51 protein-coding genes and 1 pseudogene (1 of these 52 only partly in view) are annotated in these 56,796 nt (G+C 61.1%); 21 read left to right on the top strand and 31 right to left on the bottom strand.

Annotated features, from left to right (window positions below):
* Both ACIGDJ_RS13960 and ACIGDJ_RS13955 read left to right on the top strand, forming a co-directional pair.
* On the top strand, positions 1–370 hold the final stretch of the coding sequence (locus ACIGDJ_RS13960; protein ID WP_313006153.1) for an AraC family transcriptional regulator. It extends 512 nt beyond the left edge of the window; only the last 370 of its 882 coding nucleotides appear in the window; the start codon falls outside the window, past its left edge; its stop codon occupies positions 368–370.
* 127 nt (positions 371–497) lie between these two features.
* On the top strand, positions 498–1,235 hold the full coding sequence (locus ACIGDJ_RS13955; protein WP_101155331.1) for an SDR family oxidoreductase: 738 nt from the start codon (positions 498–500) through the stop codon (positions 1,233–1,235).
* 422 nt (positions 1,236–1,657) lie between these two features.
* On the opposite strand, the gene ACIGDJ_RS13950 is transcribed toward ACIGDJ_RS13955, so the two are convergent.
* Entirely contained in the window at positions 1,658–2,353 is a 696-nt protein-coding gene (locus ACIGDJ_RS13950; protein WP_101155337.1) for a B3/4 domain-containing protein, read from the bottom strand.
* 46 nt (positions 2,354–2,399) lie between these two features.
* On the opposite strand from ACIGDJ_RS13950, the gene ACIGDJ_RS13945 reads away from it, so the two are divergent.
* On the top strand, positions 2,400–3,026 hold the full coding sequence (locus ACIGDJ_RS13945; protein WP_397478897.1) for an XRE family transcriptional regulator: 627 nt from the start codon (positions 2,400–2,402) through the stop codon (positions 3,024–3,026).
* A gap of 62 nt (positions 3,027–3,088) precedes the next feature.
* Here ACIGDJ_RS13945 and ACIGDJ_RS13940 read toward each other — a convergent pair whose 3' ends face one another.
* From ACIGDJ_RS13940 to ACIGDJ_RS13880, 13 genes are all read right to left on the bottom strand, one after another.
* The gene (locus ACIGDJ_RS13940; RefSeq protein WP_397478898.1) at positions 3,089–4,735 is read right to left on the bottom strand and encodes an arylsulfatase; all 1,647 of its coding nucleotides are present in this window, start codon (positions 4,733–4,735) and stop codon (positions 3,089–3,091) included.
* A gap of 20 nt (positions 4,736–4,755) precedes the next feature.
* A complete protein-coding gene (locus ACIGDJ_RS13935; protein ID WP_397478899.1) occupies positions 4,756–5,550 on the bottom strand; it encodes a cyclase family protein in 795 nt (264 codons plus the stop codon).
* On the bottom strand, positions 5,528–6,529 hold the full coding sequence (locus ACIGDJ_RS13930; RefSeq protein ID WP_313006130.1) for an NAD-dependent epimerase/dehydratase family protein: 1,002 nt from the start codon (positions 6,527–6,529) through the stop codon (positions 5,528–5,530). The genes ACIGDJ_RS13935 and ACIGDJ_RS13930 overlap by 23 nt, the downstream gene beginning before the upstream one ends.
* A 9-nt stretch (positions 6,530–6,538) precedes the next feature.
* Positions 6,539–7,522, bottom strand: a complete 984-nt coding sequence (locus ACIGDJ_RS13925) for a fumarylacetoacetate hydrolase family protein (RefSeq protein ID WP_397478900.1) — start codon at positions 7,520–7,522, stop codon at positions 6,539–6,541.
* Positions 7,519–8,100, bottom strand: coding sequence for a cupin domain-containing protein (locus tag ACIGDJ_RS13920; protein WP_397478901.1), 582 nt, complete (start codon positions 8,098–8,100; stop codon positions 7,519–7,521). The genes ACIGDJ_RS13925 and ACIGDJ_RS13920 overlap by 4 nt, the downstream gene beginning before the upstream one ends.
* A 13-nt stretch (positions 8,101–8,113) precedes the next feature.
* Entirely contained in the window at positions 8,114–9,361 is a 1,248-nt protein-coding gene (locus ACIGDJ_RS13915; RefSeq protein WP_397478902.1) for an MFS transporter, read from the bottom strand.
* On the bottom strand, positions 9,351–11,825 hold the full coding sequence (locus ACIGDJ_RS13910; RefSeq protein WP_397478903.1) for an RND family transporter: 2,475 nt from the start codon (positions 11,823–11,825) through the stop codon (positions 9,351–9,353). Before ACIGDJ_RS13910 ends, ACIGDJ_RS13915 begins: the two co-directional genes overlap by 11 nt.
* A 4-nt stretch (positions 11,826–11,829) precedes the next feature.
* A complete protein-coding gene (locus ACIGDJ_RS13905; RefSeq protein WP_397478904.1) occupies positions 11,830–12,927 on the bottom strand; it encodes a WD40/YVTN/BNR-like repeat-containing protein in 1,098 nt (365 codons plus the stop codon).
* 59 nt (positions 12,928–12,986) lie between these two features.
* On the bottom strand, positions 12,987–14,375 hold the full coding sequence (locus ACIGDJ_RS13900) for a DUF1329 domain-containing protein (RefSeq protein WP_397478905.1): 1,389 nt from the start codon (positions 14,373–14,375) through the stop codon (positions 12,987–12,989).
* A 12-nt stretch (positions 14,376–14,387) separates the two neighbouring features.
* Positions 14,388–16,085 (bottom strand): DUF1302 domain-containing protein, encoded by a 1,698-nt coding sequence (locus ACIGDJ_RS13895; RefSeq protein ID WP_101155359.1) that lies wholly within the window; start codon positions 16,083–16,085, stop codon positions 14,388–14,390.
* A 56-nt stretch (positions 16,086–16,141) separates the two neighbouring features.
* Complete coding sequence (locus tag ACIGDJ_RS13890; RefSeq protein ID WP_101155361.1) at positions 16,142–17,275, bottom strand: FAD-dependent oxidoreductase; 1,134 nt, start codon at positions 17,273–17,275, stop codon at positions 16,142–16,144.
* Positions 17,276–17,409: 134 nt separating this feature from the next.
* Positions 17,410–17,772 carry a Rieske (2Fe-2S) protein gene (locus ACIGDJ_RS13885; RefSeq protein ID WP_101155363.1) on the bottom strand — a complete coding sequence of 121 codons (363 nt, stop codon included), beginning with the start codon at positions 17,770–17,772 and terminating at the stop codon, positions 17,410–17,412.
* A 9-nt stretch (positions 17,773–17,781) separates the two neighbouring features.
* On the bottom strand, positions 17,782–18,723 hold the full coding sequence (locus ACIGDJ_RS13880; RefSeq protein WP_397478906.1) for a VOC family protein: 942 nt from the start codon (positions 18,721–18,723) through the stop codon (positions 17,782–17,784).
* Between the two features lie 258 nt (positions 18,724–18,981).
* Between ACIGDJ_RS13880 and ACIGDJ_RS13875 the strand changes: the two genes are divergently transcribed.
* Complete coding sequence (locus ACIGDJ_RS13875) at positions 18,982–19,944, top strand: LysR family transcriptional regulator (RefSeq protein WP_101155367.1); 963 nt, start codon at positions 18,982–18,984, stop codon at positions 19,942–19,944.
* Between the two features lie 59 nt (positions 19,945–20,003).
* A complete protein-coding gene (locus ACIGDJ_RS13870) occupies positions 20,004–21,161 on the top strand; it encodes a S9 family peptidase (protein WP_101155369.1) in 1,158 nt (385 codons plus the stop codon).
* 559 nt (positions 21,162–21,720) lie between these two features.
* Here the strand turns inward: ACIGDJ_RS13870 and ACIGDJ_RS13865 are convergent.
* The 3 genes from ACIGDJ_RS13865 to ACIGDJ_RS13855 form a co-directional block, all read right to left on the bottom strand.
* Positions 21,721–21,921: a hypothetical protein gene (locus ACIGDJ_RS13865; RefSeq protein ID WP_101159032.1), complete on the bottom strand. Its 201-nt coding sequence runs from the start codon at positions 21,919–21,921 to the stop codon at positions 21,721–21,723.
* A 145-nt stretch (positions 21,922–22,066) separates the two neighbouring features.
* Positions 22,067–22,696 carry an isochorismate family cysteine hydrolase YcaC gene (ycaC, locus tag ACIGDJ_RS13860; RefSeq protein ID WP_016774235.1) on the bottom strand — a complete coding sequence of 210 codons (630 nt, stop codon included), beginning with the start codon at positions 22,694–22,696 and terminating at the stop codon, positions 22,067–22,069.
* A 129-nt stretch (positions 22,697–22,825) separates the two neighbouring features.
* On the bottom strand, positions 22,826–23,752 hold the full coding sequence (locus ACIGDJ_RS13855; RefSeq protein ID WP_397478907.1) for a Gfo/Idh/MocA family protein: 927 nt from the start codon (positions 23,750–23,752) through the stop codon (positions 22,826–22,828).
* A 253-nt stretch (positions 23,753–24,005) separates the two neighbouring features.
* Here ACIGDJ_RS13855 and ACIGDJ_RS13850 point away from each other — a divergent pair, with 253 nt between their 5' ends.
* Entirely contained in the window at positions 24,006–24,611 is a 606-nt protein-coding gene (locus tag ACIGDJ_RS13850) for an SCO family protein (RefSeq protein WP_101159034.1), read from the top strand.
* Positions 24,611–25,090, top strand: a complete 480-nt coding sequence (locus tag ACIGDJ_RS13845; RefSeq protein ID WP_397478908.1) for a copper chaperone PCu(A)C — start codon at positions 24,611–24,613, stop codon at positions 25,088–25,090. The genes ACIGDJ_RS13850 and ACIGDJ_RS13845 overlap by 1 nt, the downstream gene beginning before the upstream one ends.
* A gap of 88 nt (positions 25,091–25,178) precedes the next feature.
* Here ACIGDJ_RS13845 and ACIGDJ_RS13840 read toward each other — a convergent pair whose 3' ends face one another.
* The gene (locus ACIGDJ_RS13840; protein ID WP_313002810.1) at positions 25,179–25,670 is read right to left on the bottom strand and encodes a hypothetical protein; all 492 of its coding nucleotides are present in this window, start codon (positions 25,668–25,670) and stop codon (positions 25,179–25,181) included.
* Positions 25,671–25,889: 219 nt separating this feature from the next.
* Between ACIGDJ_RS13840 and ACIGDJ_RS13835 the strand changes: the two genes are divergently transcribed.
* Complete coding sequence (locus tag ACIGDJ_RS13835) at positions 25,890–26,264, top strand: hypothetical protein (RefSeq protein WP_130899769.1); 375 nt, start codon at positions 25,890–25,892, stop codon at positions 26,262–26,264.
* Positions 26,261–26,458 (top strand): helix-turn-helix transcriptional regulator, encoded by a 198-nt coding sequence (locus ACIGDJ_RS13830; RefSeq protein ID WP_101159038.1) that lies wholly within the window; start codon positions 26,261–26,263, stop codon positions 26,456–26,458. Before ACIGDJ_RS13835 ends, ACIGDJ_RS13830 begins: the two co-directional genes overlap by 4 nt.
* 36 nt (positions 26,459–26,494) lie before the next feature.
* Here ACIGDJ_RS13830 and ACIGDJ_RS13825 read toward each other — a convergent pair whose 3' ends face one another.
* Complete coding sequence (locus ACIGDJ_RS13825; RefSeq protein WP_397478909.1) at positions 26,495–27,511, bottom strand: ABC transporter substrate-binding protein; 1,017 nt, start codon at positions 27,509–27,511, stop codon at positions 26,495–26,497.
* Between the two features lie 328 nt (positions 27,512–27,839).
* Here ACIGDJ_RS13825 and ACIGDJ_RS13820 point away from each other — a divergent pair, with 328 nt between their 5' ends.
* Complete coding sequence (locus ACIGDJ_RS13820) at positions 27,840–30,050, top strand: LTA synthase family protein (protein WP_397478910.1); 2,211 nt, start codon at positions 27,840–27,842, stop codon at positions 30,048–30,050.
* A 222-nt stretch (positions 30,051–30,272) separates the two neighbouring features.
* Positions 30,273–32,549, top strand: a complete 2,277-nt coding sequence (gene katG / locus ACIGDJ_RS13815; RefSeq protein WP_397478911.1) for a catalase/peroxidase HPI — start codon at positions 30,273–30,275, stop codon at positions 32,547–32,549.
* Positions 32,550–32,733: 184 nt separating this feature from the next.
* Here the strand turns inward: katG and pepN are convergent, their stop codons facing one another.
* Genes pepN through ACIGDJ_RS13785 form a run of 6 tightly spaced genes read right to left on the bottom strand, consistent with a single transcriptional unit; the run spans position 32,734 to position 39,251 of the window.
* Positions 32,734–35,391 (bottom strand): aminopeptidase N, encoded by a 2,658-nt coding sequence (gene pepN / locus ACIGDJ_RS13810; RefSeq protein WP_101159041.1) that lies wholly within the window; start codon positions 35,389–35,391, stop codon positions 32,734–32,736.
* Between the two features lie 10 nt (positions 35,392–35,401).
* Positions 35,402–36,232, bottom strand: a complete 831-nt coding sequence (locus ACIGDJ_RS13805; RefSeq protein WP_397478912.1) for a DUF2797 domain-containing protein — start codon at positions 36,230–36,232, stop codon at positions 35,402–35,404.
* Positions 36,229–36,489, bottom strand: a complete 261-nt coding sequence (locus tag ACIGDJ_RS13800) for a YeaC family protein (protein ID WP_016774215.1) — start codon at positions 36,487–36,489, stop codon at positions 36,229–36,231. The genes ACIGDJ_RS13805 and ACIGDJ_RS13800 overlap by 4 nt, the downstream gene beginning before the upstream one ends.
* Before the next feature lie 34 nt (positions 36,490–36,523).
* Entirely contained in the window at positions 36,524–37,393 is an 870-nt protein-coding gene (locus tag ACIGDJ_RS13795) for a rhomboid family intramembrane serine protease (RefSeq protein WP_397478913.1), read from the bottom strand.
* Positions 37,390–38,361: a metallophosphoesterase gene (locus ACIGDJ_RS13790; RefSeq protein WP_101159044.1), complete on the bottom strand. Its 972-nt coding sequence runs from the start codon at positions 38,359–38,361 to the stop codon at positions 37,390–37,392. The genes ACIGDJ_RS13795 and ACIGDJ_RS13790 overlap by 4 nt, the downstream gene beginning before the upstream one ends.
* Complete coding sequence (locus tag ACIGDJ_RS13785; protein WP_016774212.1) at positions 38,361–39,251, bottom strand: NAD(+) kinase; 891 nt, start codon at positions 39,249–39,251, stop codon at positions 38,361–38,363. The genes ACIGDJ_RS13790 and ACIGDJ_RS13785 overlap by 1 nt, the downstream gene beginning before the upstream one ends.
* Before the next feature lie 114 nt (positions 39,252–39,365).
* On the opposite strand from ACIGDJ_RS13785, the gene ACIGDJ_RS13780 reads away from it, so the two are divergent.
* The gene (locus tag ACIGDJ_RS13780) at positions 39,366–40,316 is read left to right on the top strand and encodes a DUF1853 family protein (protein ID WP_397478914.1); all 951 of its coding nucleotides are present in this window, start codon (positions 39,366–39,368) and stop codon (positions 40,314–40,316) included.
* An 86-nt stretch (positions 40,317–40,402) separates the two neighbouring features.
* Here the strand turns inward: ACIGDJ_RS13780 and ACIGDJ_RS13775 are convergent, their stop codons facing one another.
* Complete coding sequence (locus tag ACIGDJ_RS13775) at positions 40,403–41,686, bottom strand: arsenic transporter (RefSeq protein WP_397478915.1); 1,284 nt, start codon at positions 41,684–41,686, stop codon at positions 40,403–40,405.
* 149 nt (positions 41,687–41,835) lie between these two features.
* A complete protein-coding gene (locus ACIGDJ_RS13770) occupies positions 41,836–42,393 on the bottom strand; it encodes an NADPH-dependent FMN reductase (RefSeq protein ID WP_101159047.1) in 558 nt (185 codons plus the stop codon).
* 183 nt (positions 42,394–42,576) lie between these two features.
* Between ACIGDJ_RS13770 and ACIGDJ_RS13765 the strand changes: the two genes are divergently transcribed.
* The gene (locus ACIGDJ_RS13765) at positions 42,577–42,813 is read left to right on the top strand and encodes a hypothetical protein (protein WP_101159048.1); all 237 of its coding nucleotides are present in this window, start codon (positions 42,577–42,579) and stop codon (positions 42,811–42,813) included.
* Positions 42,814–42,897: 84 nt separating this feature from the next.
* Positions 42,898–43,791: a LysR family transcriptional regulator gene (locus tag ACIGDJ_RS13760; RefSeq protein ID WP_101159049.1), complete on the top strand. Its 894-nt coding sequence runs from the start codon at positions 42,898–42,900 to the stop codon at positions 43,789–43,791.
* Here the strand turns inward: ACIGDJ_RS13760 and ACIGDJ_RS13755 are convergent.
* The 4 genes from ACIGDJ_RS13755 to ACIGDJ_RS13740 all read right to left on the bottom strand — a co-directional run bounded on the left by ACIGDJ_RS13755 (position 43,757) and on the right by ACIGDJ_RS13740 (position 46,937).
* The gene (locus ACIGDJ_RS13755; protein ID WP_101159050.1) at positions 43,757–44,371 is read right to left on the bottom strand and encodes a GNAT family N-acetyltransferase; all 615 of its coding nucleotides are present in this window, start codon (positions 44,369–44,371) and stop codon (positions 43,757–43,759) included. The two genes, ACIGDJ_RS13760 and ACIGDJ_RS13755, sit on opposite strands and share 35 nt — an antisense overlap.
* A gap of 294 nt (positions 44,372–44,665) precedes the next feature.
* Positions 44,666–45,424 carry a DNA polymerase III subunit epsilon gene (gene dnaQ / locus ACIGDJ_RS13750; protein WP_313002714.1) on the bottom strand — a complete coding sequence of 253 codons (759 nt, stop codon included), beginning with the start codon at positions 45,422–45,424 and terminating at the stop codon, positions 44,666–44,668.
* Between the two features lie 192 nt (positions 45,425–45,616).
* Positions 45,617–46,087, bottom strand: coding sequence for a ribonuclease HI (gene rnhA / locus ACIGDJ_RS13745; RefSeq protein ID WP_007910572.1), 471 nt, complete (start codon positions 46,085–46,087; stop codon positions 45,617–45,619).
* A 91-nt stretch (positions 46,088–46,178) separates the two neighbouring features.
* Positions 46,179–46,937, bottom strand: coding sequence for a class I SAM-dependent methyltransferase (locus ACIGDJ_RS13740; RefSeq protein WP_101159053.1), 759 nt, complete (start codon positions 46,935–46,937; stop codon positions 46,179–46,181).
* A gap of 66 nt (positions 46,938–47,003) precedes the next feature.
* Between ACIGDJ_RS13740 and gloB the strand changes: the two genes are divergently transcribed.
* The 7 genes and pseudogenes from gloB to ACIGDJ_RS13705 form a co-directional block, all read left to right on the top strand.
* Entirely contained in the window at positions 47,004–47,771 is a 768-nt protein-coding gene (gene gloB / locus ACIGDJ_RS13735) for a hydroxyacylglutathione hydrolase (protein WP_397478916.1), read from the top strand.
* A gap of 99 nt (positions 47,772–47,870) precedes the next feature.
* Positions 47,871–49,334 (top strand): transglycosylase SLT domain-containing protein, encoded by a 1,464-nt coding sequence (locus ACIGDJ_RS13730; RefSeq protein ID WP_101159054.1) that lies wholly within the window; start codon positions 47,871–47,873, stop codon positions 49,332–49,334.
* 174 nt (positions 49,335–49,508) lie between these two features.
* Positions 49,509–51,341: an extracellular solute-binding protein gene (locus ACIGDJ_RS13725; protein ID WP_397478917.1), complete on the top strand. Its 1,833-nt coding sequence runs from the start codon at positions 49,509–49,511 to the stop codon at positions 51,339–51,341.
* Complete coding sequence (locus ACIGDJ_RS13720; protein ID WP_101159056.1) at positions 51,338–53,179, top strand: extracellular solute-binding protein; 1,842 nt, start codon at positions 51,338–51,340, stop codon at positions 53,177–53,179. Before ACIGDJ_RS13725 ends, ACIGDJ_RS13720 begins: the two co-directional genes overlap by 4 nt.
* A gap of 4 nt (positions 53,180–53,183) precedes the next feature.
* A complete protein-coding gene (locus ACIGDJ_RS13715) occupies positions 53,184–54,257 on the top strand; it encodes a microcin C ABC transporter permease YejB (protein ID WP_101159057.1) in 1,074 nt (357 codons plus the stop codon).
* A 1-nt stretch (position 54,258) separates the two neighbouring features.
* On the top strand, positions 54,259–55,278 hold the full coding sequence (locus ACIGDJ_RS13710) for an ABC transporter permease (RefSeq protein WP_277758229.1): 1,020 nt from the start codon (positions 54,259–54,261) through the stop codon (positions 55,276–55,278).
* Between the two features lies 1 nt (position 55,279).
* Positions 55,280–56,796 (top strand): annotated as a pseudogene (locus ACIGDJ_RS13705) (ABC transporter ATP-binding protein); the annotation flags it as partial.

Here is a 56,796-nt window from a genome sequence, read left to right as displayed (position 1 = left end):
CTATCTCGACCCGGACAGCAACCCGCGTCGCGACAACGCCCTGCCCGCCTACAAACTGCGCCGGGTAATCGAAGCCATGAATGCGAATCTGGCGGAGGATTTCGGCCTCAGTCAACTGGCCGTCATCGCCGAGCTGAGCGACTACCACTTCAGCCGCACCTTCAAGCGCGCCACCGGTTTATCGCCCTCGCAATACTTCATCCGCCTGCGCATGAGCCGCGCGCGTCAGTTGTTGCTGGAGACGACGCGCAGCGTGATCGACATTGGCCTGGAAGTCGGCTACTCCAGCCCAAGCCACTTTTCCCAGATTTTTCGCCGCGAAGTTGGAGTTACGCCGAGCACCTACCGCGATACGCCTCGTGGCGGTTGAAGTTCGGTTGAAAAACGACGCAGCAGAATTGGGCAAATGCCGAGGAGGAATCGGTTAATTGCCTATGCGCTGCCGCGCTTAATCTTCTTCCAGGCCCACTTCCGGGCACAGCGAAGAGGACGACATCATGCTGAACATTCAAGACAAAGTAATCGCGATTACCGGCGCCAGCAGCGGCATCGGCGAAGCCACCGCACGCCTGCTCGCCGAGCGTGGCGCCAAAGTGGTATTGGGCGCACGGCGCACCGAGCGTCTGGCAGTGATCGCCGATGACATCAACGCCGCCGGTGGCCACGCGCAATTTCGCGCACTGGACGTCACCGATCAGCAGGATGTGCAGCGCTTCGTTGATTTCGCCGTCGAGCATTACGGCCGCGTCGATGTGCTGGTCAACAACGCCGGGGTCATGCCGTTGTCGCGGCTGGACGCGCTGAAGGTCGATGAGTGGAACCGCATGATCGACGTCAACATCCGTGGCGTACTTCACGGCATCGCCGCCAGCCTGCCATTGATGCAGCGCCAGCGCGCCGGGCAGATCATCAACATCGCTTCGATCGGCGCCTACGCGGTCAGCCCTACTGCGGCGGTGTACTGCGCGACCAAATATGCCGTACGGGCGATTTCCGAAGGCTTGCGTCAGGAAGTGGGCGGCGATATCCGCGTCACCGTCATCGCACCGGGCGTGACTGAATCGGAACTGGCCGAGAGCATTTCCGACGAAGGCGGCCGCGCCGAGATGAAGTCATTCCGCAAGATCGCCATCCCCGCCGAAGCCATCGCCCGCGCGATTGCCTACGCCGTCGAACAACCGGCAGAAGTCGACGTCAGCGAACTGATCGTGCGTCCAACGGCAAGCCCTTACTGAGACCAGCAACAAACCTGTGGGAGCGGGCTTGCTCGCGAAAGCGGTGTGTCAGGCAATAATGATCTTGAACCTGCCGACGCCTTCGCGGGCAAGCCCGCTCCCACAGAGATTCGGGTGGCGCTGAAGATGGTCGAATTGCCTCCGGATCATTGTGGGAGCGGGCTTGCTCGCGAAAGCGGTGTGTCAGGCAATGATGATCTTGAACCTGCCGCCGCCTTCGCGGGCAAGCCCGCTCCCACAGGGATTCGGGTGGCGCTGAAGATGGTCGATTTGCCGCTGAATCATTGTGGAAGCGGGCTTGCTCGCGAAAGCGGAGTGTCAGGCGATGATGACGCTGAACCTGCCGCCGCCTTCGCGGGCAAGCCCGCTCCCACAGGGAATCGCGGTGCTGCTGGCCAAGCGGGTTCGCCTTTACATCCAACCTACCGCGCGCCCGGCCCGATCAACATGCTTTCAATCTCGGCGCCGGGCATCATCTGTTGCAAACCTTCGATGAGTTTGTCGCCCGCCTCGGTCAGCGCCTCCAGCGGCATCGCCGGCAGGCTTTCGAGGATGAACCACATATGCCGGGCCTGCGCATCGAGGCGGGTTCGCACGCCCTGGCGCCAGTTCCAGCGCCGGCAGGTCACGCCTTGGTCATCGCGCCAGACCACTTCACCAGCGTCCGGAAATTCATGCGCGGACACGCCCTCTTTCATCGTGTCGAACGGTTCGCTGCCATCGGCGACGACCAGACGTGGCGAACCAACATAGGCTTCGGCATTTTCGCCACCGACGGGGATTGCGTATTCAAGGCTGATGGCGTTGTACAGGTCGACCACCGGATCGATGCTCGGCAAGTCGCCGTCGCGCAACACACGTTTGCGCAGAGCCTCGGCGGAACAAGGCGTGCGCTGCGGTTTGGCGCCGAACAAACGAAAGACATCGGCCCAGGCCTGCAAATGCGCAGGCGCCCACGCCGGACCACCGGCAGCGACGATTTGACAGGCTTTGGCCAGTGCTTCACCGGCCACGTAAGCCTGAGTAATCGGCGCCGCTCGCACGACAATACTCAGCGCTCTGAAGCCCGGCGCCAGTTGCGCAACAGCCGGATCGATTGACGGCACGACAGACAGCATCCCAGAATCCCCCTCACACCCGAATTTCAGACGATGCTAGCGATCAATGACCAATAAAGTCAATATACCGACCGAGGCCGGGGCCGACGTCCAGACTGTCAGCGCAGCGGTTTCCCGCACGCTCAAACAAGCGCGCAAACAACAGAGCATCACCCTGGACGAACTGTCCCGGCGCTCCGGCGTGAGCAAAGGCATGGTAGTGGAAATCGAGAAAGGCTCGGCCAACCCGAGCATCGCGACCCTGTGCAAGATCGCTGCCGCGCTGGGCTTGTCAGTGGCGGACTTCGTCAACGTCGCAGACACACCAGCGGCGCACCTGATCGGCAGCCAGGACATCCCAACGCTGTGGACCGGTGAGCTGGGCGGATCGGCGCGATTGCTGGCCGGAACCAGCGGCCCGAACATGCTCGAATTGTGGCGCTGGGAGTTGTTTCCCGGCGAGTCGTTTTCTTCCGCCGGGCACCCGAACGGCACCACAGAACTTTTTCACGTCGAGAAAGGCACGTTGCATCTGACGGTTGGCAATGTCGAACTGGTCGTCGGGCCTGGGTGTTCGGCGGTAGCGCGTACGGACGTGGCGCATGGGTACGCCAACCATGGGCGGTCGAAACTGGTTTTCACAATGTCGGTGACTGAGCTGCATCAGGGTGCCCGCGAAACTGCCTCGCCCTAGCCTCGGTAAGGCGGGCCAGGGAGGGCACGGTCGCGGCACCATTCAACCCCGCGAAACGTCCATCAATTGCGCTCCGGAAACACCACCCCGACCCGCCGCGCATACGCCATCCACGCTGCCTTCAACCGCTCAACTGTCTGCGGCTGCGCCCCCGCCAGATCAGTCGTCTCCCCGCGATCCCGTGCCAGATCAAACAACTGCCACTGCACCGGCTGCGCAGTGTCGCCCATTCCCACTTGCGGGCGCATCCCCAGCAACTTCAGATCACCCTCACGGTAATAGGCATTGCCAAACAGCTCACCCGCCAGCGCTCCTTCGTCATGCGGGCCGCCCTCGCCCGCCAGCATCGGCATCAATGACCGTCCGGTAATCGGCTGCTTGCCAGCATCATTCGGCACGGCAATGCTGGCGATCTCGAGAAAGGTCGGCGCCAGGTCGTCAACCCGTGCCACGCCGCGCTCGATCCCTTGGCGGCGCAACGCCTTGGGCAGCTGAATGATCGCCGGCACGCTGATGCCGCCCTCGGCCGTGGTGCCTTTGAACAGATGGAACGGCGCGGCGCTGACCTCGGCCCAACGCAAGCCATAGTCGGCTTGTGATCCCACACGTCCGAGGTTGGCCAGGCTGTTATCGGTACGCGGCCCCGGTGGATAGAACTGCGCGTGGTTCTCGCCCGCCGCGCCGTTGTCGGACATGAACACGATCAAGGTGTTGTCGTATTGGCCGCTTTTGCGCAGGTAGTCAAGCAAGCGGCCGAGGTTGTCATCAAGGTTGTCGACCATGGCCGCGTAGATCTCCATTTTGCGCGCGGCGATCTTGCGCTGTTCCGGACTCAATTGTTCCCAACCCGGCAGTTTCGAGTTGACCGGCAGCGGTTGTGCCGGCTGCGCATCCGCAGCGAGCAGGCCGAGCTTTTTCATGCGCTCGAGCCGTGACAGGCGCACGCTGTCGTAACCGTCGTCGAACCGCCCATGGTATTTGTCCAGATACGCTTGCGGTGCCTGCAACGGCCAATGCGGCGCGGTGTAGGCGGCGTAGGCAAAGAACGGCTTGCCGTCCTGTCTGACGTTCTGCAGATAGCCGATCAGCTTGTCGGTGTAGAAATCCGTGGAGTAAAAATTCTCCGGCACCTGCACGGCCCGACCGTTCTCGCGGTAATGCACCTGCTCGATCTTCGCCGGGTCGTCAGTCGCCGGTTTGAAGTGCGGCGCGCCGCCTTCAAGCAAGCTGAACGACTGGGCGAAACCGCGCTGATCCGGGCCCTGGTTCGCGTCCAGGCCCAAATGCCATTTGCCGGCCATCAGCGTGTGGTAACCGCCACGCTGCAACAGCTCGGCGACCGACCAGGCGCGCTCATTCAGATAACCCTCATATCCTGGTTTGCCGCGCTGAAACGGCTGTAATGCTTCGGCCATGGTACCGAGGCCGACCAGATGATTGTCGGTACCGGACAACAACATGGAGCGGGTGATCGAACAGGTCGGCGTCGCGTACAGGCTGGTGAACTGCAAGCCTTCGCGGGCCAGTTGATCGAGGCTTGGCGTCTGGATCTCGCCGCCGTAACTGCCGAGGTCGGAGTACCCCAGATCGTCGGCAACGATCAGCAGAATATTCGGCTTGGCCGCAGCACCGGCAGCGGCCAGCGCGGCACCGCTGCCGAGGGTCAGCGCCGCGCAGAGCACGGGCCACAACGTTCGCAAAACAGGCATAGGGACTCTCTTGTTATTGGTCAGTCTTCGAAGATCGCCACCGCGCGGACAAACCCTGCCGAAGCATGTTTGATCTTGTACGGGAAGCACGACACGGTAAAACCGCTGGCCGGCAGCTGCTCGAGGTTGGCCAGTTTCTCCATCTGCCCGTAACCAATATCGCGCCCGGCCTTATGCCCTTCCCAAATGATCGAGGCGTCGCCGCTGGCGGCGAACCGTTCGCGGGTGTATTTGAACGGTGCGTCCCAGCTCCAGGCATCGGTGCCAACCACCCGCACCCCACGTTCGAGCAGATACAGCGTCGCCTCGCGGCCAATGCCGACGCCGGCATCCAGATAACCCGGCTGGCCGAACAGCGCGCCCGCGCGGGTGTTGATCAGCACGATATCCAGCGCTTGCAGGTCATGCCCGATGCGCGCCAGCTCGGCTTCCACCTCGGCGGCAGTGACCACATGGCCGTCAGGCAGGTCGCGAAAATCCAGTTTCACCCCCGGCTGCAGGCACCACTCCAGCGGCAGTTCGTCGATGCCGAAGGCTGGCGCACCGCCGTCGGTGGTCGAGGCGTAATGCCACGGCGCGTCCATGTGCGTGCCGCTGTGAGTGGTAATGCTCAGGCGCTCGGCAGCCCAGGATTCGTTGCCGGGCATCTGCTCCAGTTGCAGGCCAGGGAACATCGCGGCCATTTCCGGCCAGCCTTGCTGGTGATCCATGTAATCGATCTTCGGCAGCAGCGGCGGCGGGTCCGTGTAAGGGTTGTTGTCGAGCGTCACCGAAAGATCGACAAGACGACGTTTACGCGCGATGGGCTGTGACATGGGAAGTCTCTCCGGGCAGGGGCAAATGCCGATAAGGGGCGGGATTCAAAGCGTTGCGCAGCAGTGCGGCGACATTGCCGTCATGGCTGAAGCCCGCCGCGCGGGCCTGGGGGGTTTTCAATGGCGGCAGACGTCCGAACAGCGCTTGCAGGTCAGCGTCGGGCGCAAAATTGATCAACGAGCGGCGTTGCTCGCCATAGGCCGCCGCCAGCGCATCGATCACTTGCGCAATCGACAACTGCAGCACCGGCAGTTGCCAGACTCGCTGTTGCGCGGCATGGCTCTGCAGTTCGGCGGCGTGGATCAGGTTGTTCACGCAGCAACGCGCCGACATCCACCACGCGGTTGCTTCCGGTGACACCGGGCAGCAGTAGTCGACGCCTTCGGCAAAGGCGCGCAGCAGGTCGCTCATGAAGGCCGAGCGCAAACCGTTGGGCTCACGCGGCCGCGCGACAATTCCCGGCAGGCGCACCGCGCGGCCATCCACTTCGCCGCGCCGGGCCAGATCGATCAACGCCTGCTCGACCATGGCCTTATGCGTGCCATAAGACAGTTGCGGGCGCAGCTCGGCCTGCTCGTTCATCCTCGCCGGAAGGTCGGCGCCGTACACCGCGACGCTGCTGGCGTACACCAGCACCGGTGGCCGCGCCTTGTTGCGCAATTGGTCGAGAAGTTCCAGGCTCGCCAGCAGGTTGACCTGATAGCCCGCCTCATAATCATGTTCAGCCGCGCCGCCGGGAATGCTCACCAGATGAAACACCACATCGATGCCATCGGCGAGCACCCGACGCATCAATGCCGCGTCGGTCACGCTGCCGGTGTGCCGACGCAGGCGCGGATCGTCCGGCAAGCCCTGCACTTCGGTGTCCAGCACCAGTAACGAACGAATGACTTGCCCACGCAAACTGCCCCGCGAGAGCAAACAGCGCAGCAGTTCACGACCGACGAAACCATTGGCGCCGGTGATCAATACACGCATGGGCGTTCCTCAGCCATGGGCTTTGACGACGCGCTGGTCGATGGCACCGAACAGCGAGCGACCAGTGCTGCCCGTAACGTCCATGCGCACCCGATCACCGAAGCGCATGAAGCCGGTTTGCGCAGCGCCCTGCTCGATCATTTCAATGGCGCGCCGCTCGGCGATGCATGCCGAGCCGGCGCTGCGCTCAGCGTTAGAGACGGTCCCTGACCCGATCAGCGTGCCGGCGCGCAGACGCCGTGTCAGTGCGGCGTGAGCGATCAGTTCACCGAAGTGAAAATTCATCTGCCCGCCGTGGGGCTGGCCGAAGCGTTCGCCGTTCCACTCGACCTGCAGCGGCAAATGCACCCGGCCGTCGCGCCACGCCTCACCAAGTTCGTCCGGGGTGATCGCCAGCGGCGCAAAACTCGACGATGGCTTGGCCTGCAGGAAGCCGAAACCGGTGCGCATTTCCCGTGGCGCCAGGGCCCGCAAGCTGATGTCATTGATCTGCAGAATCAGTTTGATGTGCGCCAAAGCGTCTTCAGCCGAGCAGCCCATCGGCACGTCGTCAACCAGCACGACAAACTCACCTTCAAAATCGATGCCCTGGCTTTCACTGGGCAACTCGATGTCATCGCGCGGGCCGATGAAATCATCGCCGGCGCCCTGATACATCAGCGGCGTGCGATCGGCGCCTTCAATGGGCCCAAGGTTGAACGCCTTCTGCATCAGCGCGCCGTGGCTGAGAAACGCCGAACCGTCGCACCACTGATAGGCACGCGGTAACGGCGCCATGGCCTGGGCGGGATCGAAGTCCGTTGCGTGGCGGGCGTCGCCCGCTTCCAGCTGCCGTGCCAGGGCCTGCAAGCGCGGCTCGACAAGCGGCCAGTTTTCCATGGCGTATTGCAGGGTCGGCGCGACAGCGCTGGCGTCCAGCGCGTGAATCATATCGGGCGAAACGACGACCAGCCGACCGTCGCGGGTGTTGTTTTTTACTGTGGCGAGTTTCATGCCCAGGCTCCCTGGCGTTGTTGCAGTTGGGCGGCAAAGCGCCCGTCGAGAAGAATGAAAACCATGCGAGCCATGGCCTCGGTGCGGTTGCTCCACGCGTGGTTGGTGCCGCGCTGGACCACCACGTCGCCGCGTTTGAGCTGGACTTCCTGATCGTCGAGCACCAGCCACACTTCGCCCTCGGTAACGATGCCGTAATCGAGGGTTTCAGTGCGATGCATCAACCTGTGCCGGGCGCTGGCATCGCCAGTGCCGGCCTCGGACTGACCCATCTCGGCGAACACTGCCGCTGCATCCGCGGCGCTGATCTGGTTCTGCATGCTGTCCGGCGGAATGTCGACCACGCGGATCACGCTGCCGTGCGGGTCGGGGCTCAGTTGCAACGGTTTGTCCGTCGGGTCGCCGCCGTTGTCGAGGACAGCCGGGCTGGCGCTGCTGTTCCACAGTTCATGAAACACCGTGCCGGGCACCGCTTGCAGGGCGAATACGCTGGCGGTCGGGCCGCAACTGGCGATCACTGCGCGGCCATCGGCATCATGCCCGGTGACCACGCGTTTGAAGGGGGGAAGCGCTTGCATGGAAATTCCTCGTTCAATGGCCGTTGCCAATGGAGTCTTGACTGCTGACAGCCGCACCCGGCAACAAACCGCCGAGCCTCGGTACGGACAGACAAAACAGCGCCACCACCAATTGCAGCCAACCGATGACGGCCAAGGCTTGTGGCAGGACAGAAACAGCGCCGGCGGTGATGGCGAGCACCATCAACGGGCTGACGAATTCACCGGCGAAAATCGCTGCAGTAAACCAACCGGCAGCGCGCCCGCGCTGCTCGAAACCGACTTGCGCCATGATCCAGGTGATCAGCGTTGGCAACATCAAACCGATGCCCAAACCGTTTACCAGCACCGCAACCACCACTTGCACATGGCTGTTCGCGCCGGCCATCAGCAAGCCGCCAACACCGGCCAGCCCAAAGGCAATCAGCAGCAAATGCTGACTGCGCAAGCCGCTGAGCAGGCGAAAACTCAAGGCCCCGACAAGCACGCCGAGCTGGTTGGCGCCCATGGTCATGCCGATCTGCTGCGGCGCATCGACGTGCAGCAGGTTGAGCAGATAACCGGCCTGCACCGGCACGATGAACAGGCTCAGCCCGGCCAGCAGGGCCAGCGCATACATCGGCGTCAGCGCGCGCCAGGGGAAAGCACGTTTCACCGGCTGCGCCAGGGTTGCCGCCATGGGCACACGCGGTTGCGGCTCCCAGAGTTGCCAGGCCATCAGCGGCAGAAAGATCAGCCCCACCGCGTACAGCGCGAACGGCGTGCGCCAATCGTTCTGGCCGAGAAAACCGCCGAGGGCGATGAACACCGCTGCTGACAACGAGGTCGCGACCATTTGCAAAGCGAACAGGCGTTCACGTCGCGCGCCGCTGTAGTAATCACCCATCAATGTCGTGCAGCAAGTCATGATTCCCGCCTCGGCCAGACCGATGCCGGCGCGGCTGGCGACGATCGCCGGCAACGACTCGAGCCACAATGGCAAGACGCCGCACAGCACATAGAGCGCCATGCTGGCCAGCAACAGCGGCTTGCGTCCGAGGCGATCAGCGATCATCCCGGCAAACGGCGCGAGCACGGCAGTCATCAACGCGGGCAGGGTCAGCACGATCGGCACCAGCACCGCACTCCCCGATACCTCGGCGAAATGCGCCTGCATGCGCGGCAATACCGGAGCGAGCAACACCGCGCCAAGCACCGGCAGACAGCTGCCGAGCAGCAACAGCAGCGATTGCATCAGGCCGGCTTCACGGCGGTGGTCTGGCACTGCAGATTCAACGGCCATGACAGATCTCCCGTTGTCGCGATGGATGAACGTTGGCGACCACAGCACTGGGCGGTTGCGCCACGCTGATCACCTCGACCGAAGCTTCGGCGCCGCGTTGAGTGCGCTGAGCCGGTAGCAGGAAATACGCCAGCGCTGGCAGCAGCACCAATGCGCCGACCATGTTCCAGACGAACATGAATGCCAGCAGCACGCCCATGTCGGCCTGGAACTTGATCGGTGAAAAAATCCACGTCGCCACACCAATCGCGAGGGTAATTCCGGTGAGCATCACCACTTTGCCAGTCGACACCAGCGCTCGGTAATAGGCCTCGGACAGGCTCGCCCCCTGGCGCAAATGGCCGAGCAGAATGCTCATCACGTACAGCGCGTAATCGACGCCGATACCCACGCCGAGGGCAATCACCGGCAAAGTCGCCACCTTGACCCCGATGTTCAGCCAGACCATCAGCGCCTCGCAGAGGATCGAGGTAACCATCAGCGGAATCACCGCGCACAGCGTCGCGCGCCAGGAACGGAAGGTAATCAGGCACAGGATGATCACCGCGCCATAGACCCAGAACAGCATCTCGCGGTTGGCCTGTTTGACGACGATGTTGGTCGCCGCTTCGATGCCGGCATTGCCGGCGGCGAGGAGAAACTGCACATCCTGATTGTTGTTCGCAGCGGCGAATTGCTCGACGTGCTCGACCAGCCGCGTGAGAGTTTCGGCCTTGTGGTCGGTCAGGTAGGCGTACAACGTCAGCAGGCTGCAATCCTCGTTGTACAAACCGCGCGGGGCACTGGCGGTGATCATGTTGAGCATCGCCTGATTGTTCTGCAGTTCGTACCACTTGGCGCTGCCTTCGCTCAGGCCGACCAGCATGCGTCGGTTGAGCAACGCCAGCGAGTTGGTCGAATCCACCCCCGGCAGCGCACGCAGTTGCCAGTCCAGTGCATCGACCTTGGCCAGAATGTCGTAGCGCGCACATTGCCCGGGCGGCGTCTTGACCATCACTGCGAACAGGTCGCTGCTGGCACCGTAGTGCCGGGTCAGAAAAGCGTCGTCCTGGTTGTAGCGCGAGTCGGCGCGCAGCTCCGGGGCACCGGCATTGAGGTCGCCGATTTTCAGTTGCAGGCTGACGATAAATCCAAGCGCCGCCAGCGCCAGGCTGACCGCGATGCACAGGCTGGCCCAGCGCCGCCGAGTGAACAGATCGAGAAAACGCCAGAAGCCATGGCGGCGCTGGCCGGCCTGTTCGCCCTGCTCGCTTTTCAGGCTCAGTTGCGCGGCGCGTGGCGTGACGCCGACATAGGACAGCAACACCGGCAGCAGGATCAGGTTGGTGAAAATCAGCACCGCCACGCCAATACTGGCGATCACTGCCAGATCCTGAATCACCTGGATCTTGATCAGCATCAGCACCGCAAACCCCACGGCATCACACAGCAGCGCGGTCAGCCCGGCCAGGAACAACCGGCGAAAGGTGAAACGCGCGGCGACCACGCGGTGCATGCCACGGCCGATGTCCTGCATGATGCCGTTCATTTTCTGCGCGCCGTGGCTCATGCCGATGGCGAACACCAGAAACGGCACCAGCACCGAATAGGGATCGAGCTGATAGTCGAGCAGCGGCAACAGGCCAAGCTGCCAGACCACCGCCACCAGCGAGCAGAACACCACCAGCACGGTGCTGCGCAGGCAGCGGGTGTACCAGAACAGCACAGCGGTGGTGATCAGAATCGCCACGGCGAAAAACAACAGAATCTGCTTGAGCCCGTCAATCAGGTCGCCGACTTTCTTGGCGAAACCGGTGATGTGGATACCAATTTTGTCGCTCTGGTATTCGCTGCGCAGCGCTTCGAGTTGCTCGGACAACAGCGAATAATTCAGCGCCTGGCCATCGCTGGTGGTTGCCAGCAGCGGCACGTAAATGATGCTTGAGGTCTGGTCGAACGCTACCAGTTGCCCGAGTTCGTTGGAGCGTTGCACGTTGCGGCGCAAGGCATCGAGATTCGCCTGGGTGCCAGCGTAATCATCGGGGATCACCGGGCCGCCATCCAGCCCGTCTTCGGTCACCGCGACCCAGCGGGTCGCGGGTGTCCACAACGACTTCATATAGGCGCGATCGACACCAGGCAACAGGTACAGCTTGTCGCTCAAGGCCTGCAGGGCTTTCAGGTAGTCGGCGTCATAGATATCGCCCTGACGATTGGCGACGACAATGCGCAGCGAATTGCCCAGACCGCTGAGCTGTTTCTGGTGCTCAAGGTAATTGGCAATGTACGGCTGTTGCGTCGGAATCATCTTTTCGAAACTGGCATTCAGTTCGATGCGCATGGCCTGATAACCCAGCAGCAGCGTAGTGACCAGACACACCAGCAAGACCCACAGCCGATGGTTGAACAGCGTGCGTTCCACCAGCGAACCGGAGCGCGGATCGAAACTCGCCAGGCTGGCCGTGGCGTTGTCGAATGACTTCATAACCTCACTCCGAAGCAATAACGGTGGGCGCTGCCAAGCGCGTCAACCCGGTGAACCCGGCCAGCACCAGACTGCCGTCGGCGGCCTGCACAACGCTGGCGACCGGTTTGCCCAACGGCGCGCCGTAAGGCTTTAGCTGTGCCTGCGCATCGGCTTGAGTGCGGAAAAGTGCGCCGCCCTGATTGACCAACAGCAACTGGCCGTCGACGGTGCGGATCGCGTCACTGAAGGACACTGGCATCGGCACTGGCGCCGGAACAAAACTGCTGCCGTTGTCGCGGGACACGAAGGCGTTGCCCTTCAAACCCGCCGCGAGCAAGGTGCCGTCGTCGCGCACCTGAACAGCAAAGAAACTGCCGCTGTAAGGACTGTCCAGAGCAGCGAAAGAATGTCCGCCATCATTGGAGCGCGCCAGATAACCCTGTTCGCCGGCGATGAACCACTGCGCACCGTGCGCGGCGAGCGCATACAAATGCGCGCCTGCCGGGTTGTCGATCTGGCCGATCAGCGACTGCCAGCTCGCCCCGCCGTCCTCGGTTCTGAACGCAAGGCCATAGGCGCCAACGATCAAGCCGTGGCGGGCATCGGTGAATGTCAGCGCCAGAAACGGTTTGTCCGCACCTTCCGCGATCAGGCGTTCAGCGTTTTGCACCCGCACGGCAGCGGCATCGGTGTCGCTGGCATTGGCCATTTCTGTGCGGGCGGCGTCCAGTTCGAGCTGCGCGGCGCGACGGCCGTCCAGTTGGAGTGACCAGGATTCACCGCCGTCAGCGGACATCAGCACTGCTGCGCCATGGCCGACCGCCCAGCCATGATCGGCATCGACGAATTGCACCGCCGTCAGGCTCACCGACACTGGCACTGATGCCTGGCGCCAGGTGGCGCCATTGTCATCGGAGAGCAAGACAATGCCGCGTTCGCCGACCGCCACCAGCCGCGCGCCGGCACGCGCCAGGTCGAGCAACACCGCGCGTTCAGCCTGCGGCGCATGCATTGCCGGCGTGCTCAACACATCGCCGACCGCCGCCTCGGCGGCGCTCAAGGGCAACGCCCAAGGCAACGCCAACGTCAGCAAGCCCATCAGCTGACAGATTCTGTTCATACCCACCTCGAAAACCTGTGTGAAACCGGACCGCGACCTGCGCCGCGATCTGGCCCGATTCAGCGAACGCCCGCACCCGCCATCGCCGCCGGCGAGAACTCCGAAGGCTTGTAGCGATCGACCACGCCGTACTGCTCGGGCAGGCCGGTGTAGACGTTCTGGATAAACCAGGCGCCGGATGTCAGGTCATAGAACCCCGAAGACAGTTGCGCCTGCGCCGGCAGATCCGGCAACACTGCCGGCAGCGACCACAGGGTCTTGGCCAGTTGGCCGTTGGCGTCCCAGCGATCACCGAGCATCGCTTGCCAGGTGTCTTCGTCGAGGTAGTAGCGGCCCTTCGGCAACTGATGACGCTTGCCCGGTGCCAGTTCGGCATCAATCACCCACACGCGATGCAGCTCCCAGCGCACGTAATCAGGATTCATGTGATGCGCCGAAAACAGGTCTTCGGGCTTGTTGGCGGTGAGAACCTTGTTGGTGTTGTAAGGGATGTACATTTCCTGCTTGCCGACCAGTTTCCAGTCGAAGCGATCCATGCGCCCCTGAAACACGCTCAACTCATCGAACGACATCACGCCAGCGGTAGCCGGGGTCGGCGTGTCGCAGCAGGCGTTGGGCAATTTGCGCACTCGGCGCTGGCCAGTCAGGTAAACGTGAGCCTGTGACTTGTCGCCGTTGATGTTGGTGCGGCCCATGATCTGCTCACCGGCACGCAGCGGCGGACCGACGTTGAGCAGACGGAACAGCCAGTAATCACCAGCGAATGTCTCGGGTGAGCCGTCCTGGTAGTAATACGGCATGTCCTGAATCGCCTGGCCATCGGTGGTCATTACCGACTTGCCGTCAGCGGTCATCAGATAATGGCGAAAATGCATGGCCAGCGAGGTGCCGCGCCAGTTCAGCACATGGTTCCACATGGCCTCGGCGCCGTTGCGCGGGATCGGGAACGGAATGCCGCCAAATGCGCCTTCCGGCACTGGCCCGGCGCTGCTTTCGACCAGTCTGGCGCGGGTCGCGTTTTTCAGCGTGTTGTCATACACCCACTGCGGTGCGGCGGCCGAGCGTCGGGTCGGATAGACGTCGATGCGATAGGTTTCAGGGAAACGCTTGAACATTTCCTTGCTGCCATCGCTGAGTTTGCTGGCGTACTGCGCGAGGTTTTTCGAGGTGATGCTGAACAGCGGTTTGTCCGCCGCGAAGGGGTCACTGCGCTTGCCGCCCGGTTTGTACGACGGATCGACCCTGGTGTAACCGCCCTGCCATGCCGGAATGCTGCCGTCAGCGTTGCCGGCACGCTCGGCGCCCATCGGCGTCAGGGTCGTCGACAGTTTCGCCGCTTCCTCGGCAGTGGCGGCGGTTGCGCATTGGCTCAGAACAACGAGCGAACCCAGCAGTGCAAAGCACACAGCCTTGAGTCGAAAGGCGCGGTGATGGTGATGAACAGTCATGCGCAAGTCCTCTTAAAACGTGGTCTTGACGGAAAAGGCCAGGTAATCCCGATCCTTCAGCGATTGTTTGTAATTGAACTGGCTGAGGCCGTTGAGGTTGGTGTCCTCGGCCCCGTAGTAATGGGTGTAGGTCAGGCCGGCGGTGACGCGGTCAAGGTAAGTGGCGGTGATGCCGAGGTTGATGTCGCCGCCGTTGTCCGGGCCGAACGAGCTGACCACCGCCGATTTGCCCAAGGGGAAGTAGCTGACGCCCACCGGGATGCTGATATCGATGCCGGAGAAGAACTGCCGGTAGGTCGGCGTGTACACCACTTTGAAACCAAGGCCATCGTCGGTAGCGTTGGGGTCGAGTGCGGCGCGGTTTTTGGTCACGCTGAGCAGGCGGTTCCACGCCACTTCGCCGACCAGTCCGGATTCGCGCGCAAGAAAGTTCGGGCCGAACGAGGCGATCACGTTGAGATTGACGTGGGCCGTGCGACCCACCGCGTAGAGCGCGTCGTCATCGTTGTCGGCGACGACGCCTGGCAACACGGTCTGGCCGTTGGAGATCAGCGGCATGTTCCAGCGCATCGACGCCTCACCAGCGAAGCTGTACTCGTCCATGGTTGTGGCAAAACTGGCGCCGAGGGCGCGAATGTCTTCCGGGTAGACCCAGTAATACTCGCCAATCTGACCGCTGCTGAAGTTGGGCGCGCCGGCCGAGGGCTTCAGGTACAGCTTGGGCGTCTTGTCGTGATACTGGATCGCGTAGAGGCCGTATTCGACGCTTTCGGCGCTGTATTTGAGCTGCAGACCGCCCTGCCCCGAACTGCGTGCTTCCTTGTCATTGCCATGGAAAAACGCCGCCGGGCTGGCTGGATTGCCGCCGAGAAACGCCGGAAACGGTGCGCCGACAATCAGCCGCTCGGTACCCTCGCCGATGGTGTCGCTGGTGGAGAAATAGCTTCCCGCCGCCGGCAGGCGTGTCTCTTCCCATTCGAGCTGATAGTAGCCACCGAGCGAGACGTCGTCGGTCAGCTGGAACGTACCCGACAGTTGATTGACCGGTCGGGTGATTTCCTTGAACTGTGTGTTCGGCACCGACTGCGCCTTGACCACGTCGACCGGGGCCATGCCGCCGGCAATGCCGTTGGCGCCGAAAAACAGGCTCTCGCCCCAGATCAGGCCGTGACGCCCGGCGCGCACCGAGGTCGCGCGGTCGGCCAGTTCGCCGTTCCAGTACACAAAAGCATCGAGAATTTCCGCGTCGCCACCGTGCAGGTGACGGGTGTCATCGGTGAACTCGTCGTAATCCACCGAGCGCGCGTTGGCACGAGACGGATCGTTGTTGTCGTTGCTGCCTTGATACTCAGTGTCGTACCACCCCGCGCCACTCAAGCGTGCGCCGAAATCCCGATACGACAGATCGAGTTCGGACAGGATGTCGGTACGGTTGGAGATCAGGCCTTTCTTGAATGCGCGATCGCCGTCGTCCTGATTCAGCGCAACCTGACCTTCGGACAATTTGCTGCTCGGGTTTTGCGTGCGCCACGCGGCGCTGTACTTCACCGTGTTGTCCCAGCGCAATTTGAAATCCGGGTTGCCGGTATCGATGTCGAACGCCTGCGCCGCCTGGCTGCACAGCACCAGCACGGCAGCGATACTCAAACCGAAGGGTGCAGACGAGCAGACCCGGCGACGCGCAAGCGCCGCAGTCGTAGAACTAACCATCGCGTTAACCTCTTGTTTTTATAGTGGTAACTGCTGTGGGTGGGGCGTTTGAACGGCTAGATGGGCTCCGCCGTACGCGCGAGCATCTGCTTGACCAGACCGATGCGATCGAAGCTGCGGTCGTGCTGCATCTCCTTGTCGCCGGCCAGCACCGAGCTGTCGCTGATGTATTTGCAACGTTCGAATCGCCGCGCCATGAAGCGCTGCAACTGCGCCTCGACACTCATGGCGGACGAATCGCGGGTGAGTTCTTCGCTGAGCACGATTGCATCTTCGATGGCCATGCCAGCACCCTGGCCCAGGTGCGGAGTCGTGGCGTGAGCCGCATCGCCAATCAGTAGCACCCGCCCGCGATGCCACGGCTCATCGACGAACACCACTTCCATCGGCTTGTAAACGACTTGGCCGCTGTCGGTGATTTGCTCGCGCAGTTCGCCAATCAGGCCGGTAAAGCCTTGCAGGCGTTGGCGCATCTGCGGGGCGAGATCGGCCGGGTCCATCCATGGGTTGGACGGCTCGTGCGAAGTCAGAAACAGGTACATAAGATCACCGGCCAGCGGCACCAGCCCGGCGTTGCCTTCGGCGCTCTGGTAGTTGGCCAGGTGATCGATCTGTGGTGCGCGGGGGAAGTTGTAGCGCCATACCGATTGGCCGGTGAAACGCGGGGTGTAGGTGTCGCCGAAGACCAGGCTGCGCACTTTCGAGAACAGACCGTCGGCCCCGACAACCAGGTCGTAGACACCGCGACTGCCGTCGGTGAACAGCACGTCGACCTGCTGGCCGTTGTCGTCCAGCGTTTCGACGCTCAGGCCCAGACGCACTTTCGCGCCAAGCCCAAGGGCAGTTTCGCTGAGCACCTTGTGCAGTGCCAGTCGCGAAATACCGACGTTGGCCGGGTACTGCGGGCCGGCTAGACGCTGCCCCGCAATACGCGCCAGTTGCTGCCCGCCCGGGCCGTAGATGGCCACATCTTCAAAGGCGTAAGCCGCATCGAGATAACCGTCGAGCACGCCCAGTTTGGCCATCTCGCGTACCACGTTGCTCTGCTGAATAATCCCGACGCCGTAGACCGTCCACTTGGACTTGAGCTCGATCAGGTCGACCTCGATGCCTTTGCGCCGCAACGCGATGGCCGCGCACAAGCCGCCAATACCACCGCCCACGATCAGAACGTTGTTCACTGCACTCATGGCTCACTCTCTTTTTATTCTTGTGATCGAAGCAGCGTCGGGCACTGCGTCGTTGGGTGAAGCTTCCCGGCAAAGCAGGGATTTGACTAATCGCGAGTGGGGATGCGATGTATCGCCGTACGCGATACCTCGATTTACCCCGACACTGGCCTCGGCTCGGGCAGCAACACCCACAACCAACCGTCCTCTTCGCGCGAGGCCAATGCCTCCAGCGACTGCCCCAGACACGGGCCGTAGACGCATTCGCCGGTACTCGGCAGGAACTGCGCGCCGTGGGCATAGCAGACGATCAACTGGCCATCGGCCGACAGAAAACGGTCCTTGCGGTACTCCATGCGCACGTCCAGATGTGGGCAACGGTTGCGATAGATCCGCACCTGACCGTCATGGCGCAGAGCAAACAGACTGTCGCGGCCCTGCTGCAACGGATCGAAGCCACGCGCCTGCCCTTCCAGCAATTCATCCAGGCGACACAACGGCCACTCGCGCTCACTCATGGCACGGCCTCAACCAAGCTTCGGTGGCGGGCCGCCGGGTGCCCACTTTTCCTTGCTGCCGAACAGGAACAGCTGCGAATTGTCCGCCGACAGCGGCGCACGCCGGGCCTCCCAGGCGTCATCGTGCTTGTCCATATCGGCGTCGTATTCGATATGACAGCCCAGCGGGCTGTTGAAGTACCAGAACCAGTTCGAACCAAACAGGTGACGCCCCGGGCCCCAGAAACTGGTCCAGCCCTTCTGCTCGAAGCGCGTGCCGGCCAACAGCACTTCGGTGCCACTGCCCATGTGAAAGGTGAAGTGCTCGCAGCCTTTCATGTGCGGCGGTGTCTGGATCATGAACAGGCAGTGGTGATCATCAGAGCCGGCCGGACGCATGAACGGTCCGGCGCCGATGAAGGTGTCGGTGGTGCGAAAGCCCAGACGCTGGGCGTAGAACGCCTCGGCCTTGGCCGCGTCAGGGACGAAATACACCACATGCGACAGGGTGCGCGGGATGGCGCTCATCTCTGGACTGATGCCGGGCTGATTGAGCGGACGCTGTGGCGCATGGCCGGCAGCGTTGGTCAGATCAGCCGGGGCGCTGTAGGCCTTGCGCACACTGACTTGAAAGGCAATCGCAAAGCCCATGTCATCGACGCTGTGCAGCACGCCCTGGGCGTCGCGGCTGACGGGGCGGTCGCGGGCCAGTTCGTCTTCGATGGCGTCCAGGTCGCTGAGCGCGCCGACGCCATAAACGGTTTCGCGAATCGACGGCGCCGGGCCGATAGCCGCCGGCAGATCGGGGTCGTCGGCGCGGCGCAGGATCACGGCGGTGCCGTCGAGTGCTTCGAAACGCCCGCCGCGACTGTCGACGCCGACCGGCGCCAGGCCGTAATCACGTAAACAATCGGTGCAGGCTTGGATGTCATCGACGCCAAAGATCAGGGCATCAAGGCCAATGATGTTCATGGCTTACCACTCCATTGAAATTATGATCCGGTCACCGCCGCCGCAGACGCCAAAGTGCGTCGGGCCAGGCTGCAACCCGGTGGTGGTGTCGGCGACTGGGGGCCGACTGCGGCGGAGATTGGCGCAAGGCTCGGCAGCTGACTAATCGCGAGTCGGGATGCGACCTATCGACAAACGCGATACCTGCATCGGTGGTTGACGCGTCGATGGAATCGTTCGAAGGTATTGGCAAAATAAATACAACAAGCGGACCTGCCCATGCGTTTCAACCACCTGGACCTGAACCTGCTGGTGGCGCTCGATGTGCTGCTCGAAGAACAGAACATCACCCGCGCCGCCGAACGCCTGCACATGACTCAGTCCGCCACCAGCGGCGTGCTTGGGCGTTTGCGCACTTACTTCGAGGACGAGTTGCTGGTCCAGGTAGGGCGCAAGATGCAGCCCACGCCCTACGCCACCGAGCTGGCGAAACCGGTACGCGAAGTGTTGCTGACAATTCAGTCCTCGATCACTGCCAAACCGGTGTTCGACCCCACCACCAGCAAACGCCACTTTCGCCTGGTGACCTCGGATTACCTGATCAGCGTGTTGTTCGCCCAAGTGATCCAGAAGATCCATCAGGAGGCGCCGAACATCACTTTCGAAATGCTCGGCCCCAGCGACAACTCTGGCGAATTGCTGGTGCGCGGCGAGGTTGATCTGATGATCGTGCCCGAGCGCTACATCATCGAAGGCCACCCTTCCCAACTGCTGTTCGAAGAGGAACACGTTTGCGTGGTGTGCCAGAGCAACAGCGCGGTCGGCGCCAGCCTGACCCTCGAGCAGTACATGCAGATGGGCCACGTGTCGGTGGGTTTCGGCCGCACTCGGCACATGAGTATCGAAGAGTGGTTCATGAACCAGTACGGCTTTAATCGGCGCATCGAGGTGATCACCAGCGACTTCAACACTCTGCCGCAACTGGTGGTTGGCACCCAGCGCATCGCCACAATGCACCAGCGTCTGGCTAACCTGTATGCGCGCTATCTGCCGCTGCGCATCCTGCCCCCGCCGGTGAAAATCCCGCTGATGCGCGAGTACATGCTGTGGCACCGCAGCGTCGACGGCGACCCCATGCACCGCTGGCTGCGCGAACGCATCAGCGAGTTCATCCAGCATCTGGAGCAGCCGCCTATCGAGTCTCGCGATACCTCGTATCCGCCGTCACGATTGGCCAATTAGCCGGTTGATCCTTAACGTGCCTTGCGAATGCCAAGGCAACCACAAGGACAACAAAAATCATGTTCCGCTACTTCCCGACCAACTACGTGTGGAATCTTTCGGTCGACCTGGCCATTGAAATGGGCGCCCGCATGGGCGAAATCGAGGCCATGTGCGCACCGCTGCAAGAGGCCGCCAAGCAACCGGACGCGGCCGGCACCAAGGCGTTTCGCGAGACCTGGGCCAAAATGGCCGACAAGCTCTGCGGTCTGGCCGAAGAAGACGAAGGTCATGGCCGCCTGCTCTCGGCCGGCGAAAAATACAACCGCGCCGCGACTTACTATCTGACCTGCGAACGCCTGCAAGCCCATGGCGCGCCAGGGCGTACCGAGCTGTATCAGCGCTTTGTGCAAACCTTCAAACGCGGCATCGAACTGTCGCAGGAAAACTGTCAGCGGGTGGAAATTCCCTATGAGGGCAAGCATCTGTCCGGCTTGCTGGTGCGCGCCGAAGGCGTCGACGGGCCAGCGCCGATTCTGGTGCAGGTCAATGGTCTGGATTCGACCAAGGAAATGAAATACCGCGTCGGCCTCCCGGCCTGGCTGGCCAAGCGTGGCGTATCGTCATTGATCATCGACCAGCCCGGCACCGGCGAAGCGCTGCGCCTGCACGGTTTGACTGCACGCTACGACAGCGAGCACTGGGCCAGTCGCGTGGTCGACTGGCTGGAGACCCGGGATGACGTCGACGCCAAACGTATCGGTCTTGAAGGCGTTTCCCTCGGCGGTTATTACTGCCCCCGTGCGGTGGCGTTCGAACCGCGTTTCGCCTGCGGCGTAGTGTGGGGCGCTAACCACGACTGGCGCGACGTGCAGAAGCGCCGTCTGGAAAAGGAAGGCAGTTTCCCGGTGCCGCATTATTGGGCGCACGTCTGCTGGGTGTGGGGCGCCAAGGATGTCGAGGAATTCATGAGCATCGCCGAAAACGTCCACCTCGACGGCGTGCTTGACCGCATCAAAGTGCCGTTCCTGGTTACCCACGGCGAGCAGGACTCGCAGATCCCGCTGAAGTGGGCGCATCGCACTTACGAGCAGTTGGTCAACAGCCCGAAATGCGAGCTGAAGATCTTCACCGAACGCGAAGGCGGCGTGCAGCATTCAAGCTTCGACAACAGCATCAACGCCGGCCATTACATCGCCGACTGGGTCGCCGAAACATTGGGCGGCCGTACGGCATAAGCGCTTAGTCAGCAACACCACACCACCGTGGAGGACCAAGCTTGCTCGCGAAGAGGCCGTCCGCCTCGACACAAATGGCGCCTGCCCCACTGCTATCGCGAGCAGGCTCACTCCTACAAACGACCGTGCTCCGTCAGGTCAACCGCGATCCCCCGTGGGAGCGAGCTTGCTCGCGAAGAGGCCGTCCGCCTCGACACCAATGGCGCCTGCCCCACCGCTATCGCGAGCAGGCTCACTCCTACAAACGACCGTGCTCCGTCAGGTCAACCGCGATCCCCTGTGGGACCAAGCTTGCTCGCGAAGAGGCCGTCCGCCTCGACACCAATGGCGCCTGCCCCAGCGCTATCGCGAGCAGGCTCACTCCTACAAACGAACGTGCTCCGTCAGGTCAACCGCGATCCCCTGTGGGAGCGAGCTTGCTCGCGAAAAGGCCGTCCGCCTCGACACCAATGGCGCCTGCCCCACTGCTATCGCGAGCGATGAAGAGTCCTGACAGCGCAAATTCCGCGCAAAAAAAACCTGCCACGAAGAGGCAGGTTTTTCCTTTGCCAGCGCTCAATCAGCGTGACGGCGGATGCTCCGTCGAAACCGAGTTCGTCGCATCGACATCCGACATGTCTTCCTCAACCGGTGCCTCATCGTCCGGCGGCAAAGGCACTTCTGGATTTCCACGCTTGGGATCGTGGCCAGTCTCGTTGTCGGTGGTGCGCGTCACGGCTTGTTGCGCGTGGTTGCCCGGTGCGTTTTCATCAATGTCCATGTCGGTCTCCGATGTGATTCAGCGAGATGTTCCTCAGCGTGTGAAATGCCCAAGCGTGACAAGTGCCCGGCACTGGACGAACGGCATTCTGTAGAGAACGCAAAAAGCCTGCTTTCGAGGCAGGCTTTTGCGGTGTATTAAACGCTTACTTCTGCTGCGTCAACGCCGAGTAGCTGTTCATCAGGTTGCGGTAGTTGGGGATCCGCTGCGACAGCAGGTTGCCCAGGCCTTCGATGTCGTTGCGCCAGTCGCGGTGCAGCTCACAGGCCACCGAGAACCAGTTCATCATCTGCGCGCCGGCCTGAGTCATGCGGCTCCACGCGGCTTGCTGCACGGTGGTGTTGAAGGTGCCGGAGGCATCAGTGACCACAAACACATCAAAGCCTTCAGCCAGTGCCGACAGTGTCGGGAACGCTACGCACACATCCGTGACCACACCGGCGATGATGATCTGCTTGCGCCCGGTGGCCTTGATCGCCTTGACGAAGTCCTCGTTGTCCCAGGCGTTGATCTGACCTGGACGAGCGATGTATGGCGCATCCGGGAACATCTCTTTCAACTCTGGTACCAGCGGGCCGTTCGGGCCTTGTTCGAAGCTGGTGGTGAGGATGGTTGGCAGGTCAAAGAACTTGGCCAGATCCGCCAGCGCCAGCACGTTGTTCTTGAACTCGTTCGGCGAGAAGTCCTGCACCAGCGAGATCAGACCGGTCTGGTGATCAACCAGCAGCACGATAGCGTCGTCTTTGTTCAGGCGGTTGTAGGTTGGAGTGGTCATGGTGTGCGTCCCTTTTCAAGTTTGAAGTTTTGTTGTTGCGTTCAAGTTGGGTACAGATTACTGACGCACAGCAAAGGGATAAATCGCTTGAAAAGGGTTACACCGTCCACTCAGACCGGACAATCCACTTCAGTCGTAAAACGGCTCGACCAACGCGCGGCTGCCAACAAAGAAACTGTCCGCCACCAGGCGCAACGGTTGCAGGTCAAGATCACTGGCCTTGTCGCCGATCAATTGCTGGAAGTGGCGATAGACTGCTGCGTACTCGCCCTCCTCCGACACGCTTTGACGAACGCCGTCGATGCTCAGCACCGCGCCACCGTTGTCCAGGCGCAGGACGCCCTCGGCGCAGCGGATTTCGATGCTCCACAATTCGTCGTGGCCATGGTCGAAATCGAACTCGGCGCGAACGTCCAGCCGATGTGCATCGGACATCTTGATCGAGGCAGCAATCGGCGACTGGCAGTTGTTTGGCACCCGCAGCTCGGCGGCTTCGACAAACAGCGGCAGCGCCAGCAAGTGGGTGATGATCGACAGGGCGTTGATGCCCGGATCGAATACACCGAGGCCGCCCGGTTGCCAGATCCACGCTTGGCCCGGATGCCATTTGCGCACGTCTTCTTTCCAGTCGATCTGCACGCTTTGCAGGGTGCGGCTGGCCAGCCAGTCGCAGGCGGCGGCGATGCCGGGCGCATAGCGTGAATGCCAGGCGAACAAACCACTGACGCCTTGTTCGGCCACCTGATCAACCAAGGCCATGGCCTCACCCAATGTCGCACAGGGCGGTTTTTCCACCAGCACGTGCTTGCCGGCCGCCAAGGCCTGTTGCACCAGGGCAAAGCGCCCTTGCGGCGGCGTGCAGAAGGCAATCGCATCAACGGCCGGGCCGCTTTCGAGCAGCTCGCTCAGCGACTGGAAGTTTTCCACCCCGGCGCAAGGTTTGCCCTGAGTGGCAACCGCCACCAACTGGAACGCCGGATTGGCGAGGATGGCGGGGACGTGTTGATCCTGGGCGATCTTGCCGTAGCCCACCAGGCCGAGACGAATCGGTTGCATTACTGACTCCTGTTGTTGTTTTGGTCTTTGCAGCGCAGCGGCAAGGGTACGTGTTTCTGCGCCCGCCTCCAATCGTCATACTATTTAAATCCTGGACCTATCGGTCATTTCTTCTTACACCTTTTGTCGCCCGATCCGACACCACACGGCGATCCAGAGCCGGCCCACGGCCTCAGTTTGCTATCATGCGGCGCTTTTACGGTTAACCCCCCGCCAGTCCTGCCGACTTGCGGGCTGCAAAAGGCGGTATTAGATGACGGCTTTGTTGACTCGCCGCAAGGTACTTGCGGGAATGGGCGTGCTCGGGCTCGGCCTGCTCGCCGGCTGCGATACCCGTGGCCAACTGTCGTACAAGTACGGCAAGGATCTGAGCGACAAGATCCTCGGACGCACCTTCAAGCTGAAGAACCCCGAAGGCGAAACCATGTCGCTGTCGAGCTTTCGCGGAATGATGCCGATGATCTTCTTCGGCTTCACCCAATGTCCGGCCGTTTGCCCCACCACGCTGGCCCGCGCCGCGCAGATCAAGAAACTGATGGGCCGTGACGGCGACCGCCTGCAAGTGGTGTTCATCACTCTGGACCCCGAACGCGACACGCCCCAGATCCTCGACGCTTACGTCAAAGCCTTCGACCCGAGCTTCGTCGCGCTGTACGGCACGCTTGAGGAAACCAAGGCCACCGCCAAGGAATTCGACGTGTTCTACGAGAAAGTCCCGGCCGGCGACACCTATACCCTCTCCCATACGTCCACCAGCTACGTCTACGACTCGCGTGGTGAGTTGCGCCTGGGCCTGTCTACCTCGTTGACGGCCCAAGAGTGCACGGAAGATTTGCTTACTGTTATGGAGGTCTGCTGATGCATCCCGTTCTGAATCAACTCAAACGCACCGTGTGTGCACTGTCCCTGCTCGGCCTGGCCTTTCAGGCGTCGGCGCAGACCAAGGTCGAAGACGCCTGGGTCCGTGCGACTGTGCCGACCCAGTCCGCCAGCGGCGCGTTCATGACCGTCACTTCCGACACCGACAGCAAGCTGCTCAGCGTCGCCTCGCCAGTGGCCAAGGACGTGCAGATTCATGAGATGAGCATGAAGAACGACGTCATGACCATGGGCCCGGTGAAATCGGTTGACCTGCCTGCCGGCAAAGCCGTGAGCTTCGACCCGAACGGCTACCACGTCATGCTGATGGGCCTGACCGGTCAGTTGAAGGAAGGCGACAGCGTGCCACTGACCCTGACCGTGGAAAACGCCAAGGGCGAGAAAGAAACCATCGAAGTCAAAGCGCCGGTTCGCGCGCTGACCAACATGGGCGGCCACGATCACAGCAAAATGCATTGATCGCTGACTGAAAGACTGTTCGCCTGACAGAAAAACGGGGCGGCCTGATCGATGATCAGGCCGCCCCGTTTTTTTGATGTGTGCAGAATTAACGCTTGCGGGCCAATGCGTTGCGCACGCTTTCCGGTGACATCCCTGAGCTGGAACGGGTCATGGGTTCAACGACGGTCGCCTTGGCCAACTGTTCCTTGCGCTTCGTTACCTGACGCCAGTGGTAAGCGAAATATCCGACTGCTACCACGATCCCCAACCAACCGAACACCGAACTCACGAAGAACCACAGCGCCAGTGTGACCCATACGGTTTTCGAGTTGAACAACTTCAAACTGTCGTCGGCAGGCACCGGTTCGAGCGGCGTCTGTGGCGCCTCCGGTACTTTTTGCATCCCCTGCAGACCAAAGCGCAGCGCGAAGTCCGCCCCGGGCACAGGCACCTCGATCTGATTGCCTTGAGCACGATGCACGCGAATTTCGCCATCGACGAGCGAGACGGAGCTGAAACTGATCTGGGTGTTACAGCGAATCTCGCCGTCGACCAGGGTCACGACCGTTCGTTGTGAGTCAGCGGGAGTGTCGCGCATGTCGATTCCTTGAGCGTTCCACGTCGGACGACGTGCGAAGGGAAAATCCGTTGGAGGCAAATGCTACTGAGTGGCTACTACGCTGTCCAGAAGCGTGAACCCGGCTGCAAGTTATCCGGCTCGAGCGTGTTCGAAGTAACCAGCCTGATGGAAAGCGTGCTTTACATCCGAAACAACATCAGCAACCATGTAGAGGGTCTTTTACATAGGAAGTGAAGAATGAACCGGTACCACCTCGAATTGGGCGCAGCATTAATCCTCTACATGCTGGTGCTGACAGCATCATTGATTGCCTCGCAATACCTGATGGATGCGCACCTCGTGCTGCGCTCGGCCGTCGCACTGACGCCGATCATTCCGGCGGCCCTGATGTGCTGGGCCATCGTGCGGAACATGCGGCGCATGGACGAAATGCATCTGCGCATCCAGTTCGAAGCCTTGGGGTTCGCCTTTGCCGCCTCGGCATTGGTGACCTTCAGCTACGGTTTTCTGGAAAACGTCGGCGCCCCGCATATCCCGTGGACGTGTGTGTGGCCGGTAATGGGGCTGATGTGGATTGTCGGCCTGCACATTGCGCGACGCCGCTACCAATGAAAAACCGTCTCAAGGAATTGCGCGCCGAGCGCAAGTGGTCGCAGGTCGATCTGGCCGAACGCCTGAACGTGTCGCGCCAGACGATCAACGCCATCGAAAACGAACGCTACGATCCGAGCCTGCCATTGGCGTTTCAGATTGCCCGGGCGTTTGAGCTACCGATTGAGAGCATTTTTGATGATGGCGAATCTTGAATGGCAAAAGGGGCAACACACGTTGCCCCTGTTCGATCAACTCCCCGCACCACCATGCGCTTCTTCAAAGAAGTAATCCGTCCAGCTCCCCGCCTTGTTTTTCAACACACCCAGTTCCTGCAATTTCTCAGCGTAGATGAACGTGCGTTGCGGTACGACGGTGAAGTCGATTTCCGGGTCTTTGACGATTTGCTCGACCAGGGCGAGCGGCAGTTTCGATTGCTCTACACGGATGTAGGCTTGGGCGGCGGCGGGTTTGTCGGCTTTGATGATGTTCTCCGCTTCCGCCAGTGCGTCATAGAAAGCTTTGTAGGTTTTCGGGTTTTCGTCGTGAAATTTTTCTGTGGTGTAGAGCACGTTGAACGTCGCCGGGCCGCCGAGGATGTCGTAGGAACTCAGCACTTTATGCACGTTCGGGTTTTGCAGAGCCTGGTACTGAAACGGCGGGCTGGAGAAATGCGAATTGATCTCCGAGCCGCCGGCGATCAGGGCGGCGGTGGCGTCCGGGTGTGGCAGGCTGACCGAAATGTTGTCGAATTTCTTGAACTGCTCGTCGCCGAACAATCTGGCGGTTTCAATCTGCAGGGTGCGCGACTGGAAACCCACGCCAGCGGCTGGCACCGCGATGCGATCCTTGTCGCTGAAGTCCTTGAGGGTTTTGATGTTCGGGTTGTTGGTCAACAGGTAATTGGGCATCGAGCCCAGCGCGGCGATGGCTTTGACGTTCTGCTTGCCCTTGGTGCGGTCCCACACGGGGAGCATCGGCGGCACGCCGGCCGAGACCACGTCCAGCGCGCCGGTAAGCAGCGCCTCGTTCATCGCCGTGGCGCCGGAAATGCTGTTCCAGTCGACCTTGATCTCCAGGCCTTGGGCCTTGCCGTGTTTTTCGATCAGTTGTTGATCGCGCACGACGTCGAGAATCAGGTAACCAATGCCGAATTGCTGGGCGATGCTGATTTTGCCCTCGGCCTGGGCGCCGCTGCTGAACAGCGCACCCGCTGCCAGCGCTGCGGTCAATAAAGTCAGCGCAGAACGTTTGAACGGTGTGACCATGACAACCTCGCAGCAGGAGAATGGGCTGAAAGATCTGACTTTAAAGCTATAAAAAACATAAATTAAATATCTTTATCGCATATCAATAGCACCGCGCGCTTTGATGTCTGCCGGGGCCATCTCGCGAGCAGCGGACGGACCTACAACAGTCTGAAACAAAAAACTCCCTCCACCCAAACGCGCCACTTCGTCCACACCCCCCGCCGCATCTGGGCGCACGACATTCCAGGGGTTACCAGGCACGGGTTTAAAATGCCGATCAGGCTGCCTGTCCTTGGTATCATCACCCACACTTTTTTGACCCTTTTATGACATGCAGGCCTTTTTTGTGAGCGCTCTTTTCAACTGGCTGCGGCGGCCGAATGCCCGCCTCCTTTCCCTGATCATCTTGGTATTGATGGTGCCGGTGTGCCTGCGAGTGGCTCTGGGCTGGTCGACACCGCTGGGCTTTCTGTCGGATCTGGCCGTGGGTAGTCTGCTGGTGGTAGCGCTGCATCGCCGTACGTGGTGGCTGGCCTTGCCGGTGCTGGTGTTCTGGGCGCTGCTGGCGATTGCCACGGCAGAACTGGTCAGCGCCGTCGGCCGCCTGCCGACGCCTTCGGATGTTCACTATCTGATCGACCCGCAGTTCGTCGAGAATTCCACTGGCGGCGGACTTGCGCACCCTACCCTGGCCATGGCTTTGCTGGGTGCCCTGGCTTTCTGGCTGCTGACTCAGTTTGTTGGTCGCGGCTTGTCTCGCCCTGCTCTGCCTCGCTCGGTCTGGGCAGCGCCTATTGTGTTGTTCGCCGCCCATTGGGCCGCGCAAAACCTGTGGCCGAATGACGGCGACGCCTGGCGCCTGTACAACCTGCCGCATCAACTGCTCGCCAGCGAAGTCGCTGACCTGCAGATCCAGGCCGAGGAATGGCTGGACGGCGACGTCGACGAACCAACACCGGCGATGGCTGGGCTCACAGACGTCGACCTCAATGGCCAGAAACTGCTGACCGCACCAGGTCAGGCACGCAATGTGTTGATCATTGCCCTGGAAGGCATTCCAGGCGCGTACATCCGCGCCAACCGTGAGGCGATCGGCAGTCATTATCAGGAAGAGCTGATGCCCAACCTCAGCCGCTGGGCCGAGCGTGGCATGAACACCCCGGATTACGTGCTGCACACCCATCAAACCATTCGCGGTCTGTACGCCATGCTTTGCGGCGATTACGACAAGCTCAACAATGGCACGCCCAAAGGCGTGGAAATGCTCACGCTGAACGAGCGCAACCAGGCCTGCCTGCCGGCGCAGCTGCGCGAACACGGTTTCAACACCCATTATCTACAGGGTGCTGGCCTGCGCTTCATGGCCAAAGACAAGATCATGCCGCACATCGGTTTCGATGCGACCCACGGCCTGGAATGGTTCAGCAACAGCAACTATCTGGAATTCCCGTGGGGCAAGGATGACAAGGCGTTTTTCGAAGGGGCGCTTGATTACGTCGGCCAATTGAAAAAGCAAAAACAGCCATGGATGCTCACGTTGCTGACGGTCGGCACCCACCAGCCCTACTCCGCACCGGATGATTATCTGCAGCGTTATGAAACGCCCAAGCAGGCCGCCGTCGGTTATCTCGACGATGCGCTAGACCAATTTCTGTCAGGACTGGAACGTCAGGGCGTTCTCAAGGACACGCTGGTGGTGATCACCTCGGATGAATCCCACGGCATCGACGGCGTGCGGCTGGCCTCGTCGTGGGGTTTCAATCTGACGCTGGCGCCGGAACAGGCGCAACTGCCGCGTCTGAATGCCGGGGTTTATGGTCACGTCGATCTGAGCACGTCGATTCTCGACTATTTCGACCTGCCGGTGCCGACTGCACTGAGCGGCCGGTCGCTGTTTCGCGACTACGATTCCGGGCGCGAAATCATGTCGTTCACCAACGGCAAACTGCGCTATCACGACGGTCAGGGCATCTTCTCCGAGTGCGACCTGCCGCGCCGCTGCCGCTACTACCAAAGCGCCGGTTTCATCGCTGAAAGCGCCATCTACAAAGGCACCTACAGCGGCCTTCCGGCCCGGCAGATCGCGGCGCGCGCCGATGCGCTGGACCTGTCATTGCTGCGCACGCCGCTCAATCATCGCTACCAGTTCGGCAGCAACAACATCATCCCGCTGCAAGCGCAGATCAAGGATGACTGGGCCGACAACCTGATCGGCGCGCAATACCTGGAAATGCCCAAAGGCTCGCACACCCGCGTACGCCTGACCGTCCGCTCGGTCGATCCGCAACAGGCGGCGTACATCCAGCTCAAGGCCAAGGAATTCGAACAGGACGTGCAACTGGGCCTGCCGGCAGAAATGGTCGCCACGGCGGATCAGCCCCTGGAGATGGATTTCAGTTTTGAAAACCCGCAGCCGCGCAAGGCCTTCTCGTTTCATTTGCTGGGGTATGGGAATGGCGCGGTTGAGGTCTCGGATTTCAGCGTGATCACCGAATTGCCTGGCCAGGAAGACATCCTCGACGACGTCCCCGAGGACGAAACCGCGCAATCGAGCTGACGCCCTGTAGGAGCTGCCGAAGGCTGCGATCTTTCGCCTTTGATTTTTTCAATTGAACAGCAAGATCAAAAGATCGCAGCCTTCGCCAGCTCCCGTGTACGACGAAAGAATTTGCCTATCGGAGCCCAACAGTCGGGCTATTAGCCGACTTGCCAACTCGGGTCTAGCCTTACCAGTCCGAAGTCGGCACGAGCCGGCCGCAGACCTGATAGGGATCCGAACATGGCAAACGAATCGAAATGCCCGTTCAACCACGCCGCCGGCGGCGGTACGACGAACCGTGACTGGTGGCCGAATCAACTTAATCTGAAAATTCTCAGCCAGCACTCACCCAAGTCCGATCCGCTGGGCCAGGACTTCGACTACGCCAAAGCCTTCAAAAGCCTCGACTTCCAGGCCCTGAAACAAGACATCAAAGCACTCATGACTGATTCCCAGGACTGGTGGCCAGCCGACTTCGGCCATTACGGTCCGCTGTTCGTGCGCATGGCCTGGCACAGTGCCGGAACCTATCGCACCGCCGACGGCCGTGGCGGCGCCGGCTCCGGTCAGCAACGCTTTGCGCCGCTCAACAGTTGGCCCGACAACGTCAGCCTCGACAAGGCTCGCCGCCTGCTGTGGCCGATCAAACAGAAATACGGGCGCAACATTTCCTGGGCCGACCTGATCGTGCTCACCGGCAACGTCGCGCTGGAGTCGATGGGCTTCAAGACCTTCGGCTTCTCTGGAGGACGCGCCGATGTCTGGGAACCGGATGAAGATGTGTATTGGGGTTCGGAAACCGAGTGGCTCGGCGGCGACAACCGTTACGGCAAAAGCAATGGCCCGGTGCAGGAGCCCGGCGACGGCACGCTGGTGGCTGAGCCTGATTTGCATGGCCGTGAAGAAAGCCGCACCGATCAGGGCGAACGCAATCTGGAAAATCCCCTCGCCGCCGTGCAGATGGGTCTGATCTACGTCAACCCTGAAGGCCCGGAAGGCAACCCGGATCCGGTGGCCTCGGCCAAGGACATTCGCGAAACCTTCGGCCGCATGGCCATGAACGACGAAGAAACCGTGGCGCTGATCGCTGGCGGCCACGCGTTCGGCAAGACCCACGGCGCCGGCCCGGCCGACAATGTCGGCCCAGAGCCGGAAGCGGCCGGTCTGGAGCAACAGGGTTTGGGCTGGAAAAACGCCTTCGGCACCGGTAAAGGCGCCGACACCATCACCAGTGGTCTGGAAGTGACCTGGACCACCACGCCAACGCAGTGGAGCAACAACTATCTGGAAAACCTGTTCGGCTTCGAGTGGGAGCTGACCAAAAGCCCGGCGGGTGCCAATCAGTGGCAACCAAAAAACGGCGCAGGTGCTGGCACCGTTCCCCACGCGCACGATCCGGACAAGAAGCTCTCGCCGACCATGCTCACCTCCGACCTGGCGCTGCGCTTCGATCCTGCTTATGAGCAGATCTCGCGGCGTTTCCTGGCCAATCCCGATCAGCTCGCCGACGCGTTCGCCCGCGCCTGGTACAAGCTGATCCATCGGGACATGGGGCCGCTCTCGCGTTACCTCGGCCCGGAAATGCCACAAGAGGAATTGCTCTGGCAAGACCCGCTGCCCGACGTGACGCACCCATTGATTGATGACAGCGACGCCACGGCGCTGAAAAACAAGGTGCTGGCTTCAGGGTTGTCAGTGTCGCAACTGGTTTCGACCGCGTGGGCTGCAGCATCGACCTTCCGCGGCTCGGACAAACGCGGTGGCGCCAATGGCGGGCGCTTGCGTCTGGCCCCGCAGAAGTTCTGGCAGGCCAACCAGCCCGAGCAACTGGACAAGGTGCTGAGCAGACTGGAAGGCATTCAAAACGAGTTCAACAATGGCGCCGCCGGCGGCAAGAAGATTTCGCTGGCGGACCTGATCGTCCTGGCCGGCAATGCCGGGGTGGAAAAAGCTGCGCAGAACGCCGGGCATTCAGTGTCGGTGCCGTTCTCACCGGGGCGCGTCGATGCTTCGCAGGAGCAGACCGACGTCGAATCGTTCGGCTTCCTCGAACCGATCGCCGACGGCTTTCGCAATTACAGCAAAGGCAAATACACGGTTGCGGCGGAAACGCTGCTGATCGACAAGGCGCAATTGCTGACGCTCACGGCACCGGAAATGACGGTGCTGCTGGGTGGTTTGCGGGTATTGAACACCAATGTCGGCCAGACGCGGCATGGCGTGTTCACCGACAAAACCGAAACGCTGAGCAATGACTTTTTCACCCACCTGCTGGACATGGGAGTTGAGTGGACCCCAACGTCACGGGATGCCGATGAGTTTGAAGGCCGTGACCGCAAGACCGGGGCGCCAAAGTGGACGGCGACTCGAGTGGATCTGGTGTTCGGCTCGAATGCGCAATTGCGCGCGTTGGCCGAGGTGTACGCCAGTTCCGACGCGAAGGCGCAGTTCGTCAACGATTTCGTCAAGGCATGGACGAAGGTGATGAATCTGGATCGGTTTGATCTGCGTAAATAGCTGTTTGTTGTACCAATAAAAATGCCGCTCGTTGAGCGGCATTTTTTGTTGATCGTCCCCACGCACAGCAAAGGAATGCAGCAAGGGACGCTCTGCGTCCCAAAGCCGACGCAGAGCGCCGAGAGAGGCATTCCCACGCAGAGCATGGGAACGATCAATTAAACGCCCCAACATTTAATCAGCGTTACGCGAGGCTCTTGCTCACCACTTCATACACATCACTGGACAGCGACCCCGACGCCAGAATCCGCTCCAGCTCGGCCTTCATCAGCGCCTGACGCGCGCTGTCGTATTTGCGCCAGCGGGTCAGCGGGGCCAGTTGGCGCGAGGCGATCTGTGGGTTGAAGCCGTTCAGTTCGATCACCAGATCGGCGAGGAAGCGATAACCGGAACCGTCCGCCGCGTGGAAGTTGATCAGGTTCTGCCCGGCGAACGCACCGATCAGTGCCCGCACCTTGTTCGGGTTCTTGATGTTGAACGCCGGGTGCTGCATCAACGCCTTCACGCGCTCCAGCCCGCCCGGCAAGGTGCTGCCGGCCTGCACGCTGAACCATTGATCCATGACCAACGGGTTGTCCTTGAAATGCTCGGCGAAGCTGGCCAACGCCAGGGCCTTCTGCTCTTCGAACGGCGAGTTGACCAGCACCGCCAGCGCGGTCAGGCGCTCGGTCATGTTGTCGGCGGTTTCAAATTGCTCCAGCGCTGCCGCGAGCACTTCCGGCTTGCCGCTGAGCATCAGGTACGACAGAGCAATGTTCTGCAATGCGCGACGGGCGAAGTGCTCGGCCTCGGCCACATACGGCGTTTGCTTGGACAGGTCGCGGTTGGCCTGATAACGCAGCCACAGCGCTTCGAACAAGCCTTCGGCCAGTTGCTTGCGGGCAAATTCGCGCGCGACATGGATCGCCTCGACGTCGGCCACTTCGCTGATTTCGGTGAGATAAGCCTCACCCGGCAGCGAGAGCATTTCGGCAACCATCGCCTGATCCAGCGACTCGTCGGACAACACCGTGCGCAGCGCCGACACCAGCCGCGGATCGAGCTTCAGGCTCTCGCCCTTCTGATGCTGAGCAATCAGTTCCTGCAACACTTGCACCGACAGCTGCTGCCCGGCGTCCCAGCGATTGAAGCCGTCGCTGTCGTGCTGCATGAGGAACATCAGTTGATCACGGTTGTACGGGAAGCTCAGTTTCACTGGCGCCGAGAAGCCGCGCAGCAGCGATGGCAGCGGCTGTTCGTTGATGTCGACGAAGGTGAAGGTCTGCTCGGCTTCGGTGACCGAGATCACCCGAGTGGTGCCTTGCGCCGAAGCTTCGCCCGCCAGACGCAAGGCGATTTCGTTGCCCTGGCTATCGAGCAGGCCCAGTTCGACCGGAATCACGAACGGCAGTTTTTCTACCTTGTCCGGGGTCGGCGGACAGCTCTGGCGGAAGGTCAGGCTGTAGGTTTTCGCGCCAGCATCGTAGGACTCGCTGACGGCCAGGCGCGGCGTACCGGCCTGGCTGTACCAGCGCTTGAACTGGCTGAGGTCGACGCCATTGGCATCTTCCATCGCCTTGACGAAGTCGTCGCAGGTCACGGCCTGGCCGTCGTGGCGTTCGAAGTACAGATCGCTGCCCTTACGGAAGCCTTCAGCGCCCAGCAAGGTGTGGATCATGCCGACCACTTCCGAGCCCTTTTCATACACGGTCAGGGTGTAGAAGTTGGAAATCTCGATGAAGCTGTCCGGGCGCACGGCGTGGGCCATGGGGCCGGCATCTTCGGCAAACTGGTGAGTACGCAGATAGGCGACGTCCTGAATGCGCTTGACCGTAGCCGAGTTCATGTCCGATGAGAAACCGGCGTCGCGGAACACGGTGAAGCCTTCCTTGAGCGACAGCTGGAACCAGTCGCGGCAGGTCACACGGTTGCCAGACCAGTTGTGGAAGTATTCGTGGGCGACGATCGCCTCGACCCGCTGGTGCGCGGCGTCGGTGGCGGTTTCGGCGCGAGCCAGCACGGCGCTGGAGTTGAAGATGTTGAGGCCCTTGTTCTCCATCGCGCCCATGTTGAAATCGTTGACCGCGACGATCATGAAGATGTCCAGATCGTACTCGCGACCGTAGACCTCTTCGTCCCAGCGCATCGACTTCTTCAAGCTGTTCATCGCGTGCTGGCACTTGTCGATGTTTTCCGGCTCGACATAAATGCGCAGCGCAACGTTGCGCTGGCTCATGGTGGTGAAGGTGTCTTCGACGCACCAGAGATCACCGGCGACCAGCGCAAACAGGTACGCCGGTTTCTTGAACGGGTCTTCCCATGTCGCCCAGTGGCGGCCATCTTCGCCGGGGCCGGATGCAATCGGGTTACCGTTGGAGAGCAGCACAGGATAGCTGTGCTGCTCGGCGACCACGGTGGTGGTGAACTTGCTCATCACGTCCGGGCGGTCGAGGTAATAGGTGATCTTGCGGAAGCCTTCGGCCTCGCACTGGGTGCAGAACATCGTGCCGGACTTGTACAGGCCTTCCAGCGCGGTATTGGTTTCCGGGTGGATGCGCACGCTGGTGTCGAGGGTGAAGGTTTCGCTGGTGGGCTGCAGGGTCAGGTGGCTGTCGGAGACTTGATAATCTGCGGCGCTCAGTTCCTTGTCGGCCAGCGTCACCGAGAGCAGCTCCAGTTGCTGGCCGTCAAGCACCAGCGGCGGCAGGCCGGCGCCACGTTCAGGATTGCGGCGCATCACCAGTTGCGCGTGAACCAGGCTGTGGTCCTCGAACAACTCGAAGGTCAGGTGCGTTTCGTCGATCAGGTACTCGGGGGCCTGATAGTCCTTGAGGTAAATCATCTTCGGTTGTTCGGTGCGCATGCTGGAATCCTTATTGATGCACGGCGAGCTGGTAAGCCGTGTATTTACGAATGTTGATCACGCCGGTGTCGAAGATCAGGTATTGGCCCTTGATCCCCAGCAGCGTGCCTTCGGCAATCGGGTTCTTGTCCAGGTTGAAGCTGACGATTTTCGCCGGGTATTGCTCGACGGGATAGCGGATCTCCAGCGGTTCGACATCGGCAATTGTCTGAATCGCCTGCAGGCCGAACCGCTCTTGCAAGCCTCGCAGGCCTTCGGCGCAGCTTTCGAACAATTGATCGCGCACCTGCGCCAGATCCACCGCCGCTGCATCGCCCTTGAGCAGTGCGCGCCAATTGGTCTTGTCCGCCACCTGACTGCGGAACAGGTCTTCGACAAACCCCGATTGCTGGCGGGTGGACACGCGCATGACCGGCAAGGCCTGACTCGCGCCCTGATCGAGCCAGCGCGTCGGCAACTGCGTGGCACGGGTGATGCCGACCTTGATCCCCGACGAGTTGGCCAGGTAGACCACGTGGTCGGTCATGCAGAACTGCTGGCCCCACACCGGATCGCGGCAAGTGCCGGCGTCGAAGTGGCAGCGCTCCGGGCTCATGATGCACAGCTCGCACTGCGCCAGTTTGGTCATGCACGGGTAGCAATAACCCTGACTGAAACTGGTTTTGGTTCTGCGCCCGCAATGGGTGCAATGGATTGCTCCCAGGAACTCCAGACGCAGCGTGCTGCCGATCAACGGATTGACTGGCACCTCGACGTCATCCAGACGAAACGCGTACTGCACGTTCGGCCCGTCCAGGCGCGCCGACATTTTGCTGATTGCACCGCGGCCAATCTCGATCAATGGATGGCATCCGACTTGAACAGGATGTTCGGCACTTCGATCGACTTCGACGCACACTCTTGCGGGCCCATGTAGCCAGTGCGCTGGTCTTCCGGCAGGTTCTGGATTTCCCAGGCGATCATCGCCTGCAACGACAGCTCGCGCTGCTCGGCAGTGAGCTTGTTGCCGTCGGACCATTTGCCGATTTCCACGGCCAGTTTCAGGCTCTCGTAGATGTCCGGGGTGATGTTGTTGATCATGTCGTTGAAAGAGGACATCAGGGTCTCCGCGCTCTTTACTGAAACAAAAATGTTAGACGGCCAGTTTACGGCGGTTATACAAACCGCCCAACAAACCGGTGAAGCATCCGATGAGTAACCCGCTGACATGCGCAGCATTGGCGATCTGGCCGAAACCGATCAGCGAGATCAACCCGGACATGCACACCACCAGCCAGATCAGCATCATCGCCAGCACGCCGCGCGGCAAACGATAAGCCGGGCTCGGCGCCAGCAGCTGGAAGATCCAGCAATGCCCGAGCAAGCCGTAAAGCACGCCCGACAGACCGCCGAACAGGGTCGGGCCGCTCCAGACGAACTGCGCGTAGCTGGACACCAGACTGAACAGCAGCGTCAGGCCGATCAGGTTGATGCTGCCCTGGCGCGACTCGATGCGCCGCCCCAGCTCCCAGTACCACATGCCGTTCATCGCCAGATGGAGGATGCCGAAGTGGATCAGCATCGGTGTGACCAGCCGCCACCACTGGCCTGCCGCCAGACTGTCGGCCAGCGGCGTGAAGTGGATGTACTCGCCGATCACGCGGAAATCGAGGAAAGTCAGCCAGCGCAGCGTTTCGAGGTTCTCACCGAGAAAGGTCAGGCCGCCGACGATCAGGCTCAACAGCAGGATGAACCCGGTGGCTTTGGCGTGTTTCAGTTGTTCGGCGAAGCTCGGGCGCTTGAAGGTCTGGCCCACAGGAATATCCAGTTGCTGATCCGGGTCGCCGGCCGGGAAGCGCTCGTACAGCGAACGCACGTCCTCGCTGATTTCCTCCGGCGCCCACAGCACCTGCTCGCCCGCCTCTTCACTGACCCGATGGGGCACCTGCATGCGTTGCAGCAATTTGACGAAACCGCTCAAGTCCACCGCCAGTGGCAGACGCAATACCGCTACCGCACTCATTGCAGCACCTCCGGCCGCTCGACATCGACCCAGACGAATTTATGCGGATCCAGGCGGGTTTCCTGATCCAGACGATAGGCCACCAGTTTGCCGTAGAGCACGGCGCTGTAATCCAGGCAGGCAAGGTTCGGGCGGATCGGCGCCGGTTTGCCGCTGCGCCAGTAGTGGCCGACGAACAGCAAGGGCTCGTCGACGCCGTAGCGCAGCAAAGAATTCTTTTCGGTTGAAGTCAGCGGCGTCTGCGCAACAGGTTCTGGCAACGCGTCGGGTTGAAACACGATGTCACCGTAGGTTTTCGGGTCGTCTTCCCAGAATTTGGTGCGAAAGAACGAACGCACCAGACCGTCGCCGCTGGTCATGGTCAAGCCGCCCGGCAGGCGCATGTCGGTGCCGCGCAGCAAGCGGTCGAATACGGTGCAGGCGAAGCTGCCGGGAACGGCCGAGGCCTGAAGGAAGTGCTCGTCGACGCAGCCATTGGGGAACAGCGCGCGCAGCGGCTCGATCAGCCCAACATCCCAGCAGGCGTGGACGACGCGGAAACGACCGGCATCGACGAACAGCGGCAGTTCATAGAACCATTGCTGGAAGTCATGCCAGTCGCCGGGATGGTTTTCGAATTGAGTCAGGGTCTCCTGCAGCAGCCGTGCATGGCGCTTGGTGTGTTCGCGCACGAACTGCTTGCCGCTGCCCGGTGGCGCCGGGGTAACCCAGCCGAGTGCGTTGAATTCGTGGTTGCCCATGATGCACAGGGCCTGCCCCGCCTCGACCATGTCGTGGACGATGTGCAGCGCCTCGCGAATACGCGGGCCACGGTCGATGATGTCGCCGACGAACACCGCCATGCGTGACGGATGACGCCAGACCCCGCCCTGCTTGTGATAACCGAGACGGTCCAGCAAGTGTTCGAGGGTCAAGGCGCATCCGTGCACGTCACCGATCAGGTCGTAACTGCGCGCGGGATCGAGCATCAGTCGCCTCCGCCCCCCAACTTGCTGCCCCAGCCAAGCTTGGTGCGGCACACCTCGTAGTAATTGTGATCGAGCGGATGAATCAGGCGCAGTTTCTGCGCCTTCTTGCTCACGGTGATGGTGTCGCCCGGTGCGCAGGTGAAATGGTTCTGGCCGTCGCAGGAGACCTGCGGGTAGATCTGCATATCTTTGGACACGACGATTTTCAGCTCACTGTTGCCATCGACCACGATCGGCCTTCCCGACAAGGTATGGGGGTACATCGGCACAATCACAATAGCGTCAAGCTTGGGATGCATGATCGGCCCGCCGGCAGATAAAGCGTAGGCAGTGGAGCCGGTCGGTGTGGCGACGATCAGGCCGTCGGCCTTCTGGCTGCAGACGAACTGGCCGTCGATGTACAACTCGAACTCGATCATCCGCGTCGATTTGCCCGGGTGCAGCACCACATCGTTGAGCGCATCGCCCTGCCCTATAGCCTCGCCATGGCGGCGCACCTCGGCTTGCAGGAGGAAGCGGTTTTCCACCAGATAGTGGCCGTCGAGCACCTCGGCGACCTTGATTTCCAGCTCGTCCGGGCGGATATCGGTGAGGAAGCCGAGGCTGCCACGGTTGATGCCCAGCACCGGAATATTGTGCTTGGCCAGCGCCCGTGCGGCGCCGAGCAGGCTGCCGTCACCGCCAACGACGATGACCATGTCGCAGACTTCGCCGAGCATCTTGCGCGACGAGGTTTGCAGGCCATGGCCCGGCAGGACTTCAGCGATGGTGTCTTCGAGGATCACATGCAGGTGACGGTCGAGCAGAAAGCGTTTCAGTCGGCGGACGGTATCCAGCACCTGGGAACTGCCCAGGCGACCGATGATGCCGATATTACGAAATTGCTCCATGGGACCTCTGCGGACAATCGAAAACGCGAAAACCCGATTATGGGCGAAAGCGCCAGATAGACAAAATCCTTTCAGCCTCAAGGGTGGGCTCAGGTTTAAGGCTATGCTCGCAAGATGATCCTCTTTCCAGACCTGTTGCAATTGCCCCATCAATTACGCCATCCCGAAGTGCGGGACCTGGCGTGGGTGATCCTCGCGCCGCCGATGCTCGCCGACACGCCGTGGCCACAGCGCCATCCGCTGGCCGGCAGCGACTGGGTGCACGACCCGCAGCGTCTCGAACACTGGCTGCGCGGACTCGACCGCGACAGTTACGGCCTGCTGCAATGGCTGTCACAGGCGCGGACCCGGCGCCTGGGCCTGTATTACGAACGCTTGTGGCAGTTCGCCGTGGAGCAGGCGCCGGGCATCGAACTGATCGCCGCCAACCTGCCGATTCGCCGCGCCGGGCACACCCTCGGCGAACTCGACATGTTGCTGCGTGACCGCGACGGCGTGCATCACCTGGAACTGGCGATCAAGCTCTACCTTGGCCCGCAAGATGGCGATGGCCGCGATCCGGCGCAGTGGTTGGGCCCGGGTTGCCATGACCGGCTGGATCGCAAACTGGCGCACCTGGCCGAGCATCAACTACCGATCTCGGCGCGCGCGGAAAGCCGCGAAGTACTCGCGGCGCTGGATATCGAAACGTTCAGCGCGCAGCTGTGGCTGGGCGGTTATCTGCTGTATCCGTGGCCGGGGCAGGCCGACTCGCCCAACGGCGCCCATCCGCAACATCTGCGTGGCAGTTGGCTGCATCAGAAGGACTGGCCGGCGTTTGTCGCCCAACGTCCTCCCGGGCGCTGGCAACCCCTGCCCCGCCACGCCTGGCTGGCCCCGGCGCATTATCCGGCGGATCAGGTCTGGGCGGATGAGCATCTGCGTGTGTGGCTGGAGGATTTGCCGGCGCTGGCACCGGCGCAGTTGATGGTGCGCCTGACCGAAAATACCGAGGGCGAATGGGAAGAGGCGGAGCGGTTGTTTCTGGTGGCGGATCTTTGGCCGAATGTGCCGGGCCAGGTTTGAAAGATCGCAGCCTTCGGCAGCTCCTGGATTTGGGATGCGTACTCCCTGTAGGAGCTGCCGAAGGCTGCGATCTTTTGATCTTGCTTTTAAAAAGACAATCGCACCGCCAAAGCCGCCAACGTCACCACCAACACCGGCACCGTCAGCACAATCCCCACCCTGAAGTAATACCCCCAGCCAACGTGAATGCCCTTGCGCTCCAGCACGTGCAGCCACAACAAGGTCGCCAGACTGCCGATCGGAGTGATCTTCGGCCCCAGGTCGCTGCCAATCACGTTGGCGTAGATCATCGCTTCCTTGATCACCCCGCTGGCCTGACTGGCGTCAATCGACAGCAGACCGATCAGCACGGTCGGCAAGTTGTTCATGATCGACGACAGCAACGCCGTCAGCACTCCCGTGCCAAGCGCCGCCCCCCACACGCCATGACCGGCGAAAATGTCCAGCCAACCGGCGAGATAACTGGTGAGCCCGGCGTTGCGCAGGCCGTACACCACCAGGTACATGCCCAGCGAGAAAATCACGATCTGCCACGGTGCTTCTTTCATCACTTTGCGCGTGGAAATCTTGTGGCCACGGGCGGCGATACCCAGCAGCAGCGCGGCGCACACCGCCGAAATCGCGCTGATCGGAATGCCCAGCGGTTCGAGGGCGAAGCAGCCGATCAACAGGATCACCAGCACCGCCCAGCCGGCATAGAACGTCGCCTTGTCGTGGATTGCGGTGTGCGGGTTTTCCAGTTGTTCTGGATCGTACGCAGCCGGGATGTCGTGCCGGAAAAACCACAGCAACATGCCCAACGTTGCCGCAACGCTGACAAAGTTGACCGGCACCATTACCGCGGCGTAGCGATTGAAGCCGATGTGAAAGAAATCTGCGGACACGATGTTGACCAGGTTCGACACCACCAGCGGCAAGCTCGCCGTGTCGGCAATAAACCCCGCGCCCATGACAAAGGCCAGCGTCGCCGCCGGGGTAAAGCGCAGCGCCAGCAGCATTGAAATCACGATGGGCGTGAGAATCAGCGCCGCGCCGTCGTTGGCGAACAGCGCCGACACCAGCGCACCGAGCAGCACCATGAAAGCAAACAATTTGCGTCCACTGCCCCGCCCCCACCGCGCCACATGCAGCGCCGCCCAATTGAAGAAGCCAGCCTCGTCGAGCAACAGGCTGATGATGATAAGCGCGACGAAGGTGCCGGTCGCGTTCCAGATGATCTGCCAGACCAGCGGGATATCCGTGAGGTGGACGACCCCGAAGATCAACGCCAGCACGGCGCCCAACGTAGCACTCCAGCCGACGCCGAGCCCTTTGGGTTGCCAGATGACGAGGGTGATGGTCAGCAGGAAAATCAGTGACGCAGCGAGCATTCGCAGAAGCCTTCAAAGATCAAAAATGGAATGAACAACAAATGTGGGAGCGGGCTTGCTCGCGAATGCGCCGTGTCAAACAAAGAATTGGTGTCTGACACGGCGCATTCGCGAGCAAGCCCGCTCCCACAGTTGTTTTGTGTACGCGGTTATTTCTTGTGTTGCTCGACGAACTGGCCGTACGCATTGATGAATTTCTGCAGAAAAGGCTTCACCGTTTCGCTCAGCTTGCCCGCTTCGTCAAACGCGTTGCCCGCGCCGCCCAGATAGGCTTCCGGCTGTTGCAGGCAGTGAATATCGAGAAAAACAAAAGTCTGACGCAGGTGCTGGTTAGCGCCGAAGCCACCGATGGCGCCTGGCGATACGCTGATCACTGCACCAGGTTTGCCGCTCCAAGCGCTCTGGCCATACGGCCGCGAACCGACGTCGATGGCGTTCTTCAACGGTGCGGGGATCGAGCGGTTGTACTCGGGGGTGACAAACAGCACCGCGTCGGATGACGCCACTTTCTGACGGAAAGTGCTGTAGGCTGCGGGCGGTGTATCACCATCGATGTCTTCGTTGTAGAGAGGCAGATCGCCGATTTCGACAATCTCAAGTTTCAGGTTCGCCGGGGCCAGTTCAGCCAGTGCCAGTGCGATCTTGCGATTGATCGATGCTTTGCGCAGGCTACCGACCACTACAGCGACGTTGTAGACATTGCTCATGGAAGACTCTCGATGGTCTGTGGGAAGAGTCGCTAGTTATAGATGATCTGTTGGCGATTTCACCAGCGATCATTGGTTTTTCCTGCACGAATAATATTTTTTGATTGTAGGAAAACTTACCGAGCTTGGTGGCGGTCTACAAAGCCGCAAATCAAGCGTTTTATCTCCAGAGGTTCTAAGCAGATGGCAGCAGTACTCGTCGGTCAGTTTCATGCAAGAGATGCGGAAGGCCGCGTTTATTCCGTGCATGAATTCCAGGAATCGAACCCGTCTGCAGACGGCTTCACCGGCTCGGAGCCCGTCACCACCTACAAATTGGCCATTGGTGACCGCATCAATAAGGTCAGCGAAAACGAATACCTGCTGGTGCAGTCGGGTATTACGTTGATTCGCGAGCCTGAGCCGATCGCTGCGCAATAACCCGGCGTGATGAGCAGCAGTCATGTACGCAGAGTTGGGGTAGGATTCAGCACCGCCCTCACCTGCTGAACATGGACTTCACGCATGCGTTTACGCCACATCGAAGTGATTCAGGCGCTCTTGCAGACCGGTCACCTGGGCACCGCCGCCGAATGGCTGCAGTTGCCGGTGACCGAGGTCGAGGAGCGTTTGCGCGAAGCCGAAAGCCAGTTGGGGTTCATGCTCTTTGCCAGCGTCCGCGGACGCCTGCAATCGACACCCGAAGCGCGCGCCTTGCAGGTAGAAATCGCGCACATCTATGAGGCGCTGGAGCCACTGCAGCGTCTGGCCAGCAGCCTGAAACAATACCTCGCCCCGCCCTTGCGCATCATCGCTACCCCGCCGCTGGCCCAGCATCTGTTGCCCCACAGCCTGGCGGCCCTGCGCCGACGCTTGCCGGATGCACCGTGCAGCCTGCTCAGCGCATCGACTCGCGACATCATCCGCAGCCTGTTGCTGCGCGAAAGCGATCTGGGCCTGAGCCTGCACGATCCCGAACACCCCGACATCCACTGTCAGCCGCTCGCACAAGGCAAGCTGCAATTGCTTGCGCCGCACGGCTGGCTGCAGCCGAAACAGAAATACATTTCCCTACAGGATCTCGCCGGTCAGGCAATGGTGGGTCTCGAAGGTCAGGATCCGCTGAGCCCGGCACTGGAAAACAAACTCCAGGCCTTGCGCCCGGCACCAAGCATTCAGACCCGCGTACAGACCCATCAGATGATGCGCAGCATGGTCGAGGCCGGCGAAGGCCTGGCCATCGTCGACCCCTTCACCGCGTTGGGCGCCCGCGCCGGTGGGCTGGACGTCTGCCCGCTATCCCCCGCGGTGCCGATCAGCCTCTACGCCCTGACCTTCAAACATGCTGCGCCAGCGGCGGCGATTCAGGCACTGCTGGCCATCGTCACGGAACAAGCCGAGGCGATGTTGTCGAACTGAGTGGTTTTTCCAGCGGATTGTCAAACAGGCGATACCAGAACAAGGCGACTTCGGCGGTGTGCGCATCAATGCCGCGATAGCGCAACTGGTCGATGCCGCCAACCACATAACCGCAACGTTCATATAGCCGACAGGCGCCAAGGTTGTTGTTCTGGGTTTCGAGCATGATGCCCGGCAGCTTTTTCTTGCGGCTCCAGAATTGCGCTACATCAAGCAATGCCTTGGCCACCCCGTGCCGGCGGGCCGGCGCATGTACCGCCAGTTCATCGATGTGGGCAAAGCCGTTCCAGTTGGTGCTGATCACCAAATGGCCAACCGGCTCGTCGTCAAGGTACGCCATGAAAATCGCGCTGTCGGGCGCGTTATGAAAGGCGCTGAACTCCTCTGGATCAATGCCATAGCACTTGCGGTACGGCACGATCGGCGTCACCGGCCATTGCTCGACCGGTTTGCCGATCACGGCAGCGCCGTAGGCGGTGACCTCGAAACTGAAGTCGCTGCCCCAGATATACGGCGCAAAACCTTCGTCGGCGACCCGCACCGACAACCCTGGGTATTTCGGATTCATGACCGGTTGCATACTGGGAAAAGTCCTCATTCCTTGACGCAATCGACGCTGGCAGCGGCGTCGACCTTGATGTCGCGATGGGTGATCACCAGCGTAAATTTCAACTCGTTATACATGAGGCTCAGTGTCCTGAGGCGGCAGGTTTGCACCTGACCAGTGCACTCAGGGTAGTGGGTTGCGGCGCATGTGGCGAGGGTGGCAACTTGGCTTCATGTCGCCAAACGCAAAAAATCGCAGCGTCCCGCGACCCTTACTTTGCAATGCAATACCCGTAGGAGCTGCCGAAGGCTGCGATCTTTTGAACTTTCAGGCCTGCGCATCAGCCTCGGCAATCTGCGTCCACAATGCCGGTGCTCCCGCCGACTTGGCGATGATTTCCAGCCGCACCAGATGCGCCGCCAGTTCTTCTTCGGTCGCACGGATTATGCGTGCTGGCTGGCGATCGACCGGCAGACGACGAATTTCCGTGGCTGAGTTATCCGCACCCTCGCCCGTGCCATTGCCGTCGGACGCATTGCCGGCCAGCGACAGGCTGGTCTGGCCGCCAGTCATGGTCAGGTAAACGTCGGCGAGGATTTCCGAGTCGAGCAAGGCGCCGTGCAATTCACGGCCGGAGTTGTCGACGCCGTAACGTTTGCACAACGCATCGAGGCTGTTGCGCTGACCCGGGTGACGTTCCCGGGCCATCATCAGGGTATCGAGGATCGAGCAATGCTGGGTGATGTCAGCGCGATCGTGCTGACCCATCAAGGCAAATTCGTTGTTGATGAAACCAACGTCGAACGCCGCGTTGTGGATGATCAGCTGCGCGCCTTTGATGAACTCGAAGAACTCGTCGGCGACTTCAGCGAAGCGCGGCTTGCCGACGAGGAATTCGTTGGTGATGCCGTGCACACCGATCGCCCCCTCATCGCTCTCGCGATCCGGTTGCAGATAAACGTGAAAGTGGCGGCCCGTCAGGCGCCGACCGATCAGTTCGACACAACCGATTTCAATGATCCGGTGACCATCGGTCACCGGCATGCCGGTGGTTTCGGTATCGAGTACAACGGATCTGGTAGCCATCAGTGCTCAGCTCTCAACGGGTCAATCGTGCAAAAGCGCGGATGTTAACACGCTCGGCGGGGTGTTTCAGTCGGACCGTGGTGCCCCCTTCGCGAGCAAGCCCGCTCCCACACTGGATCGTGTTCACAATACGCATCCAATGTGGGAGCGGGCTTGCTCGCGAAGGGCGCGCCTCGGTACCGCAGAAGGAATTCAGGACTGTTTGTACCCTCGAACCTCATCCACCCCACGGTTAGCCAACTGGTCGGCCCGCTCGTTGCCGTGATGGCCAATATGCCCGCGCACCCATTTCCAGGTGACTTTGTGGCGATTGACCTGCTCGTCCAGCTCTTTCCACAGATCGGCGTTTTTCACCGGTTCTTTCGCGGCAGTCTTCCAGCCGCGCTTTTTCCAGTTGGCCATCCACTCGTTGATGCCTTTCATCACGTATTGCGAGTCGGTCACCAGCAGCACTTCGCAGGGGCGCTTGAGTGCTTCAAGGCCGCGGATCGCGCCGAGCAGTTCCATACGATTATTGGTGGTATTGGCTTCGCCGCCCCACAGTTCCTTTTCGACGCCCTTGCACACCAGCAGCGCGCCCCAGCCGCCGGGGCCTGGGTTGCCCTTGCAGGCGCCGTCGGTGAACAATTCTACGGTGTCGACGCTTTCCACGCTTTCGCTCATGCCAGTCTTTCCAGAAAAATGCCTGTCCTGCCAATCACGGATCGACAATGACCGCGGCCGGGACAGGCCCGGCTACTGATAAAAGAGGGTTTTACGGTTCGATGCGGCGGCGATTGACCTTGGCCATCGGCAGCGGAATCAGCTTGCCCATCGGCTCACGGCGCTCCTGGCGCAACGGCCTGAGGCCCACCACAATCTTGCGCGCCACCAATAGATAGAAGCCGCCGCCGGACAATTGCCAGTCACCGGCCTTGCGTTCCCAGCCGGCCAGGCGGTTCTGCCACTTGGGCGACGCGAGCGGCGGACGATAGCACCCGAAGCGGCGTTTCTCCAGCGCGAAGCCCAGCAGATTGAGCCAGTCGGCGACCCGCGACGGCGAGATGCAGCGCGCCTTGCGCAAGGCATCATTGGCGAAAAAATGCCGCAGCCCCCAAGTGCTCCAGGGATTGATGCCGATGATCAGCAGATGCCCGCCGGGGCGCACGCTGCTCGCCGCTTCACGCAGCAAACCGTGGGGAGACAGGCAGAAATCCAGACCGTGTTGCATCACCACTACATCGGCGGCGTGCTCGCTCAACGGCCAGGCCTGCTCTTCGCAAACGATCTCAACCCCGGGCAACGGCGCACCGAGGCGCACGTTACGCTGCACCTGCGGCGCAGACGGCGGCGTTTCGGCGGACGGGCCGTAATGCACCAGGTAACCGCCGAAGAAGCGCCCGAGCTCGTCGTCGAGCATGCGCCGCTCTTCATCCAGCAGAAATTGCCCGAGCGGCCCCGACAGCCATTCGCGGGCAGCGCTGATCAATGCCAGCCAGTCGGGATCGGCCTGAGCGAACGCTTTATCGGTCATGTCATTCTCCAACGCGCCAGGAACTACTAAGATGCGCCAATGTTTTCCGCTTGGCGAATTCCGACGATGATACAGATCAGTGCCCTGCCCGCGTTCACCGACAACTACATCTGGTTGTTACAGGACCACCAGACCCAGCGCTGCGCGGTGGTCGACCCGGGCGACGCCGCCCCGGTACAGGCGTGGCTTGACGCCCATCCGGGCTGGGTGCTCAGCGATATTCTGATCACCCACCATCATCATGACCACGTCGGCGGCGTCGAGCGCCTGAAAGCGGCGACCGGCGCCAAAGTCTACGGCCCGGCCAGCGAAAACATCCCGGCGCGCGACGTAGCTTTGAAGGACAACGACAGCGTCAGCGTGCTCGGCTGGGACTTCGCGGTCTACGCGGTACCCGGTCACACGTTGGGGCACATTGCCTATTACCACCATGGCCTGCTGTTTTGCGGCGACACGCTGTTTGCGGCCGGTTGCGGCCGGCTGTTCGAAGGCACGCCCGAACAGATGTATCACTCGCTCAGCCGTCTCGCGGCCCTGCCGGAAGATACGCTTATCTACTGCACCCACGAATACACCTTGAGCAATCTGAAGTTTGCCGCCGCGGTCGAGCCGGGTAATCCGCACGTTGCCGCCCGTCTGGACAAGGTCAACCAACAACGGCAGAACGGCGTGATGACCCTGCCGTCGACTCTGGCACTGGAAAAGCTGACCAATCCGTTTTTACGCACTTCTGAAACATTGGTTACACAAAAAGTGGACGAACGGGAAGGCGCTCAAAACCGGGCGCCGAGTGAGGTTTTTGCGGCTCTGCGGACATGGAAAGACACGTTCTGACTAACCTGTTGAGCGGCGCGAAAATTCTCAATGGTTGACCGCAGGGGGTGCGCTTTCTAGAATCGCCCGACATTTTTGCCCGGAACTTACTTCCAGCCAATGTCGTCATCCATACGTAAGTCCGTCAACTCAGATGCTTTGACCCGCCTGGCGCAAGCCATTGCGGTGGCTGTGTCCGCCACGCTGGCGGGCTGTTCCAGCCATGCTCCGCAGACTGAAGCGACGCACACGCCGAACATTGCTGCGCGAGCCAAGCAGAAGCCGATCTGGCTGACCGAGAAGCCCACGCCCGTGGCGCCCCAGGACATCTGGGAGCGCATGCGCCAGGGCTTCCAGCTGCAGGAAGGCCTTGGCGTCAATCCGCGCATCGAGCAACAACGCCTGTGGTTCGCCAGTAACCCCTCTTTTCTGGAGAATGCCGGCGAACGCGGCAGCCTCTACATTCATTACATCGTCGAACGCCTCGAAGAACGCAACATGCCGCTGGAGCTGGCCCTGCTGCCGGTGATCGAGAGCGCCTACAACCCGATGGCCTATTCGCGCGCCGATGCCGTGGGCCTGTGGCAATTCATTCCGTCTACCGGGCGTTACTTCAACCTGCGCCAGACGCGTTTCTACGATGGCCGTCGCGACATCACCGCCTCGACCACCGCAGCGATGGATTACCTCACGCGTTTGCACGACATGTTCAACGGTGACTGGCTGCTGGCTCTGGCGGCCTACAATGCCGGTGAAGGCACGGTCAGCCGGGCAATCGAGCGCAACGAAAAGCTTGGCCTGCCCACCGACTACTGGAACCTGCCGCTGCCGGCGGAAACCCAGGCGTACGTGCCGAAACTGCTGGCGCTGTCGCAAGTGGTGCTGGCGCCGGAAGCGTACGGAGTCAACCTCAACCCGATCGCCAATGAACCGTACTTCCAGGTCGTCGAAATCAACCAGCGCATGGACCTGTCCAAGGTCGCTGCAGTGGCCAACATTGACGAAGACGAACTGTTCCAGCTCAACCCGGCCTTCAAACAGCGCACCACCATCGACGGCCCGCAGCATTTGCTGGTGCCAACGTCCAAGGCGCAACTGCTCACCGCCAGTCTGCAGACCATGCGCCCGGACGAACTGATCAGCCCCCGCTCGCTGAAACCGGTGTTCGAAGGCGCCGATCCGTCGGAAGTGGCGCAGCTCAAACGTGCTTATCGGGTCAAGCGTGGCGACAACCTCGGCTCCATCGCCAAGGCCAACAAGGTCGAAGTCAAGGATCTGCAGCGCTGGAACAAGCTGACCGGCAAGAACCTCAAGGTCGGCCAGACTCTGGTCATGCAGGACAACACCAAGCGTGCCCCGGCGCGCAAGTCCGGCCGGGTCAACACCGTGGTCGCGGCGAATACCAAGACCAAAGGCAAGAACGAAAGCAAGCAGCAGACCCAGTACAAGGTCAAGCGCGGCGACACACTGTACGTGGTGGCCAAGCGTTTCAACGTCGAGATGCAACATCTCAAGCGCTGGAACCCGGGTGCGGGCAAGGCACTCAAGCCTGGGCAAATGCTCACGGTTTACCAGCCGCATTGATTTGAAATCAAAAGATCGCAGCCTTCGGCAGCACCTACATCGATCCCTGTAGGAGCTGCCGAAGGCTGCGATCTTTTTTTTGCATTAACCCGGCATTAACCCGCATCTTTTTCCTGTCCAGACAAGCTGTTACTGTACGGCCCACAAAGCCCAAGCCGCTGGATCGGATCTGACTTGAAGCGTGCCCTCCTCCTGCTCCTGATCAGCCTGGCCTTGAGCTCTACCGCAAGCGCGACGATTACCGAAAGTCATGGTTATGCGCAGTTCGGCACGCTCAAGTACCCGGCCAGATTTACCCACTTCGACTGGGTCAACCCGCAAGCGCCCAAGGGCGGTACGTTGCGGGTGATGGCGTTCGGCACCTTCGATACGGTCAATCCGTACACTTTCAAGGGCACCAGCCCGGTCACCACAGCGAACTTCCTCCAGTACGGCATCAACGAACTGAACGAGCCGCTCATGGTTGGCACCGGGCAGTATTCGCCGTCCGGCGACGAGCCGGCCTCAAGTTACGGTTTGATCGCACAATCGGTGGAATACAGCGAGGATCGCAGCTGGGTGGTGTTCAATCTGCGGCCTGAAGCGCGGTTTCACGATGGCGCGCCGATCACCGCGTATGACGTCGCGTTCTCCTATCGCCTGCTGCTCAAGGAAGGTCATCCGCTGTATCGCACGGCCCTGCAGGAAGTGCTGCGAGTCGACATCCTCAGCAAGCAGCGCATCCGGTTCGTGCTCAAGCGCTCGGGCAACCCGCTCCTGATCCTGCGCCTCGGTGAACTGCCAGTGTTGCCGCAGCATTACTGGAAGGACCGCGACTTCAAAGCCACCACCTTCGAGCCGCCGCTGGGCAGCGGGCCGTACCGCATCACGTCAGTCACGCCGGGACGGCAGTTGATCTTCGAACGGGTCAAGGATTACTGGGGCAAAGACCTGGCGGTCAATCGCGGCAAGTACAATTTCGATCGCATGGAAGTCGAGTTCTACCGCGACAGCGATGTGGCCTTCGAAGCGTTCAAGGCCGGTGAGTTCGACATCTACATCGAGCATCAGGCGAAGAACTGGGTCAACGGTTACAACTTCCCTGCCGTACGTCGTGGCGAGGTGATCAAGGCGCAGATCCCGCACCAGATCCCGACCCAGACGCAAGGCCTGTTCATGAATACCCGCCGTGCGACGTTCGCCGATGTCAGAACGCGCGAAGCGCTGGGCCTGATGTTCGACTTCGAATGGACCAACCGCGCGCTGTTCAGCGACGCCTACAAGCGCACGACCAGCTATTACCCCAACAGCGAATTCACTGCGTCCGGCCTGCCGGTCGGGCACGAATGGCTGATGCTCAAGCCATACAAGGATCAGCTCCCGGCCAGGCTGTTCACCGAGCCGTTCACCCTGCCGCAAACCGATGGCCGTGGCATTCCGCGCGAAACCATGCGCAAGGCCCTCGCCTTGCTCGCTGAGGCCGGCTGGAAACTCCACGGCCAGCGTCTGCAAAACAATGATGGCCAACCGTTGCGCTTCGAATTGCTGCTGGTCAATCCAAACCTGGAGCGCCTCTATCAGCCGTACATCGAGAACCTCAACAGCATCGGCATCGACGCGCGCCTGCGCACAGTCGATCGCGCCCAGTACAAACAGCGCCTCGATCAGTTCGATTTCGACATGATCTCGATGACACTTGGCCAGACCTTGAGCCCGGGCCTTGAGCAGTGGCAGTACTTCCACTCCAGCCAGGTGAACGTCAAGGGCAGCAAGAATTACGCGGGCATCGCCAACCCGGTGGTCGATCACCTGCTCGAACAACTGCTCGCGGCGCGAACCCGCGACGAGCAGGTCGCCGCTGGCAAGGCACTCGACCGCGTGCTGCTCTGGCAGCACTACAGCGTTCCCAACTGGTACCTCAATTATCACCGTCTGGCCTACCGCAACCGGTTGGCCTTTGTCACCACGCCGCCTTACACCTTGGGCCTGAGCGCGTGGTGGCTGAAGTCTTCGGAGAAAGATCGATGAACCCTGTTCGCATCCTGCTCGTGCAGGCCAGCGGCTTGCTGTTCGCCGGGCTGGCGTGGGCCGCCCCGCAACACGCCGTGACCCTATACAACGAGCCGCCGAAATACCCGGCCGATTTCAAGCATTTCGACTACGTGAACCCCGATGCGCCCAAGGGCGGCGTGTTCCGTCAGGCCGGTTTCGGCGGCTTTGACAGCCTCAACCCGTTCATCAACAAAGGCGTACCCGCCGATGACATCGGGCAGATCTACGACACCCTGACCAAACACAGCCTCGACGAGCCGTTCACCGAATACGGCCTGGTCGCCAGCAAGATCGAGAAAGCCGACGACAACAGCTGGGTACGCTTCTACCTGCGCCCCGAAGCGCGGTTCCATGACGGCCACCCCGTGCGCGCCGAAGACGTGGTGTTCAGCTTCGAGACGCTGACCAAGGAAGGCTCGCCGATGTTTCGCGGCTATTACAACGATGTCGCCGAAGCCATCGCCGAAGACCCGCTGAAAGTGCTGTTCAAGTTCAAGCACAGCAACAACCGCGAGCTGCCGCTGATCCTCGGCCAGTTGCCGGTCTTGCCGAAACACTGGTGGGCCAGTCGTGACTTCAATAAAGGCAATCTGGAAATCCCGCTGGGTAGCGGCCCGTACAAGGTTACCCAAGTGAAGGCCGGGCGCTCGGTGCGCTACGAGCGGGTCAAGGATTACTGGGGCAAGGATTTGCCGGTCAACCGTGGCTTTTACAACTTCGACACGATGACCACCGATTACTACCGCGACAACACCGTCGCCCTCGAAGCGCTGAAGGCCGGGCAGTTCGATTACTGGCTGGAGATGACCGCCAAAAACTGGGCCAGCGCTTATAACGTTCCGGCGGTCACCGAGGGCCGCTTGGTCAAGGAACTGATCGCCAACAGCAACCCGACCGGCATGCAGGGTTTCGTCTTCAACCTGCGCCGCCCGGTATTTCAGGACGTGCGCGTGCGTCAGGCGCTCGGGCTGCTGTTCGATTTCGAATGGACCAACAAGCAACTGTTCAACGGCGCCTACGTGCGCACCCGCAGTTATTTCGAAAACTCGGAAATGGCCGCCACCGGCCTGCCCGATGCCGATCAGCGGACCATTCTCGAGCCGTTCCGCAGCAAACTGCCGGCTCAGGTATTCAGCGAAGCCTTTGAAAATCCGAAGACCGACGCCAGCGGCATGATCCGCACCCAGCAGCGCGAGGCGTATCAACTGCTGCAAGAAGCCGGCTGGAAGATTGTCGATGACAAAATGGTCGATGCCACGGGCAAACCGGTGGTGATCGAGTTCTTGCTCGCGCAGACCGAATTCGAACGGGTGCTGCTACCGTTCAAGCGCAACCTCAGCGATCTGGGCATCGACCTGGTGATCCGCCGCGTCGACGTCTCTCAGTACATCAACCGCGTGCGTTCGCGGGACTTCGACATGATGGTCGGCAGCTTTCCCCAGTCCAACTCGCCGGGCAACGAGCAACGCGAATACTGGATGAGCGCTGCCGCCGACAAACCGAGCAGCCGCAACAGCATGGGCCTGAAAGACCCGACCGTTGATCAACTGGTGGAAAGCCTGATCAACGCCGACTCGCGCAAAAGTCTGGTGGCCCACGCCCGCGCGCTGGATCGCGTACTGCAATGGGGCTACTACGTGGTGCCGAACTGGCACATCAAGAGCTGGCGCGTAGCCTACTGGAACCACATCGGTCACCCGAAAACTTCGCCCAAGTACGACATCGGCATCAATACCTGGTGGGTCAAGCCTGACGCCAAACCTGCTGCAGAAGTCGAAACCCAACTGCTAGCCGACCCTGCGGGCACGGAGTAATCAGATGCTGGCGTATATCTTTCGGCGACTGCTGCTGATCATCCCGACCCTGTTCGGCATTCTGCTGATCAACTTCGTGATCATCCAGGCCGCGCCCGGCGGGCCGGTGGAACAGATGATCGCCAAGCTCGAAGGCTTCGAAGGCGCCACCAGCCGGATTGCCGGCGGCGGCGCCGAAGTGGCCGTGGCCGGCTCGTCGTATCGCGGCGCGCAGGGGCTGGACCCAGCGCTGATCAAGGAAATCGAGCACATGTACGGGTTCGACAAATCGGCCCCGGAACGTCTGTGGATCATGGTCAAGAACTACGCGCAGCTGGATTTCGGCGACAGCTTCTTCCGCGACGCCAAGGTCATCGATCTGATCAAGGAAAAGATGCCCGTATCGATTTCGCTGGGGCTCTGGAGCACGCTGATCATGTACCTGGTGTCGATCCCGCTGGGGATTGCCAAGGCCACCCGGCACGGCAGCCACTTCGACGTGTGGACCAGTTCGGCAATCATCATCGGTTACGCGATTCCGGCGTTTCTGTTTGCGATCCTGCTGATCGTGGTGTTTGCCGGTGGCAGCTATCTGGACTGGTTCCCCCTCCGTGGCCTGACCTCGAACAACTTCGATGAACTGAGTCTGGGCGGCAAGATCCTCGATTATTTCTGGCACCTGGCATTGCCGGTAACGGCATTGGTGATCGGCAACTTCGCGACCATGACCTTGCTGACGAAAAACAGCTTTCTCGATGAGATCAACAAACAGTATGTGGTCACTGCCAAGGCCAAGGGCCTGACCCGTCATCGCGTGCTTTACGGGCACGTTTTCCGTAACGCCATGCTGCTGGTGATTGCCGGTTTCCCTTCGGCGTTCATCGGCATTTTTTTCACCGGCTCGTTGCTGGTGGAAGTGATCTTCTCTCTCGATGGCCTTGGCCTGATGAGTTTCGAGGCGGCGATCAACCGCGACTACCCGGTGGTGTTCGGCACGCTGTTCATCTTCACCCTGCTCGGGCTGGTGGTGAAGCTGATCGGCGACCTCACCTACACCTTTGTCGATCCGCGCATCGACTTCGCAAGCCGGGAGCATTGAGATGAACCTGTCCCCTCTCAACCGCCGCCGCTTCGAACTGTTCAAGGCCAACAAGCGTGGCTGGTGGTCGCTGTGGCTGTTTCTGATCCTGTTCGGACTAAGCCTCGGCGCCGAACTGATCGCCAACGACAAGCCGCTGGCGGTGCATTACGACAACAACTGGTATTTCCCGGCGATCAAGCGTTACCCGGAAACCACCTTCGGCGGCGAATTCCCGCTGGAAGCCAACTACAAGAGCCCGTACATCCGCGAACTGCTCAAGGCCAAGGATGCCTGGGTGTTGTGGGCACCGATCCCCTACAGCTACCAGAGCATCAATTACGACCTGAAAGTCCCGGCACCGGCACCGCCCTCGGCGGACAACCTGCTGGGCACCGACGATCAGGGCCGCGATGTGCTGGCGCGGGTGATTTACGGCTTCCGCATTTCGGTGCTGTTTGCGCTGACGTTGACCGTGCTGAGTTCGATCATCGGTGTAATTGCCGGGGCGCTTCAGGGCTTTTATGGCGGCTGGGTCGATCTGGCCGGGCAGCGTTTTCTCGAAATCTGGTCGGGGCTGCCGGTGCTGTATCTGCTGATCATTCTGGCCAGTTTCGTCCAGCCGAATTTCTGGTGGTTGCTGGGGATCATGCTGCTGTTTTCGTGGATGAGCCTGGTCGACGTGGTGCGCGCCGAGTTTCTGCGCGGGCGCAACCTTGAATACGTGCGGGCCGCCAGAGCGCTGGGCATGCAGAACGGCGCGATCATGTTCCGCCACATCCTGCCCAACGCCATGGTTTCGACCATGACCTTCATGCCGTTCATCCTCACCGGCGCCATCGGCACCCTCACCGCGCTGGATTTCCTCGGCTTCGGCTTGCCGGCCGGCAGTCCGTCGCTGGGTGAACTGGTCGCGCAGGGCAAATCCAACCTGCAGGCGCCGTGGCTGGGCATGAGCGCGTTCGCAGTGCTGGCGTTGATGCTGAGCCTGCTGGTGTTTATCGGCGAGTCCGCTCGCGATGCCTTCGACCCGAGGAAGTGAAATGAATCAGGACAATCTGATCGAAGTGCGCGACCTCGCCGTCGAGTTCGGTGTCGGCGAGCGGGTGCATCGTGTGGTCGAGGGCGTGAGCTTCGACATCAAGCGCGGCGAGACGCTGGCACTGGTCGGCGAATCCGGCTCGGGCAAATCAGTGACTGCGCATTCGATCCTGCGGCTGCTGCCCTACCCCATGGCGCGGCATCCGGCGGGCAGCATCAATTACGCCGGACAGAACCTGCTGGATTTGAGCGAAAAGACCATCCGTCATATTCGCGGCAACCGCATCGCGATGATTTTTCAGGAGCCGATGACCTCGCTCAATCCACTGCACTCGATCGAGAAGCAGATCAACGAGGTGCTCGGCATCCACAAGGGCCTGAGCGGCAAAGTGGCGACCAAGCGCACTTTGGAGCTGCTGGAGATGGTCGGCATCCCCGAGCCGCACAAGCGCCTCAAGGCCCTGCCCCATGAATTGTCCGGCGGCCAGCGCCAGCGGGTGATGATTGCCATGGCCCTGGCCAACGAGCCGGAGTTGCTGATTGCCGACGAACCGACCACCGCGCTGGACGTGACCGTTCAGCTGAAAATCCTCGATTTGCTCAAGGATCTTCAGGCTCGATTGGGCATGTCGCTGTTACTGATCAGTCACGATTTGAACCTGGTGCGAAGAATTGCGCATCGCGTATGTGTCATGCAGCGCGGTTGCATCGTCGAACAGGCATCGTGCGCAGAGCTGTTCCGTTCGCCGCAGCATCCGTACACTCGGGAATTGCTCGGCGCGGAGCCCAGCGGCGGCCCGGCGAGCAATAAAGTCGGTGCGCCGCTGCTCGAAGTCGAGGACCTGAAAGTCTGGTTCCCGATCAAGAAAGGCCTGCTCAAGCGCACGGTGGATTACCTCAAGGCAGTGGACGGTATCAATTTCAGCCTGCCTCAGGGGCAGACCCTGGGGATCGTCGGCGAAAGCGGTTCCGGCAAATCCACCCTTGGTCTGGCGATTTTGCGGCTGATCGGCAGCAAAGGCGCGATCCGCTTTGAAGGCAAACAGCTAGACTGCCTGACGCAGAGCGAGGTTCGCCCGTTGCGGCGGGAGATGCAGGTGGTGTTTCAGGACCCGTTTGGCAGCCTGAGCCCGCGCATGTGCGTCAATGACATCGTTGGCGAAGGCCTGCGGATACACAAGATGGGCACCGCGACCGAGCAGGAAGCGGCAATCATCGCAGCATTGAAGGAGGTAGGTCTGGATCCGGAAACCCGGCACCGCTACCCCCATGAATTTTCCGGTGGGCAACGGCAACGAATCGCCATTGCCCGGGCTTTGGTGCTCAAACCGGCGCTGATCCTGCTGGACGAGCCGACCTCGGCGCTCGACCGGACGGTGCAGCGGCAAGTGGTGGAGCTGTTGCGTTCACTGCAAGCCAAGTACAACCTGACGTATTTGTTCATCAGCCATGACCTGGCTGTCGTCAAAGCGCTGAGCACCAGCTGATGGTGGTCAAGCATGGCCAAGTGGTCGAACAG

Origin of the sequence: Pseudomonas sp. NPDC079367 (genome assembly GCF_044542195.1) — a bacterium.
Taxonomy (GTDB): Bacteria; Pseudomonadota; Gammaproteobacteria; order Pseudomonadales; family Pseudomonadaceae; genus Aquipseudomonas.
The sequence above is the reverse complement of the archived record's forward strand: the minus strand, read 5'-3'. Positions and strand labels throughout refer to the sequence as shown.

Coding starts and splice junctions, on each gene's coding strand:
- ACIGDJ_RS13755 (WP_101159050.1), bottom strand. CDS start 44,371: ATGCAACCGGTCATGAATCCGAAATACCCAGGGTTGTCGGTGCGGGTC.
- ACIGDJ_RS13720 (WP_101159056.1), top strand. CDS start 51,338: ATGAACCCTGTTCGCATCCTGCTCGTGCAGGCCAGCGGCTTGCTGTTC.
- ACIGDJ_RS13800 (WP_016774215.1), bottom strand. CDS start 36,489: ATGTCCTCTTTCAACGACATGATCAACAACATCACCCCGGACATCTAC.
- ACIGDJ_RS13740 (WP_101159053.1), bottom strand. CDS start 46,937: ATGACCGATAAAGCGTTCGCTCAGGCCGATCCCGACTGGCTGGCATTG.
- rnhA (WP_007910572.1), bottom strand. CDS start 46,087: ATGAGCGAAAGCGTGGAAAGCGTCGACACCGTAGAATTGTTCACCGAC.
- ACIGDJ_RS13955 (WP_101155331.1), top strand. CDS start 498: ATGCTGAACATTCAAGACAAAGTAATCGCGATTACCGGCGCCAGCAGC.
- ACIGDJ_RS13875 (WP_101155367.1), top strand. CDS start 18,982: ATGCGTTTCAACCACCTGGACCTGAACCTGCTGGTGGCGCTCGATGTG.
- ACIGDJ_RS13840 (WP_313002810.1), bottom strand. CDS start 25,670: ATGCGCGACACTCCCGCTGACTCACAACGAACGGTCGTGACCCTGGTC.
- ACIGDJ_RS13935 (WP_397478899.1), bottom strand. CDS start 5,550: ATGTCACAGCCCATCGCGCGTAAACGTCGTCTTGTCGATCTTTCGGTG.
- ACIGDJ_RS13780 (WP_397478914.1), top strand. CDS start 39,366: ATGATCCTCTTTCCAGACCTGTTGCAATTGCCCCATCAATTACGCCAT.
- ACIGDJ_RS13715 (WP_101159057.1), top strand. CDS start 53,184: ATGCTGGCGTATATCTTTCGGCGACTGCTGCTGATCATCCCGACCCTG.
- ACIGDJ_RS13945 (WP_397478897.1), top strand. CDS start 2,400: ATGACCAATAAAGTCAATATACCGACCGAGGCCGGGGCCGACGTCCAG.
- ACIGDJ_RS13905 (WP_397478904.1), bottom strand. CDS start 12,927: ATGAACAGAATCTGTCAGCTGATGGGCTTGCTGACGTTGGCGTTGCCT.
- ACIGDJ_RS13880 (WP_397478906.1), bottom strand. CDS start 18,723: ATGAACATCATTGGCCTTGATGCCCTGATCTTTGGCGTCGATGACATC.
- ACIGDJ_RS13910 (WP_397478903.1), bottom strand. CDS start 11,825: ATGAAGTCATTCGACAACGCCACGGCCAGCCTGGCGAGTTTCGATCCG.
- dnaQ (WP_313002714.1), bottom strand. CDS start 45,424: ATGGCTACCAGATCCGTTGTACTCGATACCGAAACCACCGGCATGCCG.
- ACIGDJ_RS13770 (WP_101159047.1), bottom strand. CDS start 42,393: ATGAGCAATGTCTACAACGTCGCTGTAGTGGTCGGTAGCCTGCGCAAA.
- ACIGDJ_RS13950 (WP_101155337.1), bottom strand. CDS start 2,353: ATGCTGTCTGTCGTGCCGTCAATCGATCCGGCTGTTGCGCAACTGGCG.
- ACIGDJ_RS13830 (WP_101159038.1), top strand. CDS start 26,261: ATGAAAAACCGTCTCAAGGAATTGCGCGCCGAGCGCAAGTGGTCGCAG.
- ACIGDJ_RS13915 (WP_397478902.1), bottom strand. CDS start 9,361: ATGGCCGTTGAATCTGCAGTGCCAGACCACCGCCGTGAAGCCGGCCTG.
- ACIGDJ_RS13850 (WP_101159034.1), top strand. CDS start 24,006: ATGACGGCTTTGTTGACTCGCCGCAAGGTACTTGCGGGAATGGGCGTG.
- ACIGDJ_RS13825 (WP_397478909.1), bottom strand. CDS start 27,511: ATGGTCACACCGTTCAAACGTTCTGCGCTGACTTTATTGACCGCAGCG.
- ACIGDJ_RS13730 (WP_101159054.1), top strand. CDS start 47,871: ATGTCGTCATCCATACGTAAGTCCGTCAACTCAGATGCTTTGACCCGC.
- ACIGDJ_RS13775 (WP_397478915.1), bottom strand. CDS start 41,686: ATGCTCGCTGCGTCACTGATTTTCCTGCTGACCATCACCCTCGTCATC.
- ACIGDJ_RS13765 (WP_101159048.1), top strand. CDS start 42,577: ATGGCAGCAGTACTCGTCGGTCAGTTTCATGCAAGAGATGCGGAAGGC.
- ACIGDJ_RS13865 (WP_101159032.1), bottom strand. CDS start 21,921: ATGGACATTGATGAAAACGCACCGGGCAACCACGCGCAACAAGCCGTG.
- ACIGDJ_RS13890 (WP_101155361.1), bottom strand. CDS start 17,275: ATGAGTGCAGTGAACAACGTTCTGATCGTGGGCGGTGGTATTGGCGGC.
- ACIGDJ_RS13900 (WP_397478905.1), bottom strand. CDS start 14,375: ATGACTGTTCATCACCATCACCGCGCCTTTCGACTCAAGGCTGTGTGC.
- ACIGDJ_RS13870 (WP_101155369.1), top strand. CDS start 20,004: ATGTTCCGCTACTTCCCGACCAACTACGTGTGGAATCTTTCGGTCGAC.
- ACIGDJ_RS13845 (WP_397478908.1), top strand. CDS start 24,611: ATGCATCCCGTTCTGAATCAACTCAAACGCACCGTGTGTGCACTGTCC.
- ACIGDJ_RS13855 (WP_397478907.1), bottom strand. CDS start 23,752: ATGCAACCGATTCGTCTCGGCCTGGTGGGCTACGGCAAGATCGCCCAG.
- ACIGDJ_RS13895 (WP_101155359.1), bottom strand. CDS start 16,085: ATGGTTAGTTCTACGACTGCGGCGCTTGCGCGTCGCCGGGTCTGCTCG.
- ACIGDJ_RS13930 (WP_313006130.1), bottom strand. CDS start 6,529: ATGCGTGTATTGATCACCGGCGCCAATGGTTTCGTCGGTCGTGAACTG.
- ACIGDJ_RS13795 (WP_397478913.1), bottom strand. CDS start 37,393: ATGAGTGCGGTAGCGGTATTGCGTCTGCCACTGGCGGTGGACTTGAGC.
- ACIGDJ_RS13710 (WP_277758229.1), top strand. CDS start 54,259: ATGAACCTGTCCCCTCTCAACCGCCGCCGCTTCGAACTGTTCAAGGCC.
- ACIGDJ_RS13785 (WP_016774212.1), bottom strand. CDS start 39,251: ATGGAGCAATTTCGTAATATCGGCATCATCGGTCGCCTGGGCAGTTCC.
- ACIGDJ_RS13835 (WP_130899769.1), top strand. CDS start 25,890: ATGAACCGGTACCACCTCGAATTGGGCGCAGCATTAATCCTCTACATG.
- ACIGDJ_RS13885 (WP_101155363.1), bottom strand. CDS start 17,772: ATGAGTGAGCGCGAGTGGCCGTTGTGTCGCCTGGATGAATTGCTGGAA.
- ycaC (WP_016774235.1), bottom strand. CDS start 22,696: ATGACCACTCCAACCTACAACCGCCTGAACAAAGACGACGCTATCGTG.
- katG (WP_397478911.1), top strand. CDS start 30,273: ATGGCAAACGAATCGAAATGCCCGTTCAACCACGCCGCCGGCGGCGGT.
- ACIGDJ_RS13760 (WP_101159049.1), top strand. CDS start 42,898: ATGCGTTTACGCCACATCGAAGTGATTCAGGCGCTCTTGCAGACCGGT.
- ACIGDJ_RS13790 (WP_101159044.1), bottom strand. CDS start 38,361: ATGCTCGATCCCGCGCGCAGTTACGACCTGATCGGTGACGTGCACGGA.
- ACIGDJ_RS13920 (WP_397478901.1), bottom strand. CDS start 8,100: ATGCAAGCGCTTCCCCCCTTCAAACGCGTGGTCACCGGGCATGATGCC.
- ACIGDJ_RS13940 (WP_397478898.1), bottom strand. CDS start 4,735: ATGCCTGTTTTGCGAACGTTGTGGCCCGTGCTCTGCGCGGCGCTGACC.
- pepN (WP_101159041.1), bottom strand. CDS start 35,391: ATGCGCACCGAACAACCGAAGATGATTTACCTCAAGGACTATCAGGCC.
- gloB (WP_397478916.1), top strand. CDS start 47,004: ATGATACAGATCAGTGCCCTGCCCGCGTTCACCGACAACTACATCTGG.
- ACIGDJ_RS13925 (WP_397478900.1), bottom strand. CDS start 7,522: ATGAAACTCGCCACAGTAAAAAACAACACCCGCGACGGTCGGCTGGTC.